The organism is Falsirhodobacter deserti, assembly GCF_004015795.1.
Lineage (GTDB): Bacteria > Pseudomonadota > Alphaproteobacteria > Rhodobacterales > Rhodobacteraceae > Falsirhodobacter > Falsirhodobacter deserti.
Window position 1 is genome coordinate 600048 of sequence record NZ_ML137218.1, and the last position, 56744, is coordinate 656791.

A 56744-nucleotide genomic window follows, 5' to 3' on the forward strand; every position below is an offset into this window, starting at 1 on the left:
ACCTGCAGCTAAGGCCCCTAATTCGTGGCTAAGTGGGAAAGCATGTGGGACGGCCAAAACAACCAGGAGGTTGGCTTAGAAGCAGCCATCCTTTAAAGATAGCGTAACAGCTCACTGGTCTAGATAAGCTGTCCTGCGGCGAAGATGTAACGGGGCTCAAGCCACGAGCCGAAGCTCAGGATGCATAGCGATATGCGTGGTAGCGGAGCGTTCTGTGATATAGAACGCTGTCTGTTCTGCCTTCGGGCAGCGCAGACAATGTTCTTTCTGTGAAGCCGGGCTGTAAGGCATCCGGTGGAGAGATCAGAAGCGAGAATGTTGACATGAGTAGCGACAAACAGGGTGAGAGACCCTGTCGCCGAAAGTCCAAGGGTTCCTGCTTAAAGCTAATCTGAGCAGGGTAAGCCGGCCCCTAAGGCGAGGCCGAAAGGCGTAGTCGATGGGAACCAGGTTAATATTCCTGGGCCAGGAGGAAGTGACGGATCTCGAGGGTAGTTCGTTCTTATCGGATTGAACGGGCTGCTTAGAGGTTCCTGGAAATAGCCCTCCATGAGACCGTACCCTAAACCGACACAGGTGGACTGGTAGAGAATACCAAGGCGCTTGAGAGAACCACATCAAAGGAACTCGGCAAAATACCTCCGTAAGTTCGCGAGAAGGAGGCCCCACGTGCACGCAAGTGTGTGTGGGGGGCACAAACCAGGGGGTGGCGACTGTTTACTTAAAACATAGGGCTCTGCGAAGCCGTAAGGCGACGTATAGGGTCTGACGCCTGCCCGGTGCTGGAAGGTTAAAAGGAGGGGTGCAAGCTCCGAATTGAAGCCCCAGTAAACGGCGGCCGTAACTATAACGGTCCTAAGGTAGCGAAATTCCTTGTCGGGTAAGTTCCGACCTGCACGAATGGCGTAACGATCTCCCCGCTGTCTCTGATGTGGACTCAGCGAAATTGAACTGTGTGTCAAGATGCACACTTCCCGCGGTTAGACGGAAAGACCCCATGAACCTTTACTATAGCTTCGCACTGGCATCAGGATTGTGATGTGCAGGATAGGTGGTAGGCATCGAAGCGGGGACGCCAGTTCCCGTGGAGCCATCCTTGAGATACCACCCTTCGCACTCTTGATGTCTAACCGCGGTCCGTTATCCGGATCCGGGACCCTGCGTGGTGGGTAGTTTGACTGGGGCGGTCGCCTCCCAAATTGTAACGGAGGCGCGCGAAGGTTGGCTCAGACCGGTCGGAAATCGGTCGTTGAGTGCAATGGCAGAAGCCAGCCTGACTGCAAGACTGACAAGTCGAGCAGAGACGAAAGTCGGCCATAGTGATCCGGTGGTCCCAAGTGGGAGGGCCATCGCTCAACGGATAAAAGGTACTCTGGGGATAACAGGCTGATGATGCCCAAGAGTCCATATCGACGGCATCGTTTGGCACCTCGATGTCGGCTCATCTCATCCTGGGGCTGGAGCAGGTCCCAAGGGTATGGCTGTTCGCCATTTAAAGAGGTACGTGAGCTGGGTTTAGAACGTCGTGAGACAGTTCGGTCCCTATCTGCCGTGGGTGTAGGAGACTTGAGAAGAGTTGCCCCTAGTACGAGAGGACCGGGGTGAACGAACCACTGGTGGACCAGTTATCGTGCCAACGGTAGTGCTGGGTAGCTATGTTCGGACAGGATAACCGCTGAAGGCATCTAAGCGGGAAGCCCCCTTCAAAACAAGGTCTCCCTTGAGGGCCGTGGAAGACCACCACGTCGATAGGCCAGAGATGTAAGTGCGGTAACGCATTCAGTTGACTGGTACTAATTGCCCGATAGGCTTGATTTGATCCAGAAAAAGCAGGATCAAAAGCAAACACCGACTTGAACAAGCGACATGAAAAACCATGTCCCTGATGTTGTGAAACCTCCCTGGCTCCCGCCAGGGAATGGGTTCTTCTCCGGTTTGGTGGTCATAGCACGAGCAAAACACCCGATCCCATCCCGAACTCGGCCGTTAAGTGCCGTCGCGCCAATGGTACTGCGTCTTAAGACGTGGGAGAGTAGGTCACCGCCAAACCTGAAAAGAACCCAATCTCTCAGAACAAACCCTCACAAGATCAAAAAACAGCGCCGCACAAAAATAATCGCAGCGCAAACGTCGCGGGATGGAGCAGCCCGGTAGCTCGTCAGGCTCATAACCTGAAGGTCGCAGGTTCAAATCCTGCTCCCGCAACCAAATTCCGCGAAATCCGCACAACTACAATACCCAGACCCGCAAAACATGGGGCTGGATGCAGGCCAGACCGTAGTGCCAGAAGCTGCATGGCACCCGCGACACGTATGCGTACGTCGATCCTAAAGTCAAACCCAAAGCCTGGGCACTTCACAGCGCCATGATAAACCTCAAGCGCAGGCTCAAAGTAAGGCCTTCGGGGGAGGGCTGCTTTCCTTGGTTGCATTGCATACCCGGAAATGCACGGAAGCTTCCGCATAACATCGCAAGCGAGGAAAAAGCGCGAAGCGATGCTTCGCGCTTTCTGAGCCCATGCAGGCAGGATCAGTTCACTGCGCCGATCGTGCCGCCGATCAGGGCACCGGCCACCGGCTCGTTGGCCACAACCTGACCGGCGACTGCGCCACCCAACGCACCCGTCGCAACGCGCTGGCTGCGCGTGTTGCCGCAGGCCGACAGCGTCGCCACAATGGTAAGGGCCGAAATTGCAAGAATGACTGGACGTTTCATGTGCAAGGTCTCCTGTTGCTCTCGCCGGGTCCCACGCCCGCGACTGATGTATGAATGACAAAGATGCGATCATGGTTCCTTAAAACGTCACAATGCCTGCTCGTCGGTGGTCATCGGTAAGGTTGCCCCCATATCGGGCGGTAAAGGAGATATGTTATGATCCCGTTTCAGCAGGACTTCGCCACCGCATTGCCGGGCCTTTACGTGGACTGGCAGGCCGACGCAGTGCCCGATCCGCAGATCCTGCGGTTCAACGCGCCGCTTGCCGCTGATCTGGGGCTGCCGCCCGATCTAACGGCGCAGCAGCTGGCAGGGCTCGATCTGCCAGCTTCGGCCCGCCCGGTGGCGCAGGCCTATGCAGGGCATCAGTTCGGCGGCTTTTCTCCCCGCCTTGGTGACGGGCGCGCCCTTTTGTTGGGCGAGGTGCTAACGCCAAAGGGGTTGCGCGATATTGCATTGAAAGGATCGGGTGCCACGCCGTTTTCCCGCGGGGCCGACGGCAAGGCCGCCCTTGGCCCCGTGTTGCGCGAATTCATCGTGGCCGAGGCGATGCATGCCCTCGGTATCCCCACCACCCGTGCGCTGGCCGCCATCGCCACAGGTCAGCAGGTGCTGCGCGAGGCAGGCCCCCAGCCGGGGGCGGTGCTTGTCCGCGTTGCCTCCAGCCACTTGCGTGTCGGCACCTTCCAGTATCTGGCTGCACAGGGCGATATGGAAGGGGTGCGTCGTCTGGCCGATTACGCCATCGCCCGCCATTACCCGCATCGTACCGGTGATTATGTCGGTTTTCTGACCGACGTGGCGGCGGCACAGGCGCGGCTGGTGGCGCAGTGGATGCTTGTCGGTTTCGTGCATGGTGTCATGAACACCGACAACATGACCATCTCGGGCGAGACGATCGATTACGGCCCCTGCGCCTTCATGGAAGCCTATGCGCCGGGAACGGTGTTTTCGTCCATCGACCGGCAGGGGCGGTATGCCTATGTAAACCAGCCGCTGATCCTGGGCTGGAACCTTGCACGGCTGGCGGAAACCCTTCTTCCGCTGATCGACGCCGATGAAGGCCGCGCGGTGGAGCGGGCGACGCGTATCCTTGAAGGGGTGGCGGCGCAGTATCAGGATGCTTGGCTGGACGGCATGCGTCGCAAGCTGGGGCTGGATGGCAAGGATGCGGGCGACCGCGATCTGGTCGAAGCTTTTCTGCAGGGGATCGAGGGCGCGGACTGGACTCTGTCTTTCCGCCGCCTGTCCCGCGCAATGGATGATCCGTCGCGCCTGCGTGTGCTGCTGGCGCAGCCGGACCGGCTGGATGATTGGCTTCCGCGATGGAAGGCACGCCTTGCGCCGGATGCGGCTGCGCGGATGGATGCGGCGAATCCCCTGTACATCCCGCGCAACGAACGGGTGGAGGAGGCGCTGGCTGCAGCCGAGGCGGGCGATCAGGCGCCGCTGGATGGGCTGCTGGATGCCGTTCGCGATCCCTTCAACGAACGTCAGGGCCTTGAGAAATATGCCCTTCCGGCCTCGGAAGGGTTTGGAACCTACAGAACCTTCTGCGGAACGTAAGAAAAGCGTGAAAGGGTGCTTGACGGCAGCGACGGGGCTGCGTAATACGCCCCCACGTTCGGCGGGTCCGGACGGTGAAAGTTGCGGTTGTAGCTCAGTTGGTTAGAGTACCGGCCTGTCACGCCGGGGGTCGCGGGTTCGAGCCCCGTCAACCGCGCCACTTTCACCCGATATGCCCGTTGCCGTTGGAATGCGGTTGTAGCTCAGTTGGTTAGAGTACCGGCCTGTCACGCCGGGGGTCGCGGGTTCGAGCCCCGTCAACCGCGCCATTCCACGAAAAAGGCGGCCCTTGGGCCGCCTTTTCGCATTCATGGTGCCTTTGCATGGCAAAGGGGGCAGAAGCCCCCCGCCGGTCTTACATCAGCTTTTCCAGCACCCGCGCCCACGAACGGATTCCTTTGTGGAAGCTTTCCATGTCGTATTTTTCGTTCGGGGAATGCATCTGGTCATCGTCGCGCCCGAAGCCGATCAGCATAGCATCCATCCCGAGGATGTCCTTGAAATAACCCGCGATCGGGATCGACCCGCCGGAGCCGACATAGGCAGCCTCGGTGCCCCATTCCTCGGACAAGGCACGGCGCGCCTTCTCGAACGCCGGGTCGTCGATCGACATGGTGCTGGCGGGCGAGCCGTTCACGTCCTTGAACTCCACCGTGCAGTCGGCCGGAAGCTGGGCGGTGAACCACTGCTGGAAAGACGCGCTGATCTTTTCATGGTCCATCTTGGAGACAAGGCGGAAGCTGATCTTGGCATGCGCCTCTGCCGGAAGCACCGTCTTGAAGCCTGCGCCGGTATAGCCGCCCCAGATGCCGTTGATCTCGGCCGTCGGGCGGGACCAGATCATCTCCAGCGGGGTGCGGTCCTGCTCGCCTGCGGGCACGGACAGGCCGACCTCCCCAAGGAAGCCCGCATGGTCGAAGGCAAGGTTTTGCCATTGCTGGCGAACGGCGTCGGGCAGTTCCTCCACATCGTCATAAAAGCCGGGGATCGTGACGCGGCCCTGATCGTCGTGCAGGTTGCCGAGGATCTTCGCCAGCACGCGGATCGGGTTGATCGCGGGGCCGCCGAACATGCCCGAATGCAGATCCTTGTTGGCGGCATGCACCGTTATCTCGCACTTGGCCAGCCCGCGCAGCATGGTCACGATGGCGGGGGTTTTGGGATCGAACATTCCCGTGTCGCAGATCAGCGCGATGTCGGCGCGCAGCTCGTCCGCGTTCTCCCTCATGAACGGGATCAGGGAAGGGGAGCCGGACTCCTCCTCGCCCTCAAGGAAGATGGTGATGCGGCCGGGCAGGGCGCCGTGAACCGTCTTCCACGAGCGGCAGGCCTCGATGAAGGTCATAAGCTGGCCCTTGTCATCGGCAGACCCGCGCCCGCGGATTACCTTACCCTTGGCCGTGTCCTGCACCTGCGGATCGAAGGGATCGCGATCCCAAAGGTTCAGCGGATCGACCGGCTGCACGTCATAATGGCCATAGAACAGGATGTGCGGGCCGGTCGTGCCGGAATGGGCCACGACCATCGGGTGGCCAGGGGTGGCGCGCTTGGCGGCGGTAAAGCCGATCTCCTCCAGGTCCTTCACCAGCCAGTCGGCGGCACGGTCGCAATCGGCCTTGAAGGCCGGATCGGTCGAGATCGAGGGGATGCGCAGCAGTTCCAGCAGGCGATCCGTCGCCTCGGGCAGGGATTGGTCGATGGTGTCCAGCACCGATTGCAGCGACATGGCTGTCTCCTTCTGTGGGTGGCGCGCAGGGTATCACCGCCGCAGCCCCTGTCCAGAGCGGGCACCCCGCGCTATGTCTTGTCAAAACCGGAGGTTCTGATGAAATACTGGCTTATCGCCGCCACCTTTGCCGCAACCACCGCCACGGCCCAGACGATGACGCTGAACGACGTGCGCGGGATGCTGTACCCCAACGCGAAGGGCGCGGTGGAAATCCTGCCCAAGGACTATCTGCCCGCCGATCAGGCTGCCTTGCTGCAGCAGGTGGGCGCACAGCAAGCCTATTACGGAGCCATCGCCATTTCCCCCGATGAAGGCATCATGGTGGAGGCGACGGTCGCTGCCGCGAACTATCACAACACCGAGACGGCCTCGGCTGCGGCGCTGCGCGATTGCAACGCCCGCCGCAAGGCTGCCCGCGAATGCGAAGTGGTGGGCTTCATCCGCCCAGCCGGCTGGAAATCGCAGCCCGTGCAGCTTTCGCAAACGGCGACCGAAGCCTTCATCGACGATTTCCGCGGCAACCAGCCGAAGGCTTTCGCGATTTCCCCGAACAGCGGCGACTGGGGGCTGGCAAAAGGCGACAATGCCGCCGACGAGGCGGTGGCCCAGTGCGGGGCGGGCTGTCAGGTCCTGATCCAGAACTGAGCCATGCAGGCCGCGCAGGGGGACTGGGCAAAATGTCCAGTTTCCCCTGCGCGCACCGGGCATTAAAAGGGCAGGATTGAAACGGACGGCATCTGCCCGCCCATGACCCAGCTACCCTTCGGGGGCGTCAGGGAGATGGATGATGAACTACGATCTGGCACTCGACACCGCACTGAACCGGCTGCACGAAGAAGGGCGCTACCGCACCTTCATCGATATCGAGCGGCGCAAGGGTGCCTTTCCCCATGCCGTCTGGCGCCGCCCCGACGGCAGCGAGCGGGACATCACCGTCTGGTGCGGAAACGACTATCTTGGCATGGGGCAGCATCCGGCCGTCCTGAAGGCCATGCACGAGGCGCTGGACGCCACGGGCGCAGGTTCGGGCGGTACGCGCAACATCTCGGGCACCACGCTTTACCACAAGGAGCTGGAGGCGGAGATTGCGGACCTTCACCGCAAGGAAGCCGCGCTGGTCTTCACCTCGGCCTATATGGCCAATGACGCCACGCTGCAGACGCTGCCGAAGCTGTTTCCCGGGCTGGTGATCGTTTCGGACGAGTTGAACCACGCCTCCATGATCCAGGGCATCCGCAACGGGCGGGGCGAGAAGGTGGTTTTCCGCCACAACGATGTGGCACACCTGCGCCAGATCCTTGAAGGGCTTCGGGGCCGTCCGGTCCTGATCGCCTTCGAATCCATCTATTCCATGGATGGCGATTTCGGACCGATCGCGGAGATCTGCGATCTGGCCGATGAATTCGGTGCGCTGACCTATCTGGACGAGGTGCACGCCGTCGGCATGTATGGCCTCCGCGGCGCGGGCGTGGCCGAACGTGATGGCATGATGGATCGCATCGACATCATCAACGGCACGCTTGGCAAGGCTTTCGGCGTCTTTGGCGGCTATATCGCCGGGACGGCCAAGATGCTGGACGCCGTTCGGTCCTATGCACCGGGGTTCATCTTCACGACCTCCATCCCCCCAGCCGTGGCGGCAGGGGCGGCGGCATCGATCCGCCACCTCAAGACCGCCACCGCCCTGCGTGAGGCGCACCAGACGCATGCCCGTATCCTGAAGATGCGCCTGAAGGGGCTGGGCCTGCCGATCATCGATCACGGATCGCATATCGTGCCGGTTCACGTGGGCCATCCGGTGCATTGCAAGATGCTGTCGGACATGCTGCTGGAAGATCACGGCATCTATGTCCAGCCGATCAACTTTCCCACCGTTCCCCGCGGGACCGAGCGGCTTCGCTTCACCCCTTCGCCCGTGCACGGCGCAAAGGAGATGGACGCACTTGTGCGCGCGCTTGACTTGCTTTGGGGGCACTGTGCGCTAAATCGCGCCGAAATGTCAGCCTGATCACATAGGCAGATGCATCGATCTCTGGCCTGTGATAATCAACGGCCAGAGGCAGCCTATGAGTCGAGATAACGGCTGGGCATTTTTCTGGGGCAGGGCGACAACACATGATCTGGCGGAGGACATCCCCTTCGACGGTGGACGGTGACAAACCTTTGGGGTTTGACGATTTTGAGCTGCGCCTTGGCGATGTGATGCGCGGGGAGCGGGCGACGCTGGGCAAGTCCCTTCTGGATGTGCAGCGCGAACTTCGGATCAAGGCCACCTACATCGCCGCGATCGAGAACTGCGATTTGACCGCGTTCGAAAGCCAGGGCTTCATTGCCGGCTATATCCGTTCCTATGCCCGCTATCTGGGGCTGGATCCCGAATGGTCCTACCAGAAGTTCTGTGCCGAGGCGAATTTCACCCTGCATCACGGCATGTCGGCGCAAGCCTCGCCTCGTCGCCCGGTGCCGGTGCGGTCGGGCGATCCGCTGGCTGATCCGAATCCTAAATTCCTGCCGCAAAGCCGTAGCTTCGCATCGCAGATCGATCTGCGCGCCGTGGCTTCTGTCATGGTGCTGGCCGTGCTGATCGGCGGCATCGGATATGGCGGCTGGTCCGTCCTGCAGGAAGTGCAGCGCGTTCAGCTTGCGCCCGTGGAACAAAGCCCGGACGTCATGGCCGAAATGGACCCGCTGGACGGCGTGACCACCGGCGGAAATCTTGACGTGCTGCCGCAAGGGGACGAGGCGACGCAGCATGATCTGATGGCGCGACTGTACCGCCCGCGCGATCAGGCGCTGGACGTGCCTGTCCTGATTGCCCGTGACGGGCCCATCGCCGCCATCGACCCGCGGCGCGAACAACTGGCCGACGCTGACCATTTCGGCCCCGAATTTCCTGATCAGGTGGCCGAACCCCCGCAGGTGGTGCAGGCACAGGCCCCCAAGGTGGAAATCCTTGCCGTCCGCCCGTCCTGGATCCGTGTGCAATCGGCCGATGGCACCGTCCTGTTCGAAAAGATCCTTGATGCGGGCGAACGCTATGAAGTGCCGCAGATGGAAGAACCTGCAAAGCTTCGTGCCGGCAATTCCGGATCTGTCTATTTCGCCGTGAATGGCGAAACCTATGGTCCCGCCGCTGCGGGGGCGCAGGTGGTCAAGAATGTCAGCCTTACCCCCGAGGCGCTGACCGAGGCCTATGCCGCCGCGGAGCCGGACCGCGATGCCGATCTTGCGCGCATACTGACGGCCGAGGCGACCGACTGACGGTTGCCCCCGCTTCGCCCCGCCCCTATGTTGGGGCAAAGGCGAAGCGGAGCATTCCATGTCCTTGAATCACGTCCGGCCCTGGCGAAACATCTACCGTCGCAAGTCGCGGCAGATCATGGTGGGCAACGTGCCCGTCGGGGGCGATGCACCTATCTCGGTGCAGACGATGACCAACACGCTGACAACCGATGTCAGGGCGACCGTCGCACAGGTTCAGGCGGCGGCAGCGGCTGGTGCGGATATCGTGCGCGTGTCTGTTCCGGACGAGGAATCATCCCGTGCGCTGAAGGACATCGTGGCCGAAAGCCCGGTTCCGATCGTGGCCGATATCCACTTCCACTATAAGCGCGCGATCGAGTCCGCCATGGCGGGCGCGGCTTGCCTGCGCATCAACCCGGGCAACATCGGGGATGAAAAGCGGGTCAAGGAAGTGATCAAGGCGGCCAAGGACTATGGCTGTTCCATCCGTATCGGCGTCAATGCAGGCTCGCTTGAACGCCACCTGCTTGAAAAATATGCCGAACCTTGCCCCGAGGCGATGCTGGAATCCGGCATGGATCACATCAAGATCCTGCAGGACAACGATTTCCACGAATTCAAGATCAGCGTGAAGGCATCGGACGTGTTCCTTGCCGCCGCTGCCTATCAGGCCATCGCGGATGCCACGGATGCGCCGATCCACCTTGGCATCACCGAAGCCGGCGGGCTGGTGTCCGGCACGGTGAAATCGGCCATCGGCCTTGGCAACCTGCTGTGGATGGGGATCGGCGATACGATCCGCGTTTCCCTTTCCGCCGATCCGGTGGAAGAGGTGAAGATCGGGTACGAAATCCTGAAATCGCTCGGCCTGCGCCATCGCGGCGTCACGATCATCTCGTGCCCGTCCTGCGCGCGGCAGGGGTTCGATGTGATCAAGACGGTGTCGGCGCTCGAAGAACGGCTTGCCCATGTCACCACCTCGATGAGCCTGTCGATCATCGGGTGTGTGGTGAACGGTCCCGGCGAAGCGCTGATGACCGATATCGGTTTCACCGGCGGCGGGGCCGGGAATGGCATGGTCTATCTTGCCGGCAAGCAAAGCCACCGCATGTCGAACGACCAGATGATTGACCACATCGTCGAACAGGTGGAAGCGCGCGCTTCCCAGATCGAGGCTGAAAAGGCCGCTGCCGAAGCGGTTCAGGCAGCCGAATAGGATGCCTGCCGCCAGTGGCGGCAGGCTGGTTTCGGATCAGCCCTTCCGTTCCTGCGCAACGATCCGCGCCATGCCTTCCTGTGGCACGTAACCGCGCAGGATCGTGTCATCGATGATGAAGGTCGGCGTACCCTGAACCTGCAGCGTCTGCGCCAGCGCCATGTTGTCGGCGATCACCTTCGAAATGGCGTCGCTGTCCATCTCGGCCTTCACGGCGGGCCAGTCCAGACCCAGATCGCCGGCGATGCGCTGCAGCGTGGCTTCGTTCACGTCGCCGCGCAGGGTGAAGAATTGGTCGTGCACGCTTTTGTAGGCATCATCGCCCGCTGTCATCTTCACCGCCAGCGCAAACCGCGAGGCGAGGGTCGATTGCTCCCCGAGGATCGGCAGCTCTTTCAGCACGAAGCGGATGTTGCCGTCGGTTTTCACCAGATCCTCCACTTCCGCGAAGGCCTGCCGGCAATAACCGCAGCGGTAATCCATGAACTCCACCAGCGTGACATCGCCGTCCGGATTGCCGCCGACCCAATCGGCCTCGTTGTTGAAGATCGCGTCCGCGTTCTGCGACAGGATCTGGCTTTCATTGGCGGCCTGCTGCTGCTGCTGGCGCTGGTCCAGAACCTGGATCGCCTCCATCAGAACTTCGGGGTTTTCCATCAGGTAATCGCGCACTTCGGACCGGAAGACCTGACGCTCGGCATCCGTCATTTCCTGCGCCATGACGGGCAGGGCAAGGCTGGCAGCAACCGCTGCAAGGGCGAGGCGTTTCATCGTCATCTCCTTCAGTTGGGGGCAGGGAACACGGGAAGCCCGCCAATGGCAAGTGTTGACCTGTGCGGCGATCTGCCCGAGGAAGACGGCGATCGAAGATAGGGAAGGGCGATGCGGGTAATCCTCTGGGCGATGCTGTGCACATTTCTTGCCGTGACGGCGCAGGCGCAGGTGGCGCAGCTTGATCCCGATGCCTCGCGCATCCGCGAAGGCTGGATCGGCGGGATCGAGGTTACGCTGGGTCTTTCGCAGCCGGTGCCATGGCGCGCACGGGTGCTGGCCGACCCGCCGCGCCTTGTGCTGGATTTCCGCAACCTCGATCTGGGCAAGGTGCTGCCCGGCCATGGCCGGCGCATCACGAGTATTCGGCAGGGCACGGTGCGGCCCGGTTGGTCGCGCATGGTGCTGACCTTGGCGCGACCCCACATCATAAGCAGCGCCGAGATGCGGACCGGTGATGGCGCAACCGTTCACGTGGTGCTGGAAGGCGCCGATGAGGCGGAGTTCGCGGCCGCAGCGGCCCGGCCCGAGCCGCCCGAATGGGCGCTGCCCGCCGTGCCGCCCGCGCCCGAGGTGTCAGGGGAGGGGCCGCTTCTTGTCATGCTGGATCCCGGCCATGGCGGTCTTGATCCGGGCGCCGAACATGGCGGCCTTCACGAAAAGGTGCTGACGCTGGCTTTTGCCAATGAACTTCGGCAGGTGCTGCTGCGTGACGGCACCTTCCGCGTCGCCCTTACGCGGGAGGATGATCGTTTCGTTCCGCTGGAAACCCGGCTGACCCTCGCGCGGCAGGCTGGGGCTGGGGTCTTTATCTCCATCCATGCCGATGCGGTGGCCGAGGGGGAGGCGACGGGTACCACCATCTATACGCTGTCGGACGAGGCGACGGACCGCGCGGCGCGGGTTCTGGCCGAATGGCACGACCGCGAGGATATCATCGCCGGCGTGGATCTGGGCGGGCAGGATGATTCCATCGCGCGCGTGCTGATGGACATGGCGCGGGCCGAAACCAAGCCGCGCACCGACCGTCTGGCCGCGGCGCTGGAGGTGGCGGTGAAATCCCACCGGATCGTCATGCACCGCCATCCCCGCCAAGCCGCGGACTTCGCAGTGCTGAAGGCACCCGACATGCCGTCGGTGCTGATCGAACTGGGGTTCCTTTCCTCGCAGGGGGATCTGGCAAAGCTGCGCGATCCGGCATGGCGCGCGCGGATGGCGCTGGCCGTGCGTGACGGTCTGCTTGCGTGGGCGGCAAAGGATGCGGTCATCCGTCCCGGCCTTCGGCGATAGATCGCGCGATTGTCACGCCGCCCGCACCGGCGGATTTTGACCTTGCCCGACTTGCGCGGTATATAGCCCCCTGCACTGGCGCGAGGGCACTTCATTGTTCAGGTTCATCGGCTCCGTCCTCGGGGCCATCTTCACGGCGGTCACGCTGGCAATCATCTTCGGCGCGCTGACGCTTGCGGCGGTGTTCTGGATGTATTCACGCGATCTGCCCAGCCATGACAGCCTTGCCCAGTACACGCCCCCCACGATCAGCCGGATCTATAACCGCGAAGGCCGGGTCATCGACGAATTCGCGCAGGAACGGCGCATCTTCGTTCCCGCCGAGGAGATCCCCGATCTGGTCAAGGCCGCCTTCGTATCGGCGGAAGACAAGAACTATTATATCCACCACGGATATGACCCCCGCAGCATCGTCGTAGCCATCGTGGAGGCCGTGGAGTCGCGGGGCCGCTCCGTGCGCGGCGCATCCACGATCACGCAGCAGGTGGCAAAGAACTTCCTTCTTTCCTCGGACCGGACGGTGGAGCGGAAGATCAAGGAGATCATCCTTGCAACGCGCCTCGACAATTCGTTGTCCAAGGACAAGGTGTTGGAGCTTTACCTGAACGAGATTTTCCTTGGCCGGAACTCGTATGGGGTTGCCGCGGCCGCGCAGACCTATTTCAACAAGTCGCTGTCGGAGCTGCGCCCCGAAGAGGCGGCCTTCCTTGCCTCCATGCCGCAGGCTCCCAGCCGATCGCCCGTGACCGACAAGCAGCACCTGACCGATCGGCGCAATTACGTGCTGCGCGAAATGTATCAGAACGGCTATCTGGACAAGCCGGCGATGGAAGCCGCGATCGCAGAGCCGCTGCGCTCCGTCCAGAACGGCGATTACGAACCCTATCGTGAAACGCTGCCCCCGCGCGGCTATTTCACCGACGAGATCCGCCGCCAGCTTTCCGACGAATTCGGCCGCGACCAGTTCTTCGGCGGTGGCCTGTCCATCCGCGCAACCGTGGACCCGGAGCTGCAGAACGAGGCCGCCGCAGCCCTGCGCGCCGGATTGGAAAAGCTGGATCGCAGCCTTGGCGTCTGGCGCGGCACCGGCGTGACCGTTCCTGCCGATGTGCTGGACAGCGAGGATGAATGGCGCCCCGCGCTCGCATCGGCCGAGGTGCCGCGCGACGTGCCGGGCTGGCGCGTGGCCGTGGTGCTGGAGGCCGGTTCCTCGGCCACCATCGGCATCCAGGGGGAAAAGGGCACCGGAACGATTCCCGCAAGCGACGTGCGCTGGATTTCCCGCGCCACTGCGCTTTCGGATGTCGTAACGCCTGGTGATATCGTTCTGGTCCGCGCCGATGGCGACGGCTGGAGCCTGCGGCAAATCCCGGAGGTCGAAGGCGGCTTCATGGCGATGGACGTGAATACCGGCCGCGTTCTGGCGATGCAGGGAGGCTTTTCCTATCAGGAAAGCAGCTTCAACCGCGCCACGCAGGCGCAGCGCCAGCCGGGTTCATCCTTCAAGCCATTCATTTACGCCGCCGCGCTGGATCGCGGGATGACGCCTGCAACGGTGATCGTCGACGCCCCGATCGAGGTGAATACGCCCCAGGGGCTGTGGACGCCCAAGAACTCCTCTGGCAAGTGGCTTGGGCCGGCCCCCATGCGCCTTGGCATCGAACAGTCGCGCAACCTGATGACGATCCGCCTCGCGCAGGAAATCGGCATGGATACGGTTGCCCAGTATGCCGAACGCTTCGGGGTCTACGACTCGATGCGCCAGTTCCTCGCAAACTCCTTGGGTGCGCAGGAAACGACGCTGATGAAGATGGTGTCCGCCTATGCCATGTTCGCCAATGGCGGGCAGCGGGTGGAGCCGACGCTGGTGGATCGCGTGCAGGACCGGTTCGGCCGCACCATCTATCGCCATGATCAGCGCAACTGCGTGAACTGCGGACAGGCCAACCTGCCGCAGGGTACGGCGCCGCAGATCGTGGCGCAGAACGAACAGGTGATGGACCCGATCACCGCCTACCAGCTTACCTCGATGATGCGGGGCGTGGTGCAGCGCGGTTCTGCCAGCTCGCTCAACCTGCCGGTTCCGGTGGCGGGCAAGACGGGCACGACAAACGATGCCAAGGATGTGTGGTTCGTCGGTTATACCTCCAACATCGTGGCGGGCTGCTACATGGGCTATGACCAGCCACGCTCGCTTGGTCGGTCGGCTTTTGGCGGAACGCTGTGCGTGCCCGTCTTCCAGGAGTTCATGCAGAAGGCCGTGCAGCGCTTCGGCGGGACAGAGTTCAAGGTGCCGCCCGGCGGTTACTTCCAGAAGGTGGACCGTTTCACGGGCGCGCCGCTGCCGGCCGACGCCACCGGCCCCAACGTCATCTCGGAATACTTCCGCGAGGGGGTGGAGCCGCAATGGGGCAGTGCCGTCGATGGTGGCTTCGCCATGGGGGAAAACCTGCCCTTGTTCGCACCGGGGGAAACGGATGACAGCCAGACCGTCACCACATCCACCGGGGAACGGCGCGAGATTCCGCGCAACAACGCCGATTTCGGCACACTCAGTTCGGGTGGCCTCTACTAAGGCCCCCGCTTGCCGCCAAACGCCCAAGCGGGTATTACCGCTGCCTGAACCATTTCGAGGACGATCATGCGCACCGAGATCCAGCACCACGCCGAGACGATCCGCAAGACGCTGGAGCTTCTTGCGCAGCGCATGGATCGCGAAACGGCCAGCCACCGGCTGGAAGAATTCGATGCCATGATCGAAGCGGGCGACATCTGGAACGATCCTGCGAAGGCGCAAAAGCTGATGCGCGACCGTCAGGCGCTGATGGACCAGATCTCCACCTAGGATCTGATCGAAAGCGGGTTGAACGACAATATCGAGCTGATCGAACTGGGCGAGGCCGAGGGCGATTCCGAGATCGTGTCCGAAGCTGAAAACGCGATCCGCGAGCTGGTGACGCTGGCGCAGGCGAAAGAGCTTGAGGCCCTGCTGGATGGCGAGGCCGACAGCAACGACACCTTCCTTGAAATCAACGCCGGTGCCGGCGGCACCGAAAGCTGCGACTGGGCCTCCATGCTGGCGCGGATGTATGTGCGCTGGGCGGAAAAGAAGGGCTACAAGGTCGAAACCCAGTCCATCTCGGAAGGGGAGGAGGCGGGGATCAAATCCGTGTCCTACAAGATCAGTGGCCTGAACGCCTATGGCTGGTTGAAGTCGGAATCCGGCGTGCACCGCTTGGTGCGGATCTCTCCCTATGACTCGGCGGCGCGGCGGCACACCTCCTTCAGTTCTGTCTGGGTTTATCCCGTGGTGGACGACAATATCGAGATCACCGTGCCCGATAACGAGATCCGGATCGACACCTACCGTTCATCGGGTGCGGGCGGGCAGCACGTGAACACCACCGACTCGGCCGTGCGGATCACGCACATCCCGACGGGCATCGTGGTGACAAGCTCTGAAAAGTCGCAGCACCAGAACCGCGCCAATGCCATGGCCGCCCTGAAATCGCGCCTTTACCAGATGGAGCTGGATCGTCGGAATGCCGCGATCAATGCCCAGCACGAGGCGAAGGGCGATGCGGGCTGGGGCAACCAGATCCGTTCCTATGTTTTGCAGCCCTACCAGATGGTGAAGGACCTGCGCACCAACGTGGAAACCTCGGACACGCAGGGCGTGCTGGATGGCGATCTGGACCGCTTCATGGCGGCAACGCTGGCGCAGGACGTGGCAGGCAAAAGCCGCGCCGAAGCGAACGCGGAATAATCAGCAGCACCGTCAAGCCACCCCAGTGGCCCCTTGCCGTCAGGGCAGGGGGCTTTTTGCATGACGGCAAAGCCGCATTGCCGATCAGGGGCGGCAACGAAAAAGCGCCCCGAAGGGCGCTTGTGTCAGGCGTTGTTTGCTTGGTGTGCGGCCGTCACTTGCGGCTGGGGCTGCGGCGCAGCGATCGCCTTCTTGCCCTGCTGCAGGGGATCGTCCTGCCGCTGGACCGAGCCTTCGAAATGAGCGCCGGATTCGATCGCGATCGTCTTGTGGATGATGTCGCCCTCGACCCGCGCGGTGGAGGTGAGGCGGACTTTCAAACCACGGACGCGGCCAATCACGCGGCCATTGACGACGATATCGTCCGCCACAATCTCGCCCCGGATGGTGGCGCTTTCGCCCACGGTCAGCAGGTGCGCGCGGATGTCGCCCTCAACCGTGCCTTCAACCTGGATATCGCCGGTCGTCTTGAGGTTGCCGACAACCGTCAGGTCGGAAGACAGGACGGAGGTTCCGGCCTTGCCGCGCGGCGCTGCCGCTTCGGTCTTGGGCGTCTCGGTCCAGCTTCTGGTTTCGCCTTCCTGCTTCGGACCCGGCTCGTTCACTCTGCTTTTAGAAAACATCTCTTCCCGCCTTGATGAAGGTCATGGGGTTGACAACCTTGTCCCCCACGCGCACCTCGTAATGCAGGTGGCTTCCGGTGGACCGGCCTGTCGAGCCCATATCACCAATCCGGTCACCACGCGACACTTTATCGCCGGTTTTCACGCGAATCTTGGACATGTGGCCATAGCGGGTCTCGATGCCGAAGTCGTGCCGGATCTCCACCATGTTGCCGTAACCGCTGACCCATCCCGCGCGCACGACGGTGCCGTCGCCGGTTGCAAGAATGGGCGTTCCTATCGGCGCTGCCATGTCGAGCCCCGCGTGGAAGCGGCGGCCGGCGCCCTTGGGATCGTTCCGGTAACCGAAGGGTGACGAATAGCGGAAACGGCTCGTGACCGGCATCGACAGCGGCACATGCACGGCGGCGATGCGATACATGTTCATCCGCTGCAAACCGTCAAGAATGGCGTTGGCGCGCTGTTCTTCGGCCGAGGTTTCGCCGTTCATCGTCGACAGGCTGACCCGGTCAAGCGGGCCGCCCTGGCCCGAATACCCGCGGCGCACCTGACGCAGCAGATCGTCCGTGTTCAGGCCCGCAGCCTTGAACATGTTGTCCAGCGGCTCCATCGACATCTCGACGGCATCTTCAAGCTGCGCGAAGATCGCATCGTTGCGGGCTTCCAGCGCGGCTTTCTCGTTCAGCGCATCTTCGGTCTGGGCGCCGGCCTGCAGGGCGGCCATCGCCAGATCGTCCCGTTCACGCGCGGTATCATCCAGCGCGGCGGTGATCATCTGAAGCGTGTCAGTGGCTTCCACGCCCGCGGCGGCATCGCCTTCGTTCAGCGCAAGGGTCACACGCTCGGCCTCGGCGCGTGCGGTGTCGCGTTCCTCGATCGTCTTGCGAAGGGTGGCCTGCACGGCGGCAAGGCCGCTTTCAAGCTCCCGGCGGCGATCCTCGGATGCCAGAAGCCGGGTCTGCATGGCCGAAACCTCGTCCAGCGCAAGCGAGAAGCGCGCCTGGGCATTGGCTGCTTCCTCTGCGCGGATGTCCCGCTCGTCCGAGATGGTGTTCAGGCGTTCTTCATAGATGGCCTGCTGGCGCGCCGTGGCAACCTTTCCAGATCCGGTGGACATGCCATCCATGAACACGATGGCCGAAGCGACCATGGCCCATCCCACGACCGCAACGCTGCCCGTCAGGGCCGCAAGCTGCGTGGCGGGGCGAATGCGGATGAAGCGCGTTTTCGTGTCCGACTTCAGATACAGGCGCTGTTCGGGAAGCCAGCGATCCAGCGAGGTGTTGAGCCGGTACGAGATGCGTTTCAGCACGGGGATGTTCCGTTCGTTGTTGCCCGGACGGAAGAGCGCCTGCCTTGCATAAGCAACGTGACGAAAGGCGGTATGACCAGCCCACTTCTGTCCCGCGGACTGGATACGGGGAAGGGGCCCTTCGGGCAACCAAATCTGTCAGGGCGCCCCGCCAATATGGCAAAAGGTTGCGCATATCGGCGAAAGCTCGCCTATCTATGGTAGGCGGGCTGCCTCCAGCACCTCTTCGGCGTGGCCTGCGACCTTGACTTTGCGCCATTCGCGCAGGATTCGCCCGTCTGCCGAAATCAGGAACGTGGACCGTTCGATCCCCATGCTCTTGCGGCCATACATGTTCTTTTCCACCCATACGCCATAGGCCTCGGCCACCTCGCCCGTGTCGGAGGCGAGCGTGATCCCAAGTCCGTGCTTGCGGCAGAACTTCTCGTGCGAGGCGAGGTCATCCTTGGAGATGCCGATCACGCTGGTTTCCGCCGCCTCGAACTCGGCGGCAAGGCGGTGGAAATCCTGCGCCTCCAGCGTGCAGCCGGGCGTGTCGTCGCGCGGATAGAAATACAGCACCACCTTCCGGCCCAGCGCGGAAAGCGTGATTTCGCCATCGGTGGAGGGAAGGGTGAAATCCGGGGCTTGGCGGGTCATGGCCGTTCCTTCATCTATATCCACGCCTGTGTTGCCTTTCGCCGCGGATGAAGGCAAGCGCAACAGGACGGATGAAGGGATTCAGGTGGCGGGCAGAACGGTCAGATGGCGGCGCATCGCGCTTTGGCTTGCCGGTATGCTGGTCGGCCTGCCGCTGCTGCTGGCGATCGTTCTGGCCATGTCGGGCCAAAGCCTGCCCTTGCCGCGCCCTGTGCTGGATCTGGCCCAGGCCCAGATGAACTTCGCGCTTCGCCGCGCCGGAACGGTGGGCGCGCAGGCCACGGTGGGCGGCGTTTCCATCGCGCTGGACCGGCGCTTCCGCCCGCGCATCCACATCACCGACATCCGACTTGCCGATCGCGACGGGCATCCCGTGCTGGAGCTGCCCGCCGCACGCCTGACCTTCCGTTTGCCTTCGGTGTCCGAACCCGTGCAGCCCTTGGCGGTCGTGCTGGAAGGGGCGCGCATCAACGTGCAGCGCCGCGCTGATGGCAGCTTTGATCTGGCGCTGGGTGTCAAGGCGGATGATACGCCCATCCAGTCCTATCCCGAGGCGATCGAGGAGATCCGCCGCGCGCTGACGGTCCCGCTCGCCTCCACCCTGCGTTACATCCACGTGGCCGATGTAACGGCCTTGATCGAGGATGCCCGCGCGGGCCGCACATGGACGCTGAACCAAGGGGATCTGACGCTGCGCCGCCCTGCGGGCGAGCTGGAGGCAGAGCTTTCCGCGCGGGTGGAGGGCAGCGATGCCGGCCAGCTTGGCATGACGTTCCACATCGATCTTGACCAAGGCACCACCCGGATGGAGGCGCAGATCGCCTCCATCCCTGCGCGGGACATTGCGGCGCAGGCCGCCCCGCTGGCCGCGCTGGCCGTTCTCGATGCCGATGTCTCGGGCTCTCTTTCGGCGGCGGTGGACGGGTCCGGCTCATTGTCGCAGCTTTCGGCAACGCTTGATCTGGGGCAGGGCGCGCTTTTGCCGCGCGAGGATATGCAGCCTGTCACCTTCGATGCGGCCAGCATGGGCCTCAGCTTCGATCCGGCTGCCAACAAGGTTTCCCTTTCCGATCTTGAGGTGACGGGCCCCACGCTGCGCATTTCTGCGGATGGCCACGCCTATCTGCGCGATCTTCAGGACGGGCTGCCGGACACGATCCTGACGCAGCTGCGCTTTCGCGATCTGTCGGTCGATCCCGAGGGGCTGTTCACCGAACCTGTCCGCTTTACCTCGGGCACGCTGGATGCGCGGCTGCGGCTGGATCCGTTCACGATGGAACTGGGGCAGGTCGCTCTGGTCGAGGGGGACCGCGTGCTGCGCGGTCACGGCCGCGTCAGCGCCGAGCCGGACGGCTGGCACCTGTCCTTCGATCCCAGCCTGAACCGCATCCGCCGCGACCAGCTTCTGGCGCTTTGGCCGGTGGACCTTGTGCCCCGCACGCGCGAATGGCTGGATGACAACGTGCTGGAGGGGGATCTGCGCCGCGTGCGCGCCGCCATCCGCATCGCGCCGGGGCAAACGCCTCGCGTCTCGCTCAGCTATGCGTTTCAGGGCGGGGATGTGCGCTTCCTGCGAACCCTTCCCCCGATCGAGAAGGGGGAGGGATATGCCTCCATCCATGAAGACCGTTACGCGATGAAGCTGCACCGCGGGCAGGTGACGCCGCCCGAAGGTGGACCGGTGACGGCGGACGGATCGTCGCTCGTGGTGCCCGATCTGCGCGACACCCCCATCCATGTGAAGATCGCGCTGGAAACCGACAGCAGCGTAACGGCGGCCCTTTCCCTGCTGGACCAGCCGCCTTTCCGCTTCTTGTCGCGCGCTGGGCGCAGCCCCGATATCGGGACAGGCCATGCACGGGTGACGGCACTTCTGGATGTTCCGCTGGTCGATGACCTGAAGGCGGACGCGGTGGGCTTCGATGTGCGGGGCAAGATCACCGATTTCAGCTCTGACACGCTGGTGGAAGGGCGGCAGCTTACTGCGCCGATACTTGATCTCACTGCGGTGCCCGAGGGGCTGGCGGTGTCCGGCAGCGGCACGTTGGGTCGGCTGCCCTTCACTGCGACCTACCGGTTGCCGCTGGCTGGTGGCGCCGCCCCCTCGGTTGAGGGGGAGGCGATGCTGTCACAGGCGGCGTTGGAGGAATTCCGCATCGGCCTGCCGGACGGGCTGATCGCCGGGCAGGCTCCGGGCCGTTTCCGCGTCGATTTGCCCAAGGATGCGCCGCCAGACCTGCACCTGACCTCGAACCTTGTGGGGATGCGGGGCCGGCTGGAAGCAATCGGCTGGACCAAGCCTGCATCTGAGGCCGGCCGGCTGGAGGTGCACGCCACCCTTGGTCCCGTTCCGCAGGTCAGGCGGCTGGCGCTTAAAGGGGGCGGGCTGGACGCAGCGGGCTCTGTCGACCTGCGCGATGGCGGGCTGGAGGCGGCGCGCCTGTCGCGCGTGCGCCTGAACGGCTGGCTGGATGCGCCCGTGACGCTGACGGCGCGCGGGCCGGGCCAGGCCCCGGCCGTGCGCGTGAATGGCGGCCGCGTGGATCTGCGCCGGCTGAACCTTGGCGGCGGCGGCGCGGGCCGCGGCGGCGATGATACCCCCATCGACGCGCAGCTGGACGAAGTTCGGGTGACGGATGCGCTGGCGCTGACGGATATGCAGGGCCGGTTCACCACGGCCGGCGGGTTCAGGGGCGATTTCAAGGGCCGCGTCAATGGCGGTGCGGCGCTGGCGGGGCGGCTTGATCCGGCGCGGCACGGAACCTCGGTGCGGCTGGTTTCGCAGGATGCAGGCGGGGCGCTGCGCGATGCGGGCATCTTCGGCAAGGTGCAGGGCGGGTCACTGGATCTGCAACTGGTGCCGCGCCCCGCCAAGGGGGAGTATGACGGAATTGCCGTCGCCTCGGGGCTGCGGGTGATGGACCTTCCTGCGGCTGCGGGGCTGGTCAATGCGCTGTCGGTCGTGGGGCTGGCAGACCAGCTTGCCAACGGAGGCATTCTTTTCGAAAGCGCCCATGCGGCCTTCCGCTTGACCCCCGGCGCGATCGAGGTCACGAGGGGCGCGGCAACCGGCCCCTCGCTGGGCGTTTCCGCGGCAGGAGTATACCGGATGACCGACACGCGGTTCTTCATGCAGGGCGTCGTCACACCCATCTATTTCCTCAACGGTGCAGGCTCGACCGATGGCAAGGGGCTGTTCGGCATGACCTGGCGCCTGCGCGGCACGCCCGAAGCGCCGCAGATCAGCGTGAACCCGTTGTCGCTGGTGACGCCCGGACCGCTGCGTGATGCCCTTCAGGGCCCTGCACCAAGGCTTGCACAATGAAACTTTCCGATTTCGACTTCCACCTGCCCGAAACCCTGATCGCCACGCGCCCTGCGCGGCCGCGCACCTCTGCCCGCCTGCTGCTGGCAGAAGGGGATGCGATCCGCGATCTGCACGTGCGCGATCTGGTGGACATCTTCCGCAAGGGCGACCGGCTGGTGCTGAACAACACCAAGGTCATTCCCGCCCGCCTGACCGGCACCCGCCGCCGCCTGACGGGGCAGGGAGAGGTGGAGGCCCGGATCGAGGTGACGCTGCTGGAACCTGCAGCCGAAGGCTGGCGCGCCTTCGCCAAGCCGCTGCGCAAGCTGGCCGAAGGGGAGGTGATCCGCTTTTCCAACCGGCTTTCGGCCACCGTTGCCGCCAAGACCGAAACCGACGTCGTGCTGGCCTTTGAAACCGATGATTTCGACGCGGCGCTGGCCGAAGCGGGGGCGATGCCGCTGCCGCCCTATATCGCGGCCAAGCGCGCACCCGACGCGCAGGACGAACAGGACTACCAGACCGTCTTTGCCCGCCATTCCGGCGCGGTTGCCGCCCCCACCGCCAGCCTGCATTTCGACGATGCCCTGCTGGCCGCCCTGCGCGACAAAGGGGTGGAGTTCACCGAGGTCACCCTTCATGTCGGCGCGGGAACCTTCCTGCCCGTGAAGGTGGAAGATGTGACGACCCACAAGATGCACGCCGAATGGGGCGAGGTGACACAGCAGGCTGCGGACGAGGTGAATGCCACCCGCGCTGCCGGCGGCCGCGTCATCCCCGTCGGCACCACCGCCCTGCGCCTGATCGAAAGTGCCGCCAGCGAAGGCCGGCTGATGCCGTGGCGGGGCGAGACGGACATCTTCATCTATCCCGGTTATCACTTTCAGGTGACGGATGCGCTGATGACGAACTTCCACCTGCCCAAGTCGACGCTTCTGATGCTTGTTTCGGCGCTGATGGGCGAAGAAACGGTTCGCCGCATCTATGGTCATGCGGTTGCGGAAAACTATCGTTTCTTCTCCTACGGGGATGCGTCCCTGCTGATCCCTTCTCGCGACTGAGGTTCTGTCGATGCTGTCCGTCCTGAACTCCACCTGGCCGCTGCTGGTCGGTGTCATGCTTCTGCTTGTCGGCAACGGCATGCAAAGCACCCTTCTGGGGATCCGGGGCGGGATCGAGGGGTTTTCCACCCTTCAGATGTCTGCCGTGATGTCGTGCTATTACGTCGGCTTCCTCGTGGGGTCGCGCACGGTGCCCGACCTGATCCAGAAGGTGGGCCATGTGCGTGTCTTTGCGGCGTTGGGTTCGATCATTTCGGCGATCCTTGTCTGCTTCCCGGTTCTGCCGGACTGGATCCTCTGGTCGTTGATGCGGGTGGCGATCGGATTCGGCTTTTCGGGCGTCTACATCGCCGCTGAAAGCTGGCTCAACAACACCTCCACGAACGAGACGCGCGGACAGGCACTGTCGCTTTACATGATCGTGCAGATGCTGGGGATCATCACCTCGCAGGCGCTGCTGAACATCGGCGATCCGGCGGGCTTTGCGCTGTTCGTGCTGCCCTCGGTGCTGATCTCGCTTTCGTTCCTGCCGATCCTGCTGACGGTGAAGCAGGCCCCCGTCTTCGAAACGACCGAGCGTTTGTCCTTCCGCAGCCTTTACGAGGCTTCGCCCCTTGGCGTGGTGGGGATGTTCCTGTCGGGCGGGATCTTTTCGTCCATGTTCGGGATGGCGTCTGTCTGGGGAACGGTTGCGGGGTTGAACGTGGCGCAGATCTCCATCTTCATCGCGGCGATGTATGTGGGGGGGCTGGTGTTCCAGTATCCCATCGGCTGGCTTTCGGACCGGATGGATCGCCGGATGGTGATCTGTGGGTCCGCCATCGCGGGGGCGGTGGCAATGCTGGTTACGATCTTCCTGCCCATCGCCATGTGGGCGATGGTTCCGGCCGCCGTGGTGCTGGGCGGCGTGTCGAACCCGCTTTATGCGCTGCTGATCGCCCACACCAACGACTTCCTGGAAAAAGAACAGATGGCGGGGGCAAGTGCGGGCCTGCTGTTCATGAACGGCCTCGGGGCAATGACGGGGCCGCTCATCACAGGATGGCTGATGAACGTCATCGGACCCGAAGGGTTCTTCGTGTTCATTCTTGTGCTGATGGTCCTGATTGCAGGCTATGCGGTTTACCGGATGACGCAGCGCAACGCGCCGAACCCCGACGAAACCGGCGCCTTCGCCATGATGGCCCCGATGGCCGCACCGATCGCCGTTGGCAGCCTGATGGAAGAAGCGGGGCAGGACACTGCCGCCACGACCGAACCGCGATAGGTTGTCATGCAGGGGCAGCTCTGTCAGGCTGCCCCGGAGGAGGAGCGATATGGATGATCCGCAAAGTGTGCTGGAATTCTGGCTGAACGAGGTTTCGCCCGAGGATTGGTACAACGCAGACCCCGAGCTGGATGCCGAGATCCGCGAACGGTTCTGCGATCTTTGGGAAGCGGCGCTTCAGGGCGGGCTTGAACACTGGGCGGATGGTACTGTCGGCACGCTGGCTTACCTGATCGTCTGCGATCAGTTCTCGCGCCACCTTTGGCGGGGAAAGGCACGGGCCTTCGCCACTGACGGGCAGGCGCGCGTGGCGGCCCGCCGGGCGCTGGAACATGGCTGGGACATGGGTGCGCCGGAACCTGCACGCCAGTTCTTCTATCTTCCGTTCGAACATTCCGAATATCACGACGATCAGGCCCTTTCCGTAAACCTGTTCCGCGAACGGATGCCCGAAACCGGGGCAGAAAATCTGCTTCACGCACAGGCGCACGAGGCGATAATCCTTCGCTTTGGCCGCTTTCCCTTCCGAAACGCCGCCCTTGGCCGGGAAAACACCCCGGAAGAGCAGGAGTTTATGGATCAAGGTGCCTATGCCGGCTTTGTTGAACGCTTCCGTGAAGGGCCCGCGTTGCGCGTGATCGAATGATGGTTTAATGTTAAACCAGTTTTCAGCGGAGGGGCAGATGGCCGACAACTTCGACATGATCGTCATCGGGGCCGGACCGGGGGGCTATGTCGCTGCCATTCGTGGCGCGCAGCTTGGCCTGAAGGTCGCGATCATCGAGCGTGAGAATCTGGGCGGCATCTGCCTGAACTGGGGCTGCATTCCCACAAAGGCGCTGTTGCGCTCGGCCGAGGTGCTGCACCTGATGCACCGCGCCAAGGAATTCGGCCTGAAGGCCGACAGCATCGGTTACGATCTGGATGCGGTGGTGAAACGGTCGCGCGGGGTGGCAAAGCAGCTTTCCTCGGGCATCGGCCACCTGATGAAAAAGAACAAGATCACCGTCGTGATGGGCGAGGCGACGATTCCCGCCAAAGGCAAGGTCAGCGTCAAGTCCGACAAGGGCACGCAGGAGCTGACAGCCAAATCCATCGTGGTGGCCACCGGCGCGCGTGCCCGCACCCTTCCGGGGCTGGAAGCCGATGGCGATCTGGTCTGGACCTATCGTCACGCGCTGCAGCCCAAGCGGATGCCGAAGAAGCTTCTGGTCATCGGCTCGGGCGCCATCGGGATCGAATTTGCATCCTTCTTCAACACGCTTGGCGCCGACACCACCGTGGTGGAGGTGATGGACCGCGTGCTGCCGGTGGAAGATGCCGAAATCTCGGCCTTCGCCAAGAAGCAGTTCGAAAAGCAGGGGATGAAGATCCTTGAAAAGACGACGGTGAAGAAGCTGGACAAGGCGAACGGCAAGGTCACGGCGCATCTGGAAGCGGATGGCAAGGTCACGACGCAAGAGTTTGATACCGTCATTTCGGCTGTCGGGATCGTCGGGAACACCGAAGGGCTGGGGCTGGAAGAACTGGGCGTGAAGATCGACCGGACGCATGTGCTGGTGGATGAATACTGCCGCACCGGCGTGGATGGCGTTTATGCCATCGGCGATATCGCGGGCGCGCCGTGGCTGGCGCACAAGGCCAGCCATGAAGGCGTGATGGTGGCCGAACTGATCGCGGGCCAGCACGCCCACCCGATCAAGCCGGGCACGATTGCCGGCTGCACCTACTGCTATCCGCAGGTCGCGTCGGTCGGGATGACCGAGGCGCGCGCCAAAGAGGCCGGGTTCGAGGTGAAGGTCGGCCGCTTCCCGTTCATCGGCAACGGCAAGGCCATTGCCCTCGGCGAGGCCGAGGGCTTTGTGAAGACCGTGTTCGATGCCAAGACGGGGGAGCTTCTGGGTGCCCACATGATCGGGGCCGAAGTGACGGAGCTGATCCAGGGCTATGTCATCGGCCGCACGCTTGAAACGACGGAGGAAGACCTGATGAACACCGTCTTCCCGCACCCGACCCTGTCCGAGATGATGCACGAATCCGTGCTGGACGCCTATGGTCGCGCATTGCACTTCTGAAACGGAAAAGGCGCCCCGCAGGGCGCCTTTTTTACAGGCGTGCGGCCACATCCTTGCGGGTGAAGCCGCGCATCGCCTCGCTGTGTTCGGCCATGAAAGCGCGGGTGCGGGGCGCATCATGCTTTGCCAGATCACGCAGCCATGCGGCAATGGCCTTCTGGATATGCCAGTCGCGGTCGGACAGCAGATCCACGATCCAGTCCAGCACCTGTTCGCGCGCGGCCAGCTCCGCCTCTTTCAGGTGGTTCTTCTTTGCCAGCGGCGCGGTCGCCAGCAAGGCCGTCCGGCGCGCCCAGGGATTTTCGCTTTCCAGCCATGCCGCAACCTCGTCCACGCGGGCCAGATCGGCCATCACGCGCTTTTCGGCGGCCTTGCCGACGGCATCGGCAATGGCCCAAGCATCAAGCTCGGCCACCCAGTCCTGAACCAGCCGCCACGCCGCCTCGTCCGGGCGCATCCGGGCCTGAAGCAGCAGACGGGCCGCAGCGATCCGCGCCTCGTGCACGTCCGACCGCCAAAGCGAGGAAGCAAGCGCCACCCGCTCCTCGACGGAAAGTTCGGCCCGCCATTCGGCCACAAGCGCGTCGATCGCGGCAAGGGGGGTGCCAAGATATTCGCGTTCCGCCTGATGGCGGGCGGCGGCTTCGGCGGCAAGGGCGGGATCCCCGGCCTCGCGCAGGGAATTGAGGGCTGTCATTCGACGGTCACCGATTTGGCAAGGTTGCGCGGCTGATCGACATCGGTGCCTTTCGCAACGGCTGTGTGATAGGCCAGAAGCTGTGCCGGAACGGCATAAAGCAGCGGCGCAAGGATGGACGGCACCTCTGGCATACGGATCGTACGCCAGCAATCCTGTCCCGCCTCGCGCAGGCCGGTTTCGTCGGAAATCAGCAGCACGCGGCCATGGCGGGCCATCACCTCCTGCATGTTCGACACGGTCTTGTCGAACAGCGCATCGCGCGGAGCCAGCACGATCACGGGCACATGCGCGTCGATCAGTGCGATGGGTCCGTGCTTCAACTCGCCCGAAGCATAGCCTTCGGCGTGGATGTAGCTAAGCTCCTTCAGCTTCAGGGCGCCTTCCAGCGCCAGCGGATAGATGGGGCCGCGACCGAGGAACAGGATGTCCTGCGCCTCGGCCAGGTCATCGGCCAGGCCGCGGATGGGATCGGCCGTGGTCATCGCCTGGTTCATCAGGCCGGGCAGGGCACGCAGATCGTCCAGATGCGCCTGAAGTGCCGCATCGTTCATTATGCCCCGATCATGGGCCGCCTTCAGCGCCATCATCAGCAGCACCAGAAGCTGGCATGAAAACGCCTTGGTGGACGCAACGCCCACTTCCACCCCCGCAAGGATGGGCAGCGCCACATCCACCTCCCGCGCGATGGAGGAGGTGGGCACGTTCACCACCGCAACCGTCTTGCCCACCTTTTCGGCGGCATGGCGCAGCGCGGCCAGCGTATCGGCAGTTTCGCCCGACTGGCTGACGAAGATCGCCCATTGCCGGTCCGTCAGCACCGGATCTCGGTACCGGAATTCCGAGGCGATATCGATTTCCACCGGCAGGCGGGCGATCTGTTCGAACCAGTATTTCGCAACATGGCAGGCGTAGTGGGCGGTGCCGCAGGCAACCAGGGTCAGCCGCTCCACCCCCGAAAAGTCCAGCGGCATGTCCAGCTTTCCGCCGGGAACATAGCGGGCCAGCGCATCGGCCAGAACGGCGGGCTGTTCGGCAATCTCCTTCGCCATGAAGTGCCGGAAGCCGCCCTTGTCGATCTGCGTTGCCCCCACGTCGATGCGGGCAAGAGAGCGGTTGGCGCGGCGGCCCGAGGCATCGGTTATCTCTGCCCCCTCGCGGGTCAGGATGACGCGGTCGCCTTCTTCCAGATAGGTGATGCGGTTGGTGAAGGGGGCCAGCGCGATCGCGTCCGATCCAAGGAACATCTCGCCCTCGCCATGCCCGACGGCAAGGGGGGAGCCCTTGCGAGCTCCGATCATCATGTCGCCCTCGCCGTCGAACAGGAAGGCCAGCGCGAAGGCACCTTCCAGCCGGTCGATGGTGGAAAAGGCCGCGTCGCGGGGCGAGGCGCCGCGATCCATCGCGCGGGCGGCCAGCAGGGCCACGACCTCGGTATCGGTCTGGCTTTCGGGGGCGTAACCGTCGGCGGCAAGCTCTTCGCGCAGTTCGCGGAAGTTCTCGATGATGCCGTTATGGACCACCGCCACGCGGCCCGCGCGATGCGGGTGGGCGTTCAGCGTGGTTGCCGCGCCATGCGTGGCCCAGCGGGTATGGCCGATGCCGATCTTGCCGCGCAGCGGATCATGCACCAGCACGTCCGACAGGTTCACCAGCTTGCCCACCGCGCGGCGGCGGTCCAGCGTGGTGCCATCCACCGTGGCGATCCCGGCAGAGTCATAGCCGCGATATTCCAGCCGGCGCAGCGCCTCCACCAGTTGGGGCGCGACCTCGTTCTTGCCAAGAATCCCAATGATTCCGCACATGTGTCAGGCTTCCTTCTTCTTGGACAGGAACAGGTCCATCAGGCGGACGGCCATGCCGGGCTTGGTGACCTGACGGGCGCGGCCGATGGCCAGCGCTTCGGCGGGTACATCCTCGGTGATGACACTGCCCGATCCGGTCATGGCGTCTCGGCCCACAGTCACGGGGGCCACCAGCATGGTGTTGGATCCGATGAAGGACCGGGGACCGATCTCGGTCCGGTGCTTGTTCACGCCGTCATAGTTGCAGGTGATGGTGCCGGCGCCGATGTTGGTCTTCTCACCCACATGGGCGTCGCCCAGATATGTCAGGTGGCCGACCTTCACGCCTTCATCCAGCACCGAGTTCTTGATTTCCACGAAGTTGCCAACGTGAACATCCTCGGCCAGTTCGGCGCCGGGGCGCAGGCGGGCAAAGGGGCCAACCGTGGCTCCGCGCGAAATGTGGCACCCTTCCAGATGCGTGAAAGCCCGGATCTCCGCCCCGCTTTCGATGGTCACGCCCGGCCCGAACACCACGTTCGGCCCGATCAGCGCATCGCGCCCCACCACGGTGTCAAGCGCGAAGAAGACGGTTTCCGGCGCCGTCAGCGTCACGCCATTCTCCATCGCTTCGGCGCGGGCGCGGGTCTGGAAGGCGGCCTCGGCGGCTGCAAGCTCGGCCCGCGTGTTGATGCCCAGCGTTTCGGCTTCGTCGCAGGTCACGACACCGGCGGACAGGCCCCGCTGGCGGGCGATCTCCACCACATCCGTCAGGTAGAATTCGCCCGAGGCGTTTTCGTTGCCGATGGCGGCCACCAGGTCCAGAAGGACCGAAGCCTCGGCGCAGATGACACCGGAATTGCACAGGGTGATCGCCCGCTCGGCCTCCGAGGCGTCCTTGTACTCCACGATCCGTTCCAGCGTCTCGCCCTGCGTGACAAGGCGGCCATAGCGGCCCGCGCCTGCATGTTCGAACCCGAGGACGACGACGGCGTGGCGGGACCGGGCAGCCTGCATCGCTTCCAGCGTTTCGTGACGGATGAACGGGGTGTCGCCGTACAGCACGACGGCATCGCCCTTCTGCCCTTGAAGAAGCGGCGCGGCCTGCCGGACAGCGTGGCCCGTGCCAAGCTGTTCTTCCTGCAGAACGGTCTCCACCTCCGGGTCGAAGGTGCGGGCGGCTTTTTCCACCTGATCGGCCCCATGGCCGGTCACGATGATGGTGCGAACCGGATCCAGCATCCGCCCCGCCTGCATGGCGTGGTGAAGCAGCGGCGCACCACCCAGCGGGTGCAGCACCTTCGGCAGGTCCGAGTTCATGCGCGAGCCAAGCCCCGCCGCAAGGATGATGAGCGATGTGCCGGCCATGTTGTCCTCTGGTCTTTGTATGCGGCAGGTTTTACCCCTTGGCGGGCCCACCGCAAGGGGCGGGCGGTCACACTGTCTTTCGGGAGGTTTCAATGCGGACTGTGGTTTTCGATCTGGACGGAACGCTTGCGGACACTTCGGCGGACCTGATCGCCTCGGCCAATGAATGCTTCAGGGCGCTGGGCCACGGCGACCGGCTTGACGCAAATGATGCGGCAACGGCATTCCGGGGTGGTCGGGCCATGCTGCGCCTGGGGTTCGAGCGGGTGGGCATCGACTGGACCGAGGCCGATGTCGATACGCAATTCCCGCTGCTGCTGGAATATTACGGTCAGGCCATCGCGGTGCATACGAAGCTTTATCCAGGCGCGGCCGAGGCGGTGGAGGCGTTGCGCGCCAGCGGCTATGCCACGGCCATCTGCACCAACAAGCCCGAGGGGCTGGCCGAAACGCTGCTGGGCAAGCTGGGCATCCGGCAGATGTTCGGGTCAATGATCGGGGCGGATACGCTCAGCACCCGCAAGCCGGATGCCGCCCCCTATGTGGAGGCGGTTCGGCGGGCAGGCGGGACGGTCTCGCGCTCCATGCTGCTGGGGGATACGGAAACGGACCGTCTGACCGGCCATGCCGCCGGTATCCCTGTTGCCCTTGTCACTTTCGGCCCCGAAGGTGACGCCGTGCGGGCGCTGGAGCCGGAGGCGCTTCTGCATGGTTTCGCCGATCTTCCGGAGGTTGTGCGGCGGCTTGTCGGCTGATGATGCGACTCTGCGGTATGCAATTGGACACTTAGGCATGCCGCGGTATATCGCGGCCAAAAATATATTGGCAGCCACCCCTTCCGATCCCTTGTTTTGTTGACCATCTTCCGGTCATGGCTTGGTTGACCGCTGAACCTTCCGCGGATACACGGGGGGGAGCAACTTTTCGCGCGTGCCAAATGGCCGCAGGCCGAAGGAGCCACTCGTGGACGGACTTCTCCGAGAGTATTTCCCGCTTGTCGTGTTTCTTGCGATTACCGTGGCATTGGGCCTTGTCCTGATCCTTGCCGCGGCTGTTATCGCCGTTCGCAATCCGGACCCTGAAAAGGTTTCGGCATATGAATGCGGCTTCAACGCATTCGATGATGCACGCATGAAGTTCGACGTGCGATTCTACCTAGTCTCCATCCTGTTCATCATCTTCGACCTGGAGGTCGCCTTCCTGTTCCCTTGGGCGGTGGCATTCGGGGATTTGTCGATGGTGGCGTTCTGGTCGATGATGGCATTCCTTGGGGTGCTGTTCGTCGGCTTCATCTATGAATGGAAGAAGGGGGCCTTGGAATGGGCGTGAGCACTTCGGCCAATACCGCGGGCGGCGACAACGAGGTCGCGACGCAAACCCTCAATGCGCAGCTGCAGGACAAGGGTTTCCTGCTGACCTCGACCGAGGATGTGATCAACTGGGCGCGCACCGGCTCGCTCCACTGGATGACGTTCGGTCTGGCCTGCTGCGCGGTGGAGATGATGCACACCTCCATGCCCCGCTATGACGTGGAACGGTTCGGCATCGCGCCGCGTGCCAGCCCGCGCCAGTCGGACCTGATGATCGTGGCCGGCACGCTGACCAACAAGATGGCGCCCGCGCTGCGCAAGGTTTATGACCAGATGCCCGAGCCGCGGTATGTCATCTCCATGGGCAGCTGCGCCAATGGCGGCGGTTATTATCACTACAGCTATTCGGTGGTGCGCGGCGTTGACCGCATCGTGCCAGTCGATATTTACGTGCCCGGCTGCCCGCCTACGGCGGAGGCGCTGCTTTACGGAATTCTCCAGCTGCAGCGCAAGATCCGCCGGACCGGCACCCTGACGCGCTGAGGAGGAGCCACGATGACCGAAGCCCTCGACGAACTTGCTCTGATGATCGAAAGCCGCGTGCAGAAGCTGGTCCTTGACCGGACGACAGCCCATGACGAATTGACACTGCATGCGGCGCCCGACGGGATCGTGCGTCTGGCCGAGGTTCTGAAGACCGATCCTGCTTGCCGGTTCGGCACGCTGGTTGACATCACCGCCGTGGATTATCCACAGCGCGAGAAGCGGTTCGACGTGGTTTATCATTTCCTGTCGATGCACCAGAACCAGCGCATCCGCGTGAAGGTCGCCATCGACGAGGAGGAGATGATGCCCTCGCTCACCTCCGTCTACCCCTCGGCCAACTGGTACGAGCGGGAGGTGTTCGACATGTTCGGCATCCTCTTCTCGGGGCATCCGGACCTGCGGCGGCTGTTGACCGATTACGGCTTCCGCGGCCATCCGCTGCGCAAGGACTTCCCGACCACCGGATATACCGAAGTCCGTTACGACGAGGCGCAAAAGCGCGTCGTATACGAGCCTGTGAAGCTGACGCAGGAATACCGCCTGTTCGACTTCATGAGCCCTTGGGAAGGGGCCGATTACATCCTTCCGGGTGATGACAAGGCGAAGACGTGACGCGCGAACCGACGATACTTCTGGGTGTGGGAGCGACGAAAGCCGGGACGACCTGGCTGTTCGATCAATTGTCGCGCCACCCGCAGTGCCATCTGCGCGGCATCAAGGAGTTGCATTACTTCAACACCTTCGTGCAGGGCACGTGGAACCGGCGCCTTCTTGCGCTGGAACAGTCTGCAATGCGTGCGCCGGAACGGATGCTGGCCGACATGGCCGACTGGGCCGAAATCCTGCGCCTGCGACGGCTGAGCCTGCGGTCATATCTTGGGTATCTGACCAAGGGGCGGGGCGACCGGCCGGTGGTGGGCGATATCACGCCCGCCTATGGCCTGCTCCCCGCGCGCATCCTGTCGCGCATCCAGCAGCTGGGGGATGTGCGCGTCCTTTATCTTCTGCGCGATCCGGTCGATCGGCTGTGGAGCCAGGTGCGCATGGATGCCCGCCGCGCCGCAGGCCGTGACGGGGACATCACGCAGCATCTGCGCGACGCCTTCGCCCGTGCCCTGAAGGGCGAGGGGCCGGCATGGCTGCGCAGCGATTATCGCGGCACCCTGAACCGGCTGGATGCGGCCGTGGCACCGGGCCGCCTGCTGGTCGGCTTCTATGAAACGCTGATGACGGCCGGGGGTCTTGGCCGGGTGACCGATTTTCTGGGCATCGACCGGCACACCGCGCAGTTCGACAAGCGCGTGCATGGCGGGATCGACATGCCGCTGAACGAAGAAGACCGCGCCCGCGCCGTGCAGGTTCTTCGTCCGCAATACGATTATGTGGCCCGTCGCATGGGGGATCTTCCCCCACGGTGGCAGGCGGCGATGGCAGGAGTGTAGGCTCATGGACGGTGGCAACGACATTCGGGGCGACGGCCTGACGGCGGAACAGAAGATCCGCAACTTCAACCTCAACTTCGGTCCGCAGCACCCTGCGGCCCACGGCGTGCTGCGCCTTGTGCTGGAGCTTGACGGTGAGATCGTGGAACGCTGCGATCCGCATGTCGGGCTGCTGCATCGCGGCACCGAAAAGCTGATGGAAAGCCGCACCTACCTTCAGAACCTGCCCTATTTCGACCGGCTGGATTATGTCGCGCCCATAAATCAGGAACATGCGTGGTGTCTGGCGATCGAAAAGCTGACGGGGACGCAAGTTCCGCGCCGCGCATCGCTGATCCGCGTTCTTTACGCCGAGATCGGTCGCCTTCTGAACCACCTGATGAACGTCACGACCAACGCGATGGACGTGGGTGCGCTGACCCCGCCGCTTTGGGGCTTCACCGCCCGCGAAGAGCTGATGGGCTTTTACGAGCGGGCCTCGGGCGCGCGGCTGCATGCGGCCTATTTCCGGCCCGGCGGCGTGCACCAGGATCTTCCGCCGAAGCTGATCGACGACATCGAGGCGTGGTGCGAGACGTTCCCCACGCTTCTGGATGCGCTGTCGGACCTGCTGGTGGAAAACCGCGTCTTCAAGCAGCGGACCGTGGATATCTGCGTGATCAGCCAGCAGGAAGTGATCGACTGGTCGATGTCGGGCGTCATGGCGCGCGGTTCGGGGCTTGCATGGGACCTGCGCCGTTCGCAGCCCTATGAATGCTATGACGAATTCGACTTCCAGATTCCGGTCGGCACCAAGGGCGACTGTTACGACCGCTTCCTGTGCCGCATGGCCGAGATGCGCGAGTCGATGAAGATCATGCAGCAATGCTGCAGGAAGCTGCGTGAAACGCCCGGCGATGTGCTGGCGCGCGGCAAGATTACCCCGCCGAAGCGGGCGGAGATGAAGCGCTCGATGGAGGCGCTAATCCACCACTTCAAGCTTTATACCGAAGGCTTCCACGTACCCGAGGGTGAGGTTTACTGCGCGGTGGAGGCCCCCAAGGGTGAGTTTGGCGTGTATCTGGTGGCCGACGGGACGAACAAGCCCTACCGCTGCAAGATCCGTGCGCCGGGCTTCCCGCATCTTCAGGCGATGGATCACGTCTCGCGCGGGCACCAGCTTGCCGATGTATCCGCCATCATCGCCACCATGGATATCGTTTTCGGAGAGGTGGATCGCTGATGCTGCGCCGTCTGCACCATGACCAGCCCGCAAGTTTCGCCTTTACGCCGGCAAACCTGAAATGGGCACGCGGTCAGATGACCAAGTACCCCGAGGGCCGTCAGGCCTCGGCGATCATTCCGCTGCTGTTCCGTGCACAGGAACAGGAAGGCTGGCTGACCCGCGCCGCGATCGAATACGTGGCCGATCTGCTGGACATGCCGCGCATCCGCGCGCTGGAGGTCGCGACCTTCTATTTCATGTTCCAGCTTTCACCGGTGGGCAGTGTCGCGCATATCCAGATCTGCGGCACGACGACCTGCATGATCTGCGGTGCGGAAGACCTGATTGCCGTGTGCCGCGAACTGATCGCGCCGAACCCGCACCAGGTTTCGGCCGATGGCCGCTTTTCGTGGGAAGAGGTGGAGTGCCTTGGGGCCTGCACCAACGCACCGATGGCACAGATCGGCAAGGACAACTATGAAGACCTGACGCCGGACGTCCTGCGCGATCTGATCGGTCGCTTTGCCGCCGGCGAAGTGCCGCGTCCCGGCCCGCAGAACGGCCGCTTCGGTGCCGAGGCGAAGGGCGGCCCGACCGCGCTGACCGAAGGGCTGGAAGATCGCGCCGAATTCAACTTCTCGGTCCAGCGGGCGCTGGATCTGGGCGACACGATCAAGCGCATCGACGGAACGGAAGTGCCGCTGCGCACCCCGTGGAACCCGCAGGCAGAGATTGACGAAACGCCGCATCAGCCCGAACCGGAGCCCGGTCACGATCACCCGATCGACAGCACCGGCATCACGACGGAAGAAGCACCCGTGAAATCTGCGGCCCGCATGCCCGATCGTGGAACCGCCCCCGGCGGCACCGCGACGGCAGAGCCGGGCCAGCAGGTGAACGAGGACGGCCCGCAGGATGAGGCGAAGTGATGGACGAAGGATCGCGCCATACCGAAGACATGGCCTCGCGGCGCGCGGCCCTGATCTTTGCGGGCACGGCGCTGTCCTGGTTGCTGGTGCAATGGGCGGGGCGCGCCTATGGCTGGTCGCCGCTGTTTTTGCTGGTATTCGACGTGCTGGCGCTGGCCGGGTTCGTCTGGGGGGCGGTCTTGACCGTCCGCATCTGGCGCAAGCGCCGGAAGGAGTGAGAAGATGTTGAAAGATCAGGACCGGATCTTCCAGAATATCTATGGCATGCACGACCGCACGCTTGCGGGCGCGCAGAAGCGCGGCCTGTGGGACAACACGGCCGGCATCCTTGCCAACGGGCGTGACTGGATCATCGATCAGGTGAAAGCCTCGGGCCTGCGCGGCCGGGGCGGGGCGGGCTTTCCCACGGGCCTGAAATGGTCGTTCATGCCCAAGCAGTCGGACGGCCGTCCGTCCTATCTGGTGGTGAATGCCGACGAATCCGAACCCGCGACCTGCAAGGACCGCGAGATCATGCGCCACGATCCCCACCATCTGGTGGAAGGGTGCCTGATCGCGGGCTTCGCGATGGGCGCCGCGGCGGCCTATATCTATATCCGCGGCGAATATATCCGTGAAAAGGAAAGCCTGCAGCGCGCCATCGACGAGGCGTATGATGCAGGTTTCCTTGGCAAGAACGCCTGCAAGTCGGGCTATGACTTCGACGTTTACCTGCATCACGGGGCGGGTGCCTATATCTGCGGCGAGGAAACGGCCCTGCTTGAAAGCCTTGAAGGCAAGAAGGGGATGCCGCGGATGAAGCCCCCGTTCCCGGCGGGCGCGGGCCTTTATGGCTGCCCGACCACGGTGAACAACGTCGAATCGATCTCGGTCGTGCCGACGATCCTGCGGCGCGGGGCCGACTGGTATTCCTCTTTTGGGCGCCCCAACAACACGGGCGTGAAGCTGTTCGCCATGACGGGCCACGTCAACACGCCCTGCGTGGTGGAAGAAGCCATGTCGATCCCCATGCGCGAACTGATCGAGCGTCATGGCGGCGGCGTGCGCGGCGGCTGGAAGAACCTGAAGGCAGTCATCCCCGGCGGCGCAAGCTGCCCCATCCTGCCGGCCCATCTGTGCGAGGATGCGCTGATGGATTACGACTGGATGCGCGAGAACCGCTCCTCCTTCGGGACGGCCTGCATGATCGTGATGGACAAGGACACCGACGTCATCAAGGCGATCTGGCGGTTGTCGAAGTTCTTCAAGCATGAGAGCTGCGGCCAGTGCACGCCATGCCGCGAAGGCACCGGCTGGATGATGCGCGTGATGGACCGTCTGGTGCGCGGAGAGGCCGAGGTCGAGGAGATCGACATGCTGATCAACGTCACCAAGCAGATCGAAGGCCACACGATCTGCGCCCTTGGTGACGCGGCGGCATGGCCGATCCAGGGCCTTGTGCGTCACTTCCGGGAAGAGATCGAGGATCGCATCAAGGCCAAGCGCACGGGCCGCACGGGAGCCTTGGCGGCGGAATGAAGGCGCTTGGCATCATAGCTTTGTTGGCATTGGCAGGATGTGCGGAGCAGGCCGAACGGCCGCCCGCGCCCACCATGCAGGACGGCAGCTTCGTGTCCGTCCTGCAGCCGGCGGGTATCGGCAGCACCATTACCGGCAAGGGCGTCGTGCCCGTCACCGGGATGACAATGGCCATTTACAACCCGGCGAACCCGCTGGGCTATGATGACGGCAAGCTGGCCAAGGACGTGGCGGCGCGGGCCTGTGCCAACCGGATGCTGCGCTTCAACCCCGATGTCATCGGGCGGTACGAGGCCCCGAACTGGGTGTTCGAGGGGGCCTGTAGATGAGAGTTTTTGCCGGGGAGGACCCCAGATGAGCAACCTTCGCAAGATCAACATCGACGGCCACGAATACGAGGTCGATGGCGCGATGACCATTCTTCAGGCGGCCGAGCTTGCGGGCGTCGAGGTTCCGCGTTTCTGCTATCACGAGCGGCTGTCCATCGCAGGCAACTGCCGGATGTGCCTTGTCGAGGTTGTGGGCGGCCCGCCCAAGCCGACGGCGTCCTGCGCGATGCAGATCAAGGACCTGCGCCCGGGTCCGAACGGCGAGGCGCCGGTGGTCAAGACCAACTCGCCCATGGTGAAGAAGGCCCGCGAAGGGGTGATGGAGTTTCTGCTCATCAACCACCCGCTGGACTGCCCGATCTGCGATCAGGGCGGCGAGTGCGATCTTCAGGACCAGGCCATGGCCTATGGCGTGGATTTCAGCCGTTACCGCGAACCCAAGCGCACCGCCGAGGAACTGAACCTTGGCCCGCTGGTGAAAACGGCGATGACGCGCTGCATTTCCTGCACGCGCTGCGTCCGCTTCACCACCGAAGTGGCGGGCATCAGCCAGATGGGCCAGACGGGGCGGGGCGAGGATGCGGAGATCACGTCCTATCTGAACCAGACGCTGGATTCGAACCTGCAGGGCAACATCATCGACCTGTGCCCCGTGGGCGCGCTGACGTCCAAGCCCTATGCCTTCACCGCCCGCCCGTGGGAACTTTCGAAAACCCACTCGGTGGATGTGATGGACGCTCTTGGTTCCAACATCCGCGTGGATACCAAGGGGCGCGAAGTGATGCGCATCCTGCCGCGCAACCATGACGGCGTGAACGAGGAGTGGATCAGCGACAAGACCCGCTTCATCTGGGACGGGTTGCGCCGCCAGCGGCTGGACGTGCCCTATATCCGTGAAGCGGGCAAGCTGCGCCGCGCCACGTGGGGCGAGGCGCTTCGGGCAGCCGCCACCGCGATGCAGGGCCGCCGACTGGCTGGCCTCGTGGGCGATCTTGCCTCGGTCGAGGCTGCATATGCGCTGAAGCTGCTGGTCGAAGGGCAGGGCGGACGGGTGGAATGCCGCACCGACCGCGCGCAGCTTCCTGCCGGCAACCGCTCGGCCTATGTCGGCAACGCCACCATCGAGGATATCGAGGCGGCGGACCGGATCCTGCTGATCGGCACCAATCCGCGCCTTGAAGCGCCGGTGCTGAACGCCCGCATCCGCAAGGCATGGCTGGCGGGCGCCTCGGTTGCAGTGGTCGGCCCGCTGGCGGATCTGACCTATGACGTAACGCATCTGGGCACCGGCCGCGACAGCTTGACCCGTCTGGTGCGCGAGGCCGAGGCCGGAACCGGCGGCATCGTCATCATCGGGCAGGACGCCATTTCCGAAGCGGATGGCGAGGCTGTGCTGAGCCAGGCGATGGCCTATTGCGGTGCGACCGGCGCGAAACTTCTGGTACTTCACGGCGCCGCCTCTCGCGTGGGGGCGATGGATATCGGCGCGGTGTCGCAGGGCGGGCTGGCCGGCGCGATGGAAGGCGCCGAAGTGGTGTTCAATCTTGGCGCGGACGAGATCGACATCGCGCCCGGCCCCTTCGTCATCTATCAGGGCAGCCACGGCGACCGGGGTGCGCATCGGGCGGACATCATCCTGCCCGCCGCCGCCTATACCGAGGAAAACGGCCTGTTCGTGAACACCGAGGGCCGCCCGCAGCTTGCCATGCGCGCCGGCTTCCCGCCGGGTGATGCCAAGGAAAACTGGGCGATCCTGCGTGCGCTTTCGGCGGAACTGGGGGCGGCGCTGCCCTTCGATACGCTGGCGCAGCTTCGCACGAAGCTGGTTGCCGCCGTTCCGCATCTGGGGCGCATCGATCAGGTTCCCGCAAATGACTGGCAGCCGCTGGAAGTGCGTGATCCGGCACAGGCAGAATTCCGCATCATTCCGCGCGATTTCTACCTGACCAACCCGATCGCGCGCGCCTCTGTCCTGATGGCGGAACTTTCACGACTGGCGGCAGAGCGGGCCTCGGCCCCGCTGGCGGCGGAATGAAAGGGATGGCCGTGGTGGCGATGATCGGACTGACGGCCTGTGCGCCCATCCTGCCGCAGGACATTCCTGCAGCGGCGGAGGGGGAGGGGCCGCTTCCCGCGCCCACCTATCTGGGCGTGCAGACGATGCGGCTTGATGATGACCTGGTGGCTTTCCGCGTCGCCATTGATCAGCCGCGCGCGGCGTCGGATATCGACGCCTATACGGCATGTGCCGCGGCACAATATGCGCGGATTCGCGGTCAGGGCTATGCCCGCCGCATCCGCACCAATATAGATGACCGTGGCGGCGCATGGGTTGCCGACGCGGTCTACCTCATCTCGCGTAACAAGCCGCGGGGCGAGGATATCATCGATGCGGCGCAGACGGTGGCCGACTGCAAGGCGCAGTCGATCCCGACGGTGTGAGGGAGGGGACATGACCGATTTTCTTCAAACGGGACTTGGCATCACGCTGCTGACGGCGCTGCAGGCGCTCGGGGTCATTGCCTTCGTGATGATCGCGCTGATCTTTATGGTCTATGGTGACCGGAAGGTGTGGGCGGCGGTGCAGATGCGGCGCGGCCCGAACGTGGTGGGCCCGTGGGGCCTGCTGCAAACTTTTGCCGATGCGTTGAAATACGTGGTGAAGGAAATCGTGGTGCCGGCCGGGGCCGACCGCTTCGTTTTCTTCCTTGCGCCGCTGTTGTCCTTCATGCTGGCGATGTTCGCCTTTTCCGTCATTCCCTTTGCCGATGGCTGGGTGGTGTCGAACCTGAACGTGGCCGTGCTGTTCGTCCTCGCCGCCTCCTCGCTGGAGGTGTATGGCGTGATCATGGGCGGCTGGGCCTCGAACTCCAAATACCCGTTCCTTGGCTCCCTGCGCTCTGCCGCGCAGATGATCTCGTACGAGGTGAGCCTTGGCCTGATCATCATCGGGGTCATCATTTCCACCGGGTCGATGAACTTCGGCGCGATCGTTCACGCACAGGACGGCAATCTGGGGCTGCTGAACTGGTACTGGCTGCCGCATCTGCCGATGGTGGTGCTGTTCTTCGTCTCGGCGCTGGCCGAAACGAACCGTCCGCCTTTCGATCTGCCCGAGGCAGAATCCGAACTGGTCGCCGGCTTCATGGTCGAATATTCCTCCACGCCGTATCTTCTGTTCATGGCTGGCGAATATATCGCCATCTTCCTGATGTGCGCCCTGATGTCGCTGCTGTTCTTCGGCGGCTGGTTGTCGCCCATTCCCGGCCTGCCTGACGGTGCGCTGTGGATGGTTGCGAAGATGGCATTCTTCTTCTTCATGTTCGCGATGGTGAAGGCGATCACGCCCCGCTACCGCTATGACCAGCTGATGCGGCTGGGCTGGAAGGTCTTCCTTCCGCTGTCGCTGGGCTGGGTCGTGCTGATCGCGTTCCTTGCGAAATTCGAAGTGCTTGGCGGCTTCTGGGCCCGCTGGGCGATTGGAGGCTGATGATGGCGCAAACGATCGACTGGGGCCGCGCGGCCCGCTACGCGCTGCTGATGGATTTCCTGAAGGGCTTCCGTCTGGGTTTCCGCTATTTCTTCGCGCCGAAGGAAACCCTGAACTATCCGCATGAAAAGGGGCCGCTTTCGCCCCGCTTCCGCGGCGAGCATGCGCTGCGCCGCTATGCCAGCGGCGAGGAGCGCTGCATCGCCTGCAAACTGTGCGAAGCGGTCTGCCCCGCACAGGCGATCACCATCGATGCCGAACCGCGCGAGGACGGCAGCCGCCGCACCACGCGCTATGACATCGACATGACGAAATGCATCTATTGCGGCTTCTGCCAGGAGGCGTGCCCCGTAGATGCCATCGTGGAAGGCCCGAACTTCGAATTCTCGGTCGAGACGCGGGAAGAGCTGTTCTATGACAAGCAGAAACTGCTTGAGAACGGCGCCCGCTGGGAGGTCGAGATCGCCCGCAACCTGGAACTGGACGCGCCCTACCGATGAACGACGAGTTCGGCACCTTCCTGAAGGCGTGGATGGAACAGGGCCAGTCGATGGCCCGCAGCTTCGCGCCACAAGGCGATCTTTCCCTGTCCCGGGAGATGATGGAGATGTGGTTCGGCAACACCTTCAACCGCGAAGGGCTGGATGCCCGCACGCGGATGCTGGTGACGCTGGGCGCGATGGTGGCACGCGGGGTGCAGGGCGATGTGCTGGTCTGGACGCTGCGCCATGCCCGCACCGCCGGCGCCACCCACCGCGAGGTAGCCGAGACGATCCTGCAGATGGGCATGCTTGCCGGTCTGCCCGCCGCGCAATCCGCGCTGGACCTGGCCCGACAGGTCTTCGACGAAGAGGAGAAACCCGCATGACGGTTGCAGACTTCGCATTCTATGCCTTCGCCATCGTGACGCTGGTCGCGGGGATCTGCGTCACGATCTCTCGCAATCCCGTGCATGCGGTGCTTTGGCTGATCCTGACGTTCCTGTCTTCTGCGGGCCTGTTCGTGCTGCTGGGGGCCGAATTCGTGGCGATGCTGATGATCATCGTGTATGTCGGCGCGGTGGCGGTGCTTTTCCTGTTCGTCGTGATGATGCTTGATGTCGATTTCGGCCAGCTGAAGGGCCAGATGATACGCTATGCACCCATTGCGGCGCTGATCGGCGTGGTTCTGCTGGTGCAGCTTGGCCTTGGCCTTGGCGCATGGGTGCAAAGCGAAGGCGCGCTTGGCCTTCGCCAGTCGGTCACGCCGGTGAACATCGAAAACACGCGCGCCCTCGGGCTGGTGCTGTTCGACCGTTATCTTCTGCTGTTCCAGATGGCCGGCCTTGTGCTGCTGGTGGCGATGATAGGGGCAATCGTGCTGACGCTGCGCCACCGCGGGGATATCAAGCGCCAGGACGTGCTGCAGCAGATGTGGCGCGACCCCGCGAAAGCGGTGGAACTGAAAGACGTGAAACCGGGGCAGGGCCTTTGATCCCGGGGGAGGGAACGATGATGGTGGGACTGGAACATTACCTGGTGGTGGCGGCGGCGCTTTTCGTCGTCGGCATCTTCGGCATCTTCCTGAACCGGAGAAACGTGATCGTCATCCTGATGTCGATCGAGCTGATGCTGCTGGCGGTGAACATTAACCTTGTCGCCTTTTCCAGCCATCTGGGTGACCTGACGGGGCAGGTCTTCACGATGTTCGTGCTGACCGTGGCGGCGGCAGAGGCTGCGATCGGCCTTGCCATCCTTGTCACCTTCTTCCGCAACAAAGGCTCCATCGACGTCGAAGACGTCAACGTGATGAAGGGGTGAGGGCATGGTTACGGTCATCCTTCTTGCGCCGCTGGTCGGCGCGCTGATCTGTGGCTTCGGCTGGCGCTTCGTCGGCGAATATGCGGGTCAGGTCATCGCAACGGCGCTGGTCGCGCTGGCGGCGGTGCTGTCCTGGTTCGTCTTCATCGGCTTTGACGGCACCGTCGTGCAGACAAGCCTTATGCGCTTCATCGAAAGCGGCAGCCTGCAATCGGACTGGTCGATCCGGCTGGACCGGCTGACGGCGATCATGCTGGTGGTCGTCACGACGGTTTCGGCGCTCGTGCACCTCTACAGCTTCGGCTACATGGCGCATGACGAGAATTTCCGCGAGGGGGAGCATTACCGCGCCCGCTTCTTCGCCTATCTGTCGCTGTTCACCTTCGCCATGCTGGCGCTGGTAACGGCAGACAACCTTGTTCAGCTGTTCTTCGGCTGGGAAGGTGTGGGCCTTGTTTCTTACCTGCTGGTGGGCTTTTATCACCGCAAGGGCAGCGCCAACACGGCGGCGATCAAGGCCTTCGTGGTCAATCGCGTGGGCGACTTCGGCTTCCTTCTGGGGATTGGGGCGCTGTTCCTGCTGACGGATTCCATCTATTTCGACGATATCTTCGCTGCGGCGCCGCAGCTGGCGCAAACGACGCTGTCCTTCCTGTCGATCGAGTGGAACGCGGCAACGATCGTCGGCATCCTTCTGTTCATCGGTGCTGCCGGCAAATCGGCCCAGCTGGGCCTGCATACCTGGCTGCCCGATGCAATGGAGGGGCCGACCCCGGTTTCGGCGCTGATCCACGCGGCAACCATGGTGACGGCGGGCGTCTTCCTGATCTGCCGCATGTCGCCCTTGTTCGAGGTTGCGCCGGATGCCCAGACCGTGGTCGTGGTGATCGGGGCGCTGACGGCGTTCTTCGCCGCCACCGTGGGTCTGGTGCAGAACGACATCAAGCGCGTGATCGCCTATTCGACGGCATCGCAGCTTGGCTACATGTTCGTGGCGGCGGGCCTTGGCGTTTATTCCGTGGCGATGTTCCACCTGCTGACCCACGCCTTCTTCAAGGCGTTGCTGTTCCTTGCGGCAGGGTCCGTCATCCACGGGATGGGCGGGGAACAGGATCTTCGCAACTATGGCGGATTGCGCCGCAAGATGCCGATGACTTTCTGGGCCATGTTGATCGGAACGCTGGCAATCACCGGCGTGGGCATTCCGTTCACGTGGATCGGCTTTGCGGGCTTCGTGTCCAAGGACGCGATCCTTGAAACCGCATGGGCAGGTTCGCCCTTCGCCTTCTGGCTTCTGCTGATCGCGGCGGCGATGACGGCCTTCTATTCGTGGCGCCTGATGTTCCTGACCTTCTTCGGCACGCCCCGCGGCAAGGTCGAGATCCACGATCATGCGCATGAACCGGACCGCAGCATGCTGATCCCGCTGGCCGTTCTGTCGGTGGGCGCGGTTTTCGCCGGCATGGCCTGGCGCAACGTCTTCTTCGGGAAGGAGGAAATCGTGCGCGACTGGTTCGGCGCCAGCCTTGGCTGGGCCGCGAACAACCACATGCTGCACGAGGCGCATGAGGCCCCGGCATGGGTCGTTGGTTCGCCCGTTCTGGCGATGCTGGTGGGGCTGGTCGTTGCGTGGCTGATGTATATGCGTGATCCGGACGTTCCGGCACGCATGGCAGACAAGGCGCGCGGCCTGCACGCCTTTCTGTTCAACAAATGGTATTTCGACGAATTGTTCGAAGCCATCTTCGTGCGCCCGTCCCGCTCTTTGGGGAACTTCTTCTGGCGGCGCGGGGATGATCGCGGTTTCGACGGTGCGGTGAACGGTGTGGCCCTCGGGCTTATTCCGGCGCTGGCACGGGCGCTGCAGCGCATGCAGTCGGGATATGTCTTCCACTATGCCTTCGCCATGGTTCTGGGCGTCGCCGCCCTTGTCACATGGATCAGCTTCACAGGGGGATCGCGCTGATGGACAGCCTTCTTTCCATCGTCACCTTCATCCCGTCGGTTGCGGCGCTGATCATGGCCGTTTTCCTGCGGGGCGGGGATGAAGCCGCGCAGAAGAACGCGAAATGGCTGGCGATGCTGGCCACGGTGGCGACGTTCCTGATCTCGCTGTTCATCTATGCCGGTTTCGACCGGTCGAACCCCGGTTTCCAGTTCGTGGAAGATCATGCCTGGATTGGCGGGCTGCGTTACCGGATGGGTGTTGACGGCATCTCGGTGATGTTCGTTCTGCTGACGACCATCCTGATGCCTGTGGTGATCGGTGCCTGCTGGAACGCCCAGCACCGCGTGAAGGAGCTGATGATCGCCTTCCTCGTGCTGGAAACGCTGATGATCGGCGTTTTCTCGGCGCTGGATCTGGTGCTGTTCTATGTGTTCTTCGAAGGCACGCTGATCCCGGCATCGCTGATGATCGGTATCTGGGGCGGGAAAGAGCGTCTTTATGCGGCGTTCAAGTTCTTCCTTTATACCTTCCTCGGCTCGGTCCTGATGCTGATCGCGATGATCGCGATGTATTACGATGCAGGCGGGGCGGGAAAGAGCGTCTTTATGCGGCGTTCAAGTTCTTCCTTTATACCTTCCTCGGCTCGGTCCTGATGCTGATCGCGATGATCGCGATGTATTACGATGCAGGCACGACGGATATTGTGGCACTGCTGCAGCATGATTTCGCCTCCTCGCCGGTGACGGTGGCGTGCATAACCGTGGTGGGCGGGCTGCAAACGCTGCTGTTCCTTGGCTTTCTTGCCAGCTTTGCAGTGAAACTGCCGATGTGGCCGCTGCATACCTGGCAGCCCGACGCCTATGTGCAGGCACCGACTGCGGCGACGGTGGTGCTTTCTGCCATCCTCGTGAAAATGGGGGGCTATGGCTTCCTCCGCTTCTCGCTGGGGATGTTCCCCGTCGGATCCGACGTGATGCAGGACCTGATGCTTTGGCTGTCGGCCATCGCCATCGTCTACACCTCGCTGATCGCTTTCGTTCAGCATGACATGAAGCGGCTGATCGCCTATTCCTCGATCGCGCATATGGGCTTTGTCACGCTTGGCATCTTTTCGGCCAACCAGCAGGGGATAGACGGCGCCATCTTCCAGATGGTGTCGCACGGCTTCATCTCCGCCGCGATGTTCCTTTGCGCCGGAGTCGTGATCGACCGGCTTCGCACGCAGGACATCGACGCGTTCGGCGGGTTGCAGGCCCGGATGCCCGCCTATGCGCTGGTGTTCCTGTTCTTCACCATGGCCAATGTCGGCCTGCCCGGCACCTCTGGCTTCGTCGGGGAGTTCCTGACGCTGATGGGGGCGTTCCAGGTGAACACCTGGGTGGCGCTGGTTGCGACCTCGGGCGTGATCTTCGCGGGCGGCTATGGCCTGCGCCTTTACCGCCGCGTCATGCTGGGCGATCTGATCAAGGAAGCCCTGAAATCCGTCACGGACATGTCCGGGCGGGAAAAGGCGATCTTCGCGCCGCTGGTCGTGATGGTGCTGCTGCTGGGCCTTTACCCCGCGCTTGTGACTGACATGATCGGGGCGTCCACCGCCCACCTGACGCAGACCTATCAGGCCGCGCTGCCCGCCCCCGCGGGTCTGCAGGCCGCCTCGAACTAGGGGATGACGATGACCGAAGCCGATTTCTCCACCATCCTCCCAGAGTTCCTGCTGACAGTCTTCGCGCTGGGCTCGGTTCTGTTCGGGGTCTTTGCGGGCAAGGACCGGTCGGCACCGCTGTTGATCTGGGCCACGGCTGCCGTTTTCGTGCTGCTTGCGCTGCTGATCGGTTTTGCCGGTCCGGCGGATCGCTATGCCTTCTATGGCATGTTCGTCGAGGACGGGTTTGCGCGCTTCACCAAGGTTGCGATCCTTCTGTCCGCCGCCGTCGTTCTTGTGCTGAGCCAGGAGTATCTGGAACGCCGCGCGCTGCTGCGTTTCGAATACCCGATCCTGATCGCGCTGTCGGTTGTCGGCATGATGGTCACCGTTTCGGCCGGGGACCTGATCGCGCTTTACATGGGGATCGAACTTCAGTCGCTGGCCCTTTACGTTCTGGCAAGCCTGCGGCGTGACAGCGCCAAGTCATCCGAGGCAGGGATGAAGTATTTCGTTCTCGGCTCGCTTTCCTCGGGCATGCTGCTTTACGGCGCATCGCTGACCTATGGCTTCGCCGGAACCACGCAGTTCGCGGGGATCCTGTCGACGCTGGGGCAGGGGATGCCGGTGGGCCTGCTGTTCGGCCTGGTCTTCATGCTGGCCGGGATCGCGTTCAAGGTTTCCGCCGCGCCGTTCCACATGTGGACGCCGGACGTTTACGAAGGCGCGCCCACGCCCGTGACGGCGTTCCTGGCCACCGCCCCGAAGATCGCCGGCCTCGCCTTCCTTGCGCGCCTTGTTTATGATGCGTTCGGACTGGTTCCGGCCGATTGGGGGCAGGTTCTGGCCGTTATCTCGGTGCTGTCGATCCTGCTGGGATCGGTTGCCGCGATCGGGCAGAAGGACATCAAGCGCCTGATGGCCTATTCCTCCATCTCGCATATCGGTTTTGCGATGATGGGCCTTGCTGCGGGTACGGTCGAAGGTGTGCAGGCAATGCTCATCTATATCGTGATCTATGTCGCGATGAGCATCGGCACCTTCGCCTTCATCCTGTCCATGCGCAAGGATGGCGTTTCCACCACGCAGATCGACACGCTGAGCCTTTATGCACGACGAGAACCCCTGAAGGCGCTGGCCCTTCTGGCGCTGTTCTTCTCCATGGCTGGTGTGCCGCCGTTCATCGGTTTCTTTGCCAAGTTCTATGTGCTGAAGGCGGCGGTGGATGCAGGGCTGGTCTGGCTCGCCGTTCTGGGCGTACTGGGTTCGGTTGCCGCGGCCTACTACTATCTGCGGATCGTCTTCCTGATGTATTTCGGCAAGGAAGAGGGCGGTCTGGACGCCGGAATGAACCGTGTTCATGCGGTCGTTCTGCTGGCTTCGGCCGCGATCATGCTGCTGGGGGTGATCAACCTGTTCGGCGTGGACGCAGCTGCGGCGCTGGCCGCCCAAGCTCTTGTCCGCTGATTGGCCGCAGGGCGTCGGGCGCCACCTGCTTGCCAGCGTGGACAGCACCAACGCCCACGGCTTCGGCCTGCCGGACTTGCCGGCCTGGGTCGTGGCAGAGGAGCAGACCGCTGGCCGTGGAAGACGCGGGCGCGAATGGGCCAGCCCGCGCGGCAATTTCTATGGCAGCCTGATCCTTGCCCCTGAAGGTCCCGCCGAACAGCGCGGCTTGCTGTCTTTCGTGGCAGCCTTGGCCCTGCGCGATGCGCTGATCGCGGTGACCGGACTGCCGCGAAGGCTCTCGCTGAAATGGCCCAATGACGTGCTGCTGAATGGCGGCAAGCTTTCAGGTATCCTTTTGGAGGCGCGAGGCGACCGGCTGGCCATCGGGATCGGCGTCAACCTGATTGGCGCCCCTTCCGCATCCGAGGTGGAGCCGGGCGCTTTCCCCCCAGTCAGCCTTCTGGCCGAAACGGGCATGCGGATCACCCCTGACCAGCTTCTGGCGCATCTTGCACCGGCGATGGCCGCGCGGCAGGCGCAGTTGCAGCACGGTTTCGCGGGAACCCGCAGCGATTTTCTTGCCCATGCGGCACGACAGGGGCAGCGCATCGTCGCCCGTACCATGACTGCCACGTATGAAGGCGTGTTCCGGACCATCGACGAGACGGGCGCCCTTATCCTTGACACCGATGCCGGTCCCGTGCCCATACCCGCCGCCGACATCTTCTTTTCGGAGCGGCCCCATGCTTCTGGCCATTGATTGCGGCAACACGAACACCGTCTTCTCCATTCATGACGGGGAGCGGTTTCACGGAACCTGGCGCATCTCCACCGATCATACGCGAACGGCGGATGAATACTTCGTCTGGCTGACCAGCCTGCTGCAGCTTGGCGGGGAAAAGCTGAATATCACTGCGGCGATCATCTCCTCCACCGCGCCGCGGGTCGTGTTCAACCTGCGCGTGCTGTGCAACCGTTACTTCGATTGCCGCCCGCTGGTGGTGGGCAAGCCGGAATGTGCGCTGCCTGTCGCCTCACGGGTGGATCAGGGCACCACCGTCGGCCCTGACCGGCTTGTGAACACGGTTGCGGGCTTTCACCGTCATGGCGGCGATCTGGTGATCGTGGATTTCGGCACGGCCACGACCTTCGACGTGGTGGATACCGATGGCGCCTATATCGGCGGCGTCATCGCCCCCGGCGTCAACCTCAGCCTTGAGGCGCTGCACATGGCGGCTGCCGCCCTTCCACATGTGGATGTCAGCCGGCCAGCCAGTGCGATCGGCACAAATACGGTGGCCTGCATGCAGTCAGGCGTGTATTGGGGGTATATCGGCCTCGTGGAAGGCATCGTGCGGCAGATACGGCTGGAGCGCGACCGTCCGCTCAAGGTCATTGCGACCGGCGGACTTGCCCCTTTGTTCAATCAGGGGTTCGACCTATTTGACACTGTGGAAGACGATCTGACCATGCAGGGTCTGGTCCTCATACACCAATACAACATGGAACAGGACAAGGCATGACGAACGAGCGGCTGATCTACCTCCCTCTTGGCGGCGCAGGCGAGATCGGCATGAACTGCTATGTCTACGGCTATGGTGCGCCGGGGCGCGAACGGCTGATCGTGATCGATCTGGGCGTGACCTTCCCCGACATGGATACGACGCCCGGCGTGGACCTGATCCTGCCCGACATCTCGTGGCTGGAAGCGCGTGCGGACCGGATCGAGGCGATCTTCATCACGCACGCCCATGAAGATCACATCGGCGCGCTGGCGCATCTTTGGCCCAAGCTGAACGCGCCCGTTTATGCCCGCCGCTTCACAGCGGCCATCGGGATGCACAAGCTGCAGGATGTCGGCCTGCCGCGCGATACGATCACGGTGGTCGAACCGCGTCCTGCCGTGGTGGAGGCAGGGCCCTTCAGCGTGCAGTTCGTGCCGATCAGCCATTCGGTTCCCGAAAGCTCGGCCCTTGTGATTGACACGCCTGCGGGGCGGGTGGTCCATTCGGGCGATTTCAAGCTGGATCCGGCCCCCGTCGTGGGCGAGCCGTGGGATCCCGCCACGTTCGAGACCATCGCGACAGAGCGTCCGGTCAAGGCGCTGATGTGCGATTCCACCAACGTGTTCACGCTGCATCCGGGGCGTTCGGAAAGCACGCTGGCCGGCCCGCTGCGCGAGCTGATCCTGAACGCGCGCGGCATGGTTGTTGCCACGACTTTCGCGTCCAACGTGGCGCGGCTGAAAACGCTTGCCGACGCGGCCCATGCGTCTGGCCGGTCGATCTGCCTTCTGGGCCGCGCGATGCGCCGCATGGTGGCAACGGCGCAGGAAACCGGCATCCTGACGGACTTCCCGCCCACCATCAGCCCCGAGCAGGTGCTGGAAATGCCGCGCGACAACGTGCTGCTGATCGTCACCGGCAGCCAGGGCGAACGCCGTGCGGCCACCGCGCAGCTTGCCCGTGGCAAGTATCTGGGGATCGAACTGAAAGAGGGCGACATGTTCCTCTTCTCCTCCCGCACGATTCCGGGGAACGAACGTGCCGTGGGCGGCATCATGAACCAGCTTTCGGCCATGGGCGTGGTGCTGCAGGATGATGCGGGCGGGCTTTACCACGTGTCGGGTCACGCCAACCGGCCCGATCTGGTGGCCGTGCATTCGGTCGTGAAGCCGCAGATGATGATCCCGATGCATGGTGAACACCGCCACTTGCGCGAACATTCCCGGCTTGCGACGGAAGCGGGCATCCGCAGCGCTGTCGTGACCAACGGCATGGTCACCGACATCACTGGCAACACCCCCGTTCCGGTGGAGCGGGTGGAGCCGAAGCGCGTCTACCTTGACGGCTCCATGCTGATCGGTGCGTTCGACGGCGTGGTGCGCGACCGGATCCGGCTGGCGCTGAACGGGCATGTTCTTGTCACGCTGCTGCTGGATGAATCGGACGAGCTTCTGGGCGAAGTCTGGGTCGAGGTGATGGGCCTTGCAGCCAAGGGACGCAGCGGCGCGCCCTTCTCTGACACGCTGGAGCGGGAACTGACCGAGTATCTGGACGGTGCGGGTGCAAAGCTGCTGCGCGATGATGACCGTCTGGAAGAGGCGCTGCGCCGCATGGTCCGCCAGGTCGGGCAGGAAGAGATCGGCAAGAAGCCCGAGGTGACGGTCGTCATCTCGCGCCTTCAGGACGAGTGAATGAAAAGGCCGCCGGCTGATCGCCGGCGGCCTTGATCGCAAAAAGAAACGGCGGCATCTTCATGCCGCCGTTTTTCTTATTCTTCGTCGGTCGATTCTTCGACGCGCGGCGGCAGGGCGAAGCTGCGCAGCAGGAAGTCCGGCACGTGATCGCCCAGACCGACCACAGGGCCGTCCTTGGCGGGCGCTGCGGGGGCAGGGGCATCAACGGCGCGTTCTTCGCGGCGGCGGGACGACCGGTTACGGGGCGCACGGGGTGCAGGCTCGGCCACAGCTACAGGCTCCTCTGTCGGGGTGGGCTGCGCCGGCGTTTCCGCCTTGGGAATCGGCTGACCAACCAGCGATTCGATTGCCGCCACGTATTTTTCGTCGGACGGCGTGGCCAGGGTGAAGGCCTTGCCCTTGCGGCCCGCGCGACCGGTGCGGCCGATGCGGTGCACGTAATCTTCGGGATGGGTGGGCACGTCGAAGTTGAACACATGGCTGACGGAAGGCACATCAAGCCCGCGCGCTGCCACGTCCGAGGCGACAAGAAGCTGAAGCGAGCCTTCGCGGAATTCGTCAAGCGTGGCGGTCCGCTGCCGCTGGTCCAGATCGCCATGGATGGCGCCGGCGTTGAAACCATGCGACTTCAGCGACTTCGCCACCACGTCCACATCCATCTTGCGGTTGCAGAAGATGATGGCGTTGGTGCAGCTTTCGCCTTCCTTGCGGATCAGGTCACGCAGCACGTTGCGTTTTTCTGCAAAGCTGCGGTCCTTGCGCGACGGCGTGACCTGCACCAGTGCCTGTTCGATGTTGGTGGAGGTGGAGTTCTGGCGCGCCACTTCGATCTTCACCGCGTTCTGCAGGAAGGTGTTGGTGATCCGCTCGATCTCCGGTGCCATGGTGGCGGAATAGAAGAAGGTCTGGCGCGTAAAGGGCGTCAGGCTGAAGATCCGCTCGATATCCGGGATGAATCCCATGTCGAGCATGCGGTCAGCCTCGTCCACGACCATGATCTGAACGCCTTGCAGCAGCAGCTTGCCGCGTTCGAAATGGTCAAGCAGGCGGCCGGGCGTTGCGATCAGCACGTCCACGCCGCGGTCGATCAGCTTGTCCTGTTCGCCAAAAGATACGCCGCCGATCAGCAGCGCCTTCGTCAGCTTGGTATGCTTGGCATAGGTGTCGAAGTTTTCGGCCACCTGTGCGGCCAGTTCCCGCGTGGGGGCCAGAACCAGTGAACGGGGCATACGGGCGCGGGCGCGCCCCTTGCCCAGAAGCGTGATCATCGGCAGCGTGAAGCTGGCGGTCTTGCCGGTGCCTGTCTGCGCGATGCCCAGCACGTCTTTGCCTTCCAGCGCATGCGGAATGGCTTGCGCCTGGATCGGCGTCGGCGTTTCATATCCCGCTTCCTGAACGGCTTTCAGCACGCGAGGATCAAGCGCGAGGTCGGAGAATTTCGTCATCGGCGTCCTGTGAATGCGGTATCGGACCGCATGGGGGGAAGGGACGCATCTACTTCCGGGCGTCCCGGCGTCGGCGGACCATTGCCGGTCCTGCCGAAGGGGTTAGCGCAATATGCGCAAAACGTCAAGTTTGAGGCCGATAGCCCCGAAATCAGACCATCATTTCCTTGGTTGCCGTCAGCTTCACGTCCGGATGGTCGCGCTGGATGCGGTCTATATCCCATTGCAGGCGCGTCAGGAACACGGTGTCACCATCGCTGTCGGTGGCGATATGGCCCTTGTTCACCGCGATCAGCTTGTCCACCGCGGCCTTTGGCCCCTGCACCCAGCGGGCGGAGCTGAACTGCGACCCTTCGAAGCGGACGGGCAGCGAATATTCCTGTTCAATCCGGCTGGCGAGAACCTCGAACTGAAGCGCACCAACGACACCGACGATGAAGCCCGACCCGATCATGGGCTTGAACACCTTGGCGGCGCCTTCCTCGGCGAATTGCATCAGCGCCTTTTCAAGGTGCTTGGCCTTCATCGGATCGCCCGCCCGCACGCCTTGCAGCAGTTCCGGCGCAAAGGAAGGGATGCCGGTGAAATGCAGCGCCTCGCCTTCCGTCAGCGCGTCGCCGATGCGAAGCTGGCCGTGGTTGGGGATGCCGATGATGTCGCCGGCCCAGGCCTCCTCGGCCAGTTCGCGATCGGCGGCAAGGAACAGCACGGGGTTGGACACCGCCATCTGCTTCTTCGACCGGACGTGCAGCAGCTTCATGCCGCGTTCGAAATGCCCCGAGGCAAGGCGCACGAAGGCCACGCGGTCGCGGTGCTTGGGGTCCATGTTGGCCTGCACCTTGAACACGAAACCGGCGACCTTGTTTTCGTCCGACCCGATCTGGCGTTCCTTGGCAGTCTGGGGCTGCGGTTCGGGCCCGTATTCGCCCATGCCGTCCATCAACTCCTTCACACCGAAAGAGTTGATGGCGCTGCCGAACCAGATCGGCGTCATGTGGCCTTCAAGGAACGATTGGCGATCGAATTTCGGCAGCAGCTCGCGTGCCATCTCGATCTCTTCGCGGAACTTGGCAAGCAGGCCCTCGGGGATGTGGTCGGCCAGTTTCGGATCGTCCAGCCCGCTGATCTGCAGCGATTCCGCCACCTTGTTGCGGTCGGCGCGGTCCATGATCTCCAGCCGGTCGTGCAGCAGATCATAGGCTCCGATGAAATCGCGTCCGACGCCGATGGGCCAGGAGGCAGGCGCCACGTCGATGGCAAGGTTCTCCTGGATCTCGTCGATGATCTCGAACACGTCGCGGGATTCGCGATCCATCTTGTTGCAGAAGGTCAGGATCGGCAGGTCGCGCAGGCGGCACACTTCAAACAGCTTGCGCGTCTGGGATTCGACGCCCTTCGCGCCGTCGATCACCATGATCGCCGCGTCCACCGCCGTCAGCGTGCGATAGGTATCTTCGGAAAAGTCGCTGTGGCCGGGGGTGTCGACAAGGTTGAACCGGTAATTCCGGAACTCGAACGACATCGCCGAGGCGGAGACCGAGATCCCGCGATCCTGCTCCATCTTCATGAAGTCCGATCGGGTGCGCCGCGCTTCGCCCTTGGCACGGACCTGCCCGGCCATCTGGATCGCGCCACCGAACAGCAGGAACTTTTCGGTCAGCGTTGTTTTACCGGCGTCGGGATGCGAAATGATCGCAAAGGTCCGGCGTCGTGCGATTTCGGGCGGAAGGGTCGGGCGGTTGTCCAGCATGGGCGGCGGTTTACATCAGCGCGCGAGGCGCGTCCACTGGGGAGAAACGGAATGGATCTTGGTATTCGCGGAAAACGGGCGCTTGTTTGCGCCGGTTCCAAGGGTCTTGGCCTTGGCTGCGCCGAGGCGCTGGCCGAAGCGGGTGTGGACCTGATCCTGAACGCGCGCGGGCAGGACGCGCTGGACCGGGCGGCAGAAGCCCTGCGCAGCCGCTTCGGCGTGGATGTGCAGACCGTTTCCGCCGATATCGCCACCGTGGAAGGCCAGCGCAAAGTGCTGGACGTTGCGGGAGATGTGGACATCCTGGTGAACAATGCGGGCGGCCCGCCCCCCGGCATCTGGTCCGACTGGGCGCGCGAGGATTTCCAGAAGGCGCTGGATGCCAACATGCTGGCGCCCATCGCGATGATGACGGCCATCATGCCGAAGATGATCGAAAAGGGCTGGGGCAGGGTGGTCAACATCACCTCGCAATCGGTGCGGGCACCGATCGCGCAGCTTGGCCTGTCGAATTCCGCACGGGCGGGGCTGACGGGCTATGTCGCGGGCACGGCGCGGCAGGTCGCACCGCACGGGGTCATCGTGAACAACATCCTGCCGGGAACGCACGATACGGCGCGCGCCACATCGCTGGACAAGGGACGCGCCCAGCGTGAAGGTGTGGACGAGGCTGAGGCACGTCGCCGCAGCCAAGCCGAGATTCCCGCCCGCCGTTACGGCGATCCGCGCGATTTCGGCGCGGTCTGCGCCTTCCTGTGTTCGCAGCAGGCGCGGTTCATCGTGGGCCAGAACATCCTTGTGGACGGGGGCAACACCAACCTTACAATGTGATGATTGTGAACCCGACAGTTCGGAATCCCACTTTGAACCGGGCGAAAAAGATCATAGATAGGAAGAAACCTCCGCTTTCGCGGATGTAGGGAGTGGCAAGATGCTCAACAATATCGGCCTTCCGGGCCTTCTTCTTATCGCGGTGATCGTTCTGGTGCTGTTCGGTCGCGGCAAGGTATCCTCGCTGATGGGCGAAGTCGGCAAAGGGATCACGGCCTTCAAGAAGGGCGTGAACGATGGCGACAAGGAAGACGACCAGCAGCGTGTGGACAAGGCACGGGACGTGACGCCCGAAGAGGCCGAGCGCAAGAACGTCTGATCCATGTTCGACCTTGGATGGAGCGAGATTATCCTGATCGGGGCGATCGCGTTGATCGTGGTCGGCCCGAAGGATCTGCCTGAAATGTTCCGCCAGATCGGGCGGTTCACGTCCAAGGCCCGTTCCATGGCACGTGAATTTTCCAGTGCGATGGAAGATGCGGCCAAGGAAACCGGGGTGCACGATGTTGCCAGTGATCTGCGCAAGGCGGCGTCGCCCCGTGCGCTTGGTCTGGATGCGGTGAAATCCGCGGCCACCAAGTTCGAAAGCTGGGATCCGGTGAAGGGCGCGCGCAAGACGCCCCCGCCCTCGGTCGTGCATGACGAAGAGGTGAGCCATTCCGCCGCCGCCGTCACTGCGCCCCTGCCTGCTGCCGAGTCGCTGAAACCTCCGCGCGAGGCTGCGCCGCAGGTGCGCCCGCGTCCCGAACCGCCCCGCCGCCGCAAGATCGAAAGCGCTTCGCCCGTTCGCAAGCCCGTCCCGCGCAAGCCCCTGCCCAAGAAGCACGACAAATGACACGCGAGGACACGATCGAGGACAGCAGCGCCCCGCTGGTCGAGCATCTCAAGGAACTGCGCAGCCGCATCATCTGGTCGCTTGTCGCCTATGTGATCGCGGTTTGCGCGGTTTTCCCGTTCGCCCAGCAGGTGTTCAACTTCCTGTCCAATCCCGTTTGCAATGCGCTGGCGGATCGGGGGCAGGATTGCGACCTGATCATGATCAAGCTTCAGGAAGGCTTCTTCATCTCGGTCAACATCTCGTTCTTCGGGGGCCTGTTGCTGGCTTTCCCGATCATTGGGTATCAGCTGTGGCGGTTCGTGGCGCCCGGGCTCTACAAGTCCGAGAAGTCTGCGTTCCTGCCGTTCCTGGCCGCATCCCCCGCGATGTTCTTTCTGGGCGCGTCGTTTAGCTATTTCATCGTGCTGCCGATGGCGTTCGACTTCTTCCTCAGCTTCCAGCAGGCGCAGCAGGCCCCTGTCCCAAGCGAGGTGGCCGAACAGGCGCTGCATGCCGGAATTGTGTTCCAGGGTTCGGCGCAGGAATACCTTGGCCTGACGATGAAGTTCATCCTTGCCTTCGGTCTGTGCTTCCAGCTTCCCGTGCTGCTCACGCTGATGGGGAAAGCGGGGCTGATCTCGGCCGATGCGCTTGCCTCGGTGCGCAA

The 56744-nt window shown here is 63.4% G+C and carries 49 protein-coding genes, 3 tRNA genes, 2 rRNA genes and 3 pseudogenes (2 of these 57 cut by a window edge); 46 read left to right on the top strand and 11 right to left on the bottom strand.

Annotated elements, in window-relative coordinates:
* The 3 genes from JX25_RS03065 to JX25_RS03075 form a co-directional block, all read left to right on the top strand.
* A 23S ribosomal RNA gene (locus JX25_RS03065) occupies positions 1–1818 on the top strand (it extends 1008 nt beyond the left edge of the window).
* A 116-nt stretch (positions 1819–1934) separates the two neighbouring features.
* Positions 1935–2049 (top strand): 5S ribosomal RNA (rrf, locus tag JX25_RS03070).
* Positions 2050–2131: 82 nt separating this feature from the next.
* Positions 2132–2208: transfer RNA gene (locus JX25_RS03075), tRNA-Met, on the top strand.
* Between the two features lie 321 nt (positions 2209–2529).
* Here the strand turns inward: JX25_RS03075 and JX25_RS03080 are convergent.
* A complete protein-coding gene (locus JX25_RS03080) occupies positions 2530–2715 on the bottom strand; it encodes a hypothetical protein (RefSeq protein ID WP_128253634.1) in 186 nt (61 codons plus the stop codon).
* Between the two features lie 156 nt (positions 2716–2871).
* On the opposite strand from JX25_RS03080, the gene JX25_RS03085 reads away from it, so the two are divergent.
* The 3 genes from JX25_RS03085 to JX25_RS03095 all read left to right on the top strand — a co-directional run bounded on the left by JX25_RS03085 (position 2872) and on the right by JX25_RS03095 (position 4550).
* Positions 2872–4281 (top strand): protein adenylyltransferase SelO, encoded by a 1410-nt coding sequence (locus tag JX25_RS03085; protein WP_128253635.1) that lies wholly within the window; start codon positions 2872–2874, stop codon positions 4279–4281.
* A gap of 83 nt (positions 4282–4364) precedes the next feature.
* Positions 4365–4441 (top strand) — tRNA-Asp (locus JX25_RS03090).
* Positions 4442–4473: 32 nt separating this feature from the next.
* Positions 4474–4550 (top strand) — tRNA-Asp (locus tag JX25_RS03095).
* Positions 4551–4636: 86 nt separating this feature from the next.
* Here JX25_RS03095 and JX25_RS03100 read toward each other — a convergent pair.
* Positions 4637–6007, bottom strand: coding sequence for a M20/M25/M40 family metallo-hydrolase (locus tag JX25_RS03100; protein WP_128253636.1), 1371 nt, complete (start codon positions 6005–6007; stop codon positions 4637–4639).
* A 99-nt stretch (positions 6008–6106) separates the two neighbouring features.
* Between JX25_RS03100 and JX25_RS03105 the strand changes: the two genes are divergently transcribed.
* The 4 genes from JX25_RS03105 (at position 6107) to ispG (ending at position 10469) form a co-directional block, all read left to right on the top strand.
* Positions 6107–6655, top strand: a complete 549-nt coding sequence (locus tag JX25_RS03105; RefSeq protein ID WP_128253637.1) for a DUF4189 domain-containing protein — start codon at positions 6107–6109, stop codon at positions 6653–6655.
* 142 nt (positions 6656–6797) lie between these two features.
* Positions 6798–8018, top strand: coding sequence for a 5-aminolevulinate synthase (hemA, locus tag JX25_RS03110; protein WP_128253638.1), 1221 nt, complete (start codon positions 6798–6800; stop codon positions 8016–8018).
* 107 nt (positions 8019–8125) lie between these two features.
* On the top strand, positions 8126–9271 hold the full coding sequence (locus tag JX25_RS03115; protein WP_128253639.1) for a helix-turn-helix domain-containing protein: 1146 nt from the start codon (positions 8126–8128) through the stop codon (positions 9269–9271).
* A 58-nt stretch (positions 9272–9329) separates the two neighbouring features.
* Positions 9330–10469 (top strand): flavodoxin-dependent (E)-4-hydroxy-3-methylbut-2-enyl-diphosphate synthase, encoded by a 1140-nt coding sequence (gene ispG / locus JX25_RS03120; RefSeq protein ID WP_128253640.1) that lies wholly within the window; start codon positions 9330–9332, stop codon positions 10467–10469.
* Between the two features lie 36 nt (positions 10470–10505).
* On the opposite strand, the gene JX25_RS03125 is transcribed toward ispG, so the two are convergent.
* Positions 10506–11246, bottom strand: a complete 741-nt coding sequence (locus tag JX25_RS03125) for a DsbA family protein (protein WP_128253641.1) — start codon at positions 11244–11246, stop codon at positions 10506–10508.
* A gap of 105 nt (positions 11247–11351) precedes the next feature.
* On the opposite strand from JX25_RS03125, the gene JX25_RS03130 reads away from it, so the two are divergent.
* From JX25_RS03130 to prfB, 3 genes and pseudogenes are all read left to right on the top strand, one after another.
* Positions 11352–12530, top strand: a complete 1179-nt coding sequence (locus JX25_RS03130; protein WP_128253642.1) for an N-acetylmuramoyl-L-alanine amidase — start codon at positions 11352–11354, stop codon at positions 12528–12530.
* Between the two features lie 94 nt (positions 12531–12624).
* Positions 12625–15105, top strand: a complete 2481-nt coding sequence (locus tag JX25_RS03135; protein WP_128253643.1) for a penicillin-binding protein 1A — start codon at positions 12625–12627, stop codon at positions 15103–15105.
* 66 nt (positions 15106–15171) lie between these two features.
* Positions 15172–16296, top strand: a pseudogene (gene prfB, locus JX25_RS03140) (peptide chain release factor 2).
* Positions 16297–16421: 125 nt separating this feature from the next.
* Here the strand turns inward: prfB and JX25_RS03145 are convergent.
* The 3 genes from JX25_RS03145 to JX25_RS03155 form a co-directional block, all read right to left on the bottom strand.
* A complete protein-coding gene (locus JX25_RS03145; RefSeq protein ID WP_128253644.1) occupies positions 16422–16919 on the bottom strand; it encodes a bactofilin family protein in 498 nt (165 codons plus the stop codon).
* Positions 16909–18231, bottom strand: a complete 1323-nt coding sequence (locus JX25_RS03150) for a M23 family metallopeptidase (protein WP_128253645.1) — start codon at positions 18229–18231, stop codon at positions 16909–16911. Before JX25_RS03150 ends, JX25_RS03145 begins: the two co-directional genes overlap by 11 nt.
* A gap of 195 nt (positions 18232–18426) precedes the next feature.
* Positions 18427–18870 carry a peroxiredoxin gene (locus tag JX25_RS03155; RefSeq protein WP_128253646.1) on the bottom strand — a complete coding sequence of 148 codons (444 nt, stop codon included), beginning with the start codon at positions 18868–18870 and terminating at the stop codon, positions 18427–18429.
* Positions 18871–18955: 85 nt separating this feature from the next.
* On the opposite strand from JX25_RS03155, the gene JX25_RS03160 reads away from it, so the two are divergent.
* The 5 genes from JX25_RS03160 to lpdA are packed head-to-tail and all read left to right on the top strand — an operon-like array spanning position 18956 to position 26580.
* Complete coding sequence (locus tag JX25_RS03160; protein WP_241557837.1) at positions 18956–22195, top strand: YhdP family protein; 3240 nt, start codon at positions 18956–18958, stop codon at positions 22193–22195.
* Positions 22192–23238, top strand: a complete 1047-nt coding sequence (queA, locus tag JX25_RS03165) for a tRNA preQ1(34) S-adenosylmethionine ribosyltransferase-isomerase QueA (RefSeq protein ID WP_128253647.1) — start codon at positions 22192–22194, stop codon at positions 23236–23238. The genes JX25_RS03160 and queA overlap by 4 nt, the downstream gene beginning before the upstream one ends.
* Positions 23239–23248: 10 nt before the next feature.
* Positions 23249–24505 (top strand): MFS transporter, encoded by a 1257-nt coding sequence (locus JX25_RS03170; protein WP_128253648.1) that lies wholly within the window; start codon positions 23249–23251, stop codon positions 24503–24505.
* Positions 24506–24554: 49 nt separating this feature from the next.
* Complete coding sequence (locus tag JX25_RS03175; protein WP_128253649.1) at positions 24555–25151, top strand: DUF924 family protein; 597 nt, start codon at positions 24555–24557, stop codon at positions 25149–25151.
* Positions 25152–25188: 37 nt separating this feature from the next.
* On the top strand, positions 25189–26580 hold the full coding sequence (lpdA, locus tag JX25_RS03180; RefSeq protein ID WP_128253650.1) for a dihydrolipoyl dehydrogenase: 1392 nt from the start codon (positions 25189–25191) through the stop codon (positions 26578–26580).
* Positions 26581–26611: 31 nt separating this feature from the next.
* Here lpdA and JX25_RS03185 read toward each other — a convergent pair whose 3' ends face one another.
* The 3 genes from JX25_RS03185 to glmU are packed head-to-tail and all read right to left on the bottom strand — an operon-like array spanning position 26612 to position 30429.
* On the bottom strand, positions 26612–27277 hold the full coding sequence (locus JX25_RS03185; RefSeq protein WP_128253651.1) for a DNA alkylation repair protein: 666 nt from the start codon (positions 27275–27277) through the stop codon (positions 26612–26614).
* Positions 27274–29082 (bottom strand): glutamine--fructose-6-phosphate transaminase (isomerizing), encoded by a 1809-nt coding sequence (gene glmS, locus JX25_RS03190; RefSeq protein ID WP_128253652.1) that lies wholly within the window; start codon positions 29080–29082, stop codon positions 27274–27276. The genes JX25_RS03185 and glmS overlap by 4 nt, the downstream gene beginning before the upstream one ends.
* Positions 29083–29085: 3 nt before the next feature.
* Entirely contained in the window at positions 29086–30429 is a 1344-nt protein-coding gene (glmU, locus tag JX25_RS03195) for a bifunctional UDP-N-acetylglucosamine diphosphorylase/glucosamine-1-phosphate N-acetyltransferase GlmU (protein ID WP_128253653.1), read from the bottom strand.
* 92 nt (positions 30430–30521) lie between these two features.
* Here glmU and JX25_RS03200 point away from each other — a divergent pair, with 92 nt between their 5' ends.
* From JX25_RS03200 to JX25_RS03310, 24 genes and pseudogenes are all read left to right on the top strand, one after another.
* Positions 30522–31184 carry an HAD hydrolase-like protein gene (locus JX25_RS03200; protein WP_128253654.1) on the top strand — a complete coding sequence of 221 codons (663 nt, stop codon included), beginning with the start codon at positions 30522–30524 and terminating at the stop codon, positions 31182–31184.
* Positions 31185–31392: 208 nt separating this feature from the next.
* Positions 31393–31758, top strand: a complete 366-nt coding sequence (locus tag JX25_RS03205) for an NADH-quinone oxidoreductase subunit A (RefSeq protein ID WP_128253655.1) — start codon at positions 31393–31395, stop codon at positions 31756–31758.
* The gene (locus JX25_RS03210) at positions 31749–32282 is read left to right on the top strand and encodes a NuoB/complex I 20 kDa subunit family protein (RefSeq protein ID WP_128253656.1); all 534 of its coding nucleotides are present in this window, start codon (positions 31749–31751) and stop codon (positions 32280–32282) included. The genes JX25_RS03205 and JX25_RS03210 overlap by 10 nt, the downstream gene beginning before the upstream one ends.
* Before the next feature lie 12 nt (positions 32283–32294).
* Positions 32295–32897, top strand: a complete 603-nt coding sequence (locus tag JX25_RS03215; protein ID WP_128253657.1) for an NADH-quinone oxidoreductase subunit C — start codon at positions 32295–32297, stop codon at positions 32895–32897.
* The gene (locus JX25_RS03220) at positions 32894–33727 is read left to right on the top strand and encodes a sulfotransferase (protein WP_128253658.1); all 834 of its coding nucleotides are present in this window, start codon (positions 32894–32896) and stop codon (positions 33725–33727) included. The genes JX25_RS03215 and JX25_RS03220 overlap by 4 nt, the downstream gene beginning before the upstream one ends.
* Before the next feature lie 4 nt (positions 33728–33731).
* Positions 33732–34949 carry an NADH-quinone oxidoreductase subunit D gene (locus tag JX25_RS03225; RefSeq protein ID WP_128253659.1) on the top strand — a complete coding sequence of 406 codons (1218 nt, stop codon included), beginning with the start codon at positions 33732–33734 and terminating at the stop codon, positions 34947–34949.
* Positions 34949–35860 carry an NADH-quinone oxidoreductase subunit NuoE gene (gene nuoE, locus JX25_RS03230; protein WP_128253660.1) on the top strand — a complete coding sequence of 304 codons (912 nt, stop codon included), beginning with the start codon at positions 34949–34951 and terminating at the stop codon, positions 35858–35860. The genes JX25_RS03225 and nuoE overlap by 1 nt, the downstream gene beginning before the upstream one ends.
* Entirely contained in the window at positions 35860–36078 is a 219-nt protein-coding gene (locus tag JX25_RS03235; protein WP_128253661.1) for a DUF5337 family protein, read from the top strand. Before nuoE ends, JX25_RS03235 begins: the two co-directional genes overlap by 1 nt.
* Before the next feature lie 4 nt (positions 36079–36082).
* Complete coding sequence (nuoF, locus tag JX25_RS03240) at positions 36083–37378, top strand: NADH-quinone oxidoreductase subunit NuoF (RefSeq protein WP_128253662.1); 1296 nt, start codon at positions 36083–36085, stop codon at positions 37376–37378.
* Entirely contained in the window at positions 37375–37707 is a 333-nt protein-coding gene (locus tag JX25_RS03245; RefSeq protein WP_128253663.1) for a hypothetical protein, read from the top strand. Before nuoF ends, JX25_RS03245 begins: the two co-directional genes overlap by 4 nt.
* Before the next feature lie 25 nt (positions 37708–37732).
* A complete protein-coding gene (gene nuoG / locus JX25_RS03250; protein WP_128253664.1) occupies positions 37733–39742 on the top strand; it encodes an NADH-quinone oxidoreductase subunit NuoG in 2010 nt (669 codons plus the stop codon).
* Positions 39739–40149 (top strand): hypothetical protein, encoded by a 411-nt coding sequence (locus JX25_RS03255; protein ID WP_241557838.1) that lies wholly within the window; start codon positions 39739–39741, stop codon positions 40147–40149. Before nuoG ends, JX25_RS03255 begins: the two co-directional genes overlap by 4 nt.
* 10 nt (positions 40150–40159) lie before the next feature.
* Entirely contained in the window at positions 40160–41197 is a 1038-nt protein-coding gene (gene nuoH / locus JX25_RS03260; RefSeq protein ID WP_128253665.1) for an NADH-quinone oxidoreductase subunit NuoH, read from the top strand.
* 2 nt (positions 41198–41199) lie between these two features.
* The gene (nuoI, locus tag JX25_RS03265) at positions 41200–41697 is read left to right on the top strand and encodes an NADH-quinone oxidoreductase subunit NuoI (protein WP_128255159.1); all 498 of its coding nucleotides are present in this window, start codon (positions 41200–41202) and stop codon (positions 41695–41697) included.
* A complete protein-coding gene (locus JX25_RS03270) occupies positions 41694–42065 on the top strand; it encodes a carboxymuconolactone decarboxylase family protein (protein ID WP_128253666.1) in 372 nt (123 codons plus the stop codon). The genes nuoI and JX25_RS03270 overlap by 4 nt, the downstream gene beginning before the upstream one ends.
* Positions 42062–42670, top strand: coding sequence for an NADH-quinone oxidoreductase subunit J (locus JX25_RS03275; protein ID WP_128253667.1), 609 nt, complete (start codon positions 42062–42064; stop codon positions 42668–42670). The genes JX25_RS03270 and JX25_RS03275 overlap by 4 nt, the downstream gene beginning before the upstream one ends.
* A gap of 20 nt (positions 42671–42690) precedes the next feature.
* Complete coding sequence (nuoK, locus tag JX25_RS03280; protein WP_128255160.1) at positions 42691–42996, top strand: NADH-quinone oxidoreductase subunit NuoK; 306 nt, start codon at positions 42691–42693, stop codon at positions 42994–42996.
* A 4-nt stretch (positions 42997–43000) separates the two neighbouring features.
* The gene (gene nuoL / locus JX25_RS03285; RefSeq protein ID WP_128253668.1) at positions 43001–44962 is read left to right on the top strand and encodes an NADH-quinone oxidoreductase subunit L; all 1962 of its coding nucleotides are present in this window, start codon (positions 43001–43003) and stop codon (positions 44960–44962) included.
* A pseudogene (locus JX25_RS15415) lies at positions 44962–45516 on the top strand (proton-conducting transporter transmembrane domain-containing protein); the annotation flags it as partial. The gene nuoL and the pseudogene JX25_RS15415, both read left to right, overlap by 1 nt.
* Before the next feature lie 14 nt (positions 45517–45530).
* Positions 45531–46607, top strand: a pseudogene (locus JX25_RS03290) (NADH-quinone oxidoreductase subunit M); the annotation flags it as partial.
* A gap of 9 nt (positions 46608–46616) precedes the next feature.
* Positions 46617–48053 carry an NADH-quinone oxidoreductase subunit NuoN gene (nuoN, locus tag JX25_RS03295; RefSeq protein ID WP_128253670.1) on the top strand — a complete coding sequence of 479 codons (1437 nt, stop codon included), beginning with the start codon at positions 46617–46619 and terminating at the stop codon, positions 48051–48053.
* The gene (locus JX25_RS03300) at positions 48043–48795 is read left to right on the top strand and encodes a biotin--[acetyl-CoA-carboxylase] ligase (RefSeq protein ID WP_128253671.1); all 753 of its coding nucleotides are present in this window, start codon (positions 48043–48045) and stop codon (positions 48793–48795) included. Before nuoN ends, JX25_RS03300 begins: the two co-directional genes overlap by 11 nt.
* Positions 48779–49558: a type III pantothenate kinase gene (locus JX25_RS03305; protein ID WP_128253672.1), complete on the top strand. Its 780-nt coding sequence runs from the start codon at positions 48779–48781 to the stop codon at positions 49556–49558. The genes JX25_RS03300 and JX25_RS03305 overlap by 17 nt, the downstream gene beginning before the upstream one ends.
* Positions 49555–51231 carry a ribonuclease J gene (locus JX25_RS03310; RefSeq protein ID WP_128253673.1) on the top strand — a complete coding sequence of 559 codons (1677 nt, stop codon included), beginning with the start codon at positions 49555–49557 and terminating at the stop codon, positions 51229–51231. The genes JX25_RS03305 and JX25_RS03310 overlap by 4 nt, the downstream gene beginning before the upstream one ends.
* A gap of 77 nt (positions 51232–51308) precedes the next feature.
* Here JX25_RS03310 and JX25_RS03315 read toward each other — a convergent pair whose 3' ends face one another.
* Together JX25_RS03315 and JX25_RS03320 are read right to left on the bottom strand one after the other, a co-directional pair.
* Positions 51309–52679 (bottom strand): DEAD/DEAH box helicase, encoded by a 1371-nt coding sequence (locus JX25_RS03315; RefSeq protein WP_128253674.1) that lies wholly within the window; start codon positions 52677–52679, stop codon positions 51309–51311.
* Positions 52680–52830: 151 nt separating this feature from the next.
* Positions 52831–54429, bottom strand: coding sequence for a peptide chain release factor 3 (locus tag JX25_RS03320; protein ID WP_128253675.1), 1599 nt, complete (start codon positions 54427–54429; stop codon positions 52831–52833).
* A 51-nt stretch (positions 54430–54480) separates the two neighbouring features.
* Here JX25_RS03320 and JX25_RS03325 point away from each other — a divergent pair, with 51 nt between their 5' ends.
* The 4 genes from JX25_RS03325 to tatC form a co-directional block, all read left to right on the top strand.
* A complete protein-coding gene (locus tag JX25_RS03325; protein ID WP_128253676.1) occupies positions 54481–55260 on the top strand; it encodes an SDR family oxidoreductase in 780 nt (259 codons plus the stop codon).
* Positions 55261–55360: 100 nt separating this feature from the next.
* On the top strand, positions 55361–55579 hold the full coding sequence (locus JX25_RS03330; RefSeq protein ID WP_128253677.1) for a twin-arginine translocase TatA/TatE family subunit: 219 nt from the start codon (positions 55361–55363) through the stop codon (positions 55577–55579).
* A 3-nt stretch (positions 55580–55582) separates the two neighbouring features.
* Positions 55583–56095 (top strand): Sec-independent protein translocase protein TatB, encoded by a 513-nt coding sequence (tatB, locus tag JX25_RS03335; protein WP_128253678.1) that lies wholly within the window; start codon positions 55583–55585, stop codon positions 56093–56095.
* Positions 56092–56744: the 5' portion of a twin-arginine translocase subunit TatC gene (gene tatC / locus JX25_RS03340; RefSeq protein WP_128253679.1), read on the top strand. 208 nt of this gene lie beyond the right edge of the window; only the first 653 of its 861 coding nucleotides appear in the window; its start codon is at positions 56092–56094; its stop codon lies beyond the right edge, outside the window. Before tatB ends, tatC begins: the two co-directional genes overlap by 4 nt.

Coding starts and splice junctions, on each gene's coding strand:
- JX25_RS03315 (WP_128253674.1), bottom strand. CDS start 52,679: ATGACGAAATTCTCCGACCTCGCGCTTGATCCTCGCGTGCTGAAAGCC.
- JX25_RS03245 (WP_128253663.1), top strand. CDS start 37,375: ATGAAGGCGCTTGGCATCATAGCTTTGTTGGCATTGGCAGGATGTGCG.
- JX25_RS03330 (WP_128253677.1), top strand. CDS start 55,361: ATGCTCAACAATATCGGCCTTCCGGGCCTTCTTCTTATCGCGGTGATC.
- JX25_RS03215 (WP_128253657.1), top strand. CDS start 32,295: ATGACCGAAGCCCTCGACGAACTTGCTCTGATGATCGAAAGCCGCGTG.
- lpdA (WP_128253650.1), top strand. CDS start 25,189: ATGGCCGACAACTTCGACATGATCGTCATCGGGGCCGGACCGGGGGGC.
- glmS (WP_128253652.1), bottom strand. CDS start 29,082: ATGTGCGGAATCATTGGGATTCTTGGCAAGAACGAGGTCGCGCCCCAA.
- nuoN (WP_128253670.1), top strand. CDS start 46,617: ATGACCGAAGCCGATTTCTCCACCATCCTCCCAGAGTTCCTGCTGACA.
- JX25_RS03175 (WP_128253649.1), top strand. CDS start 24,555: ATGGATGATCCGCAAAGTGTGCTGGAATTCTGGCTGAACGAGGTTTCG.
- nuoE (WP_128253660.1), top strand. CDS start 34,949: ATGCTGCGCCGTCTGCACCATGACCAGCCCGCAAGTTTCGCCTTTACG.
- nuoH (WP_128253665.1), top strand. CDS start 40,160: ATGACCGATTTTCTTCAAACGGGACTTGGCATCACGCTGCTGACGGCG.
- nuoF (WP_128253662.1), top strand. CDS start 36,083: ATGTTGAAAGATCAGGACCGGATCTTCCAGAATATCTATGGCATGCAC.
- JX25_RS03145 (WP_128253644.1), bottom strand. CDS start 16,919: ATGTTTTCTAAAAGCAGAGTGAACGAGCCGGGTCCGAAGCAGGAAGGC.
- nuoL (WP_128253668.1), top strand. CDS start 43,001: ATGGTTACGGTCATCCTTCTTGCGCCGCTGGTCGGCGCGCTGATCTGT.
- JX25_RS03320 (WP_128253675.1), bottom strand. CDS start 54,429: ATGCTGGACAACCGCCCGACCCTTCCGCCCGAAATCGCACGACGCCGG.
- JX25_RS03105 (WP_128253637.1), top strand. CDS start 6,107: ATGAAATACTGGCTTATCGCCGCCACCTTTGCCGCAACCACCGCCACG.
- JX25_RS03130 (WP_128253642.1), top strand. CDS start 11,352: ATGCGGGTAATCCTCTGGGCGATGCTGTGCACATTTCTTGCCGTGACG.
- JX25_RS03275 (WP_128253667.1), top strand. CDS start 42,062: ATGACGGTTGCAGACTTCGCATTCTATGCCTTCGCCATCGTGACGCTG.
- JX25_RS03270 (WP_128253666.1), top strand. CDS start 41,694: ATGAACGACGAGTTCGGCACCTTCCTGAAGGCGTGGATGGAACAGGGC.
- JX25_RS03085 (WP_128253635.1), top strand. CDS start 2,872: ATGATCCCGTTTCAGCAGGACTTCGCCACCGCATTGCCGGGCCTTTAC.
- JX25_RS03310 (WP_128253673.1), top strand. CDS start 49,555: ATGACGAACGAGCGGCTGATCTACCTCCCTCTTGGCGGCGCAGGCGAG.
- hemA (WP_128253638.1), top strand. CDS start 6,798: ATGAACTACGATCTGGCACTCGACACCGCACTGAACCGGCTGCACGAA.
- nuoK (WP_128255160.1), top strand. CDS start 42,691: ATGGTGGGACTGGAACATTACCTGGTGGTGGCGGCGGCGCTTTTCGTC.
- queA (WP_128253647.1), top strand. CDS start 22,192: ATGAAACTTTCCGATTTCGACTTCCACCTGCCCGAAACCCTGATCGCC.
- JX25_RS03225 (WP_128253659.1), top strand. CDS start 33,732: ATGGACGGTGGCAACGACATTCGGGGCGACGGCCTGACGGCGGAACAG.
- JX25_RS03080 (WP_128253634.1), bottom strand. CDS start 2,715: ATGAAACGTCCAGTCATTCTTGCAATTTCGGCCCTTACCATTGTGGCG.
- JX25_RS03325 (WP_128253676.1), top strand. CDS start 54,481: ATGGATCTTGGTATTCGCGGAAAACGGGCGCTTGTTTGCGCCGGTTCC.
- JX25_RS03185 (WP_128253651.1), bottom strand. CDS start 27,277: ATGACAGCCCTCAATTCCCTGCGCGAGGCCGGGGATCCCGCCCTTGCC.
- JX25_RS03155 (WP_128253646.1), bottom strand. CDS start 18,870: ATGACCCGCCAAGCCCCGGATTTCACCCTTCCCTCCACCGATGGCGAA.
- JX25_RS03115 (WP_128253639.1), top strand. CDS start 8,126: ATGATCTGGCGGAGGACATCCCCTTCGACGGTGGACGGTGACAAACCT.
- JX25_RS03200 (WP_128253654.1), top strand. CDS start 30,522: ATGCGGACTGTGGTTTTCGATCTGGACGGAACGCTTGCGGACACTTCG.
- tatB (WP_128253678.1), top strand. CDS start 55,583: ATGTTCGACCTTGGATGGAGCGAGATTATCCTGATCGGGGCGATCGCG.
- JX25_RS03255 (WP_241557838.1), top strand. CDS start 39,739: ATGAAAGGGATGGCCGTGGTGGCGATGATCGGACTGACGGCCTGTGCG.
- JX25_RS03305 (WP_128253672.1), top strand. CDS start 48,779: ATGCTTCTGGCCATTGATTGCGGCAACACGAACACCGTCTTCTCCATT.
- JX25_RS03125 (WP_128253641.1), bottom strand. CDS start 11,246: ATGACGATGAAACGCCTCGCCCTTGCAGCGGTTGCTGCCAGCCTTGCC.
- JX25_RS03210 (WP_128253656.1), top strand. CDS start 31,749: ATGGGCGTGAGCACTTCGGCCAATACCGCGGGCGGCGACAACGAGGTC.
- JX25_RS03100 (WP_128253636.1), bottom strand. CDS start 6,007: ATGTCGCTGCAATCGGTGCTGGACACCATCGACCAATCCCTGCCCGAG.
- glmU (WP_128253653.1), bottom strand. CDS start 30,429: ATGGCCGGCACATCGCTCATCATCCTTGCGGCGGGGCTTGGCTCGCGC.
- ispG (WP_128253640.1), top strand. CDS start 9,330: ATGTCCTTGAATCACGTCCGGCCCTGGCGAAACATCTACCGTCGCAAG.
- nuoI (WP_128255159.1), top strand. CDS start 41,200: ATGGCGCAAACGATCGACTGGGGCCGCGCGGCCCGCTACGCGCTGCTG.
- JX25_RS03170 (WP_128253648.1), top strand. CDS start 23,249: ATGCTGTCCGTCCTGAACTCCACCTGGCCGCTGCTGGTCGGTGTCATG.
- JX25_RS03235 (WP_128253661.1), top strand. CDS start 35,860: ATGGACGAAGGATCGCGCCATACCGAAGACATGGCCTCGCGGCGCGCG.
- nuoG (WP_128253664.1), top strand. CDS start 37,733: ATGAGCAACCTTCGCAAGATCAACATCGACGGCCACGAATACGAGGTC.